This is a genomic window from Enterobacter mori LMG 25706, from assembly GCF_000211415.1.
GTDB classification, from domain to species: Bacteria; Pseudomonadota; Gammaproteobacteria; order Enterobacterales; family Enterobacteriaceae; genus Enterobacter; species Enterobacter mori.
The window spans coordinates 289,019-344,014 of the sequence record NZ_GL890774.1; the positions used below are offsets into that span (position 1 = coordinate 289,019).

Consider the following 54,996-nt stretch of genomic DNA (forward strand, 5'->3'; position numbering starts at 1 on the left):
GGCGGGGCTTTCTACAAAAAACCCCTAAGGTTTCCGCTAAAGCACGCCGTTATATAACCATAAGAGAAATTTTCTGTGCCTGAATACTGACACCCCGTGTCAGTGCTACCCGCATCATTCAGCGCCGACCCCAATATACAGGAAGACCTTATGGCTAAATCGACGCGGAGCCGCTCGGCTGAACGTCTGGTCGATATTCTGGTTGAGCTACATTTACACGGTGTGGTAAACCGCAGTGCGCTCATGGATAACTTTCCCCTCACCGAGCGCACTGTCTACCGCGATTTAAATGCACTCTCCCCGATTGTTGAACATACCGGAAATGGGCTATATCGGCTCATTCATTCAGCGCAATCTCCCGGCTCGCAAGGACTGCACCACACCCTTGCTAACTTCCTGAATGCTGATAACTTTTTTCCCGATCGTAATACCGAATTTTGGCAGAAACTCGAAAACCGCGTTGATGAAAATCATATTCTTATTCTTGGCAACGACGCTGAGCACACCGTACACCGTGATATTGGTCGTTATTTACCGAAAATTGAGAAATCGATTAAAAACCATAATGTTTGTCAGATCGTTTATAAAGGTAAAACCCGTCTGATTAATCCTTACAAACTCATTAACAAAAAAAATATATGGTATTTACAAGCCACCGAAAATAGCAGGTTAAAATCCTTTTCGCTGAGCCAGATTCGCTGGATGGATATTCAGGGCACGACATTTATTCCTGAAGAGAGCGTGATTGAACTACTGGAAAAAAGTCTCGATCCCTGGGTCTCTGAAGATACTTTCGAAGTGAAAATATTTATCAACGATAATATTTCCCATTACTTTATGCGACGCGATCTCCTGCCGGAACAAGAGCTGCTGGAAGACCATCACGATGGCGTCACGCTCCGCTGTCAGGCAGCACATGAGAACCAAATTTTGCCGCTGCTTTTGTACTGGCTGCCAAATATTCACATTTTAGAACCTGCCTGGCTGAGGGAAAAGCTGGTGACGACCCTGACAACCTATCTGGCTGAGTGCACGGTATAGCTAACTGCGTGATCGAAATCACAAATTTTCTCCCACCGGCGGCGAGCCTGAACCACTCGCCCTCACCTTTGACCGCTCACCCATCACTTTCAACCACTCACTCATTTACCGTCCTTTACACGCGCGAGGATCTGGCACGATCGCTCCAGCATTAATCAATACCTCCTCACAACGAACCCTGACCCTTTTTTCTTTACATAAAAAACCAGGTCTTACTATGGATACTAAAAAACTACTGAAGCACGTGCCCTGGGCCTTACTCGGGATCCTCGGCGCTTTTTGTCTGGCGGTTGTCGCATTACGCCGGGGCGAACACGTAAGCGCCCTGTGGATCGTGGTCGCGTCCGTTTCCGTCTATCTTGTGGCTTATCGCTACTACAGCTTGTACATCGCGCAGAAGGTCATGAAGCTCGACCCGACGCGCGCCACGCCGGCGGTCATTAACAATGACGGCCTGAACTACGTGCCAACCAACCGCTACGTGCTGTTTGGTCACCACTTTGCCGCTATCGCTGGTGCAGGCCCGCTGGTCGGCCCGGTGCTGGCCGCGCAGATGGGCTACCTGCCGGGTACCCTGTGGCTGCTCGCTGGCGTAGTGCTGGCAGGTGCGGTGCAGGACTTTATGGTGCTGTTTATCTCTTCTCGCCGTAACGGTGCCTCTCTGGGTGAGATGGTCAAAGAAGAGATGGGCCGCGTGCCGGGGACTATCGCCCTGTTCGGCTGCTTCCTGATTATGATCATCATCCTCGCGGTGCTGGCCCTGATCGTGGTGAAAGCATTGGCCGAAAGCCCATGGGGCGTCTTCACCGTCTGCTCAACCGTGCCGATTGCGCTGTTCATGGGTATCTACATGCGCTTCCTGAGACCGGGACGCGTGGGTGAAGTGTCGGTGATTGGTATCGTTCTGCTGGTGGCCTCCATCTACTTCGGCGGCGTGATTGCGCACGACCCGTACTGGGGCCCGGCGCTGACCTTCAAGGACACCACCATTACCTTCGCGCTGATTGGCTATGCGTTTATCTCCGCGCTGCTGCCGGTCTGGCTGATTCTGGCCCCGCGTGACTACCTGGCGACCTTCCTGAAAATCGGCGTTATCGTCGGTCTGGCGATCGGCATCCTGGTGATTAACCCGGACCTGAAAATGCCTGCGGTAACGCAGTACATCGACGGCACCGGCCCGCTGTGGAAAGGCGCCCTGTTCCCGTTCCTGTTCATCACCATCGCCTGCGGTGCGGTCTCTGGCTTCCACGCCCTGATTGCCTCCGGTACCACGCCTAAGCTGCTGGCGAACGAGAAAGATGCGCGTCTGATCGGCTACGGCGCAATGCTGATGGAGTCCTTCGTGGCGATCATGGCGCTGGTTGCAGCCTCCATTATCGAACCGGGTCTGTACTTCGCGATGAACACCCCGCCTGCTGGCCTCGGCATTACCATGCCAAACCTGCACGAGATGGGCGGTGACAACGCGGCGCTGATTATGGCGCAGCTGAAAGACGCAAGCGCACACGCGGCGGCGACCGTCAGCTCCTCGGGCTTCGTGATTTCGCCTGAGCAGATCATGCAGACCGCGAAAGACATCGGCGAACCGTCCGTGCTGAACCGCGCCGGTGGCGCACCGACGCTGGCCGTCGGTATCGCGCACGTGTTCCACAAAGTGCTGCCGTGGGCGGACATGGGCTTCTGGTACCACTTCGGTATTCTGTTCGAAGCGCTGTTCATCCTGACCGCGCTGGATGCGGGTACCCGTGCGGGCCGCTTCATGCTGCAGGACCTGCTCGGTAACTTCGTGCCGTTCCTGAAGAAAACAGACTCTCTGGTGGCGGGCATTCTGGGTACCGCGGGCTGCGTCGGCCTGTGGGGCTACCTGCTGTATCAGGGCGTTGTCGACCCGCTCGGCGGCGTGAAGAGCCTGTGGCCGCTGTTCGGTATCTCTAACCAGATGCTCGCAGCCGTTGCTCTGGTGCTCGGTACCGTGGTCCTCGTGAAGATGAAACGCACCAAATACATCTGGGTCACCGTGGTACCTGCGCTGTGGCTGCTGCTCTGCACCACCTGGGCGCTTGGCCTGAAGCTGTTCAGCGCCAACCCGCAGCTGGAAGGCTTCTTCTTCATGGCTAACCAGTACAAAGAGAAGATTGCCGCAGGCGGCGCGGATCTGACCGCGCAGCAGATTGCCAACATGAACCATATCGTGGTGAACAACTACACCAACGCGGGTCTGAGCATTCTGTTCCTGGTGGTGGTGTACAGCATCATCTTCTACGGCATCAAAACCTGGATGAACGTGCGCAACGCCGACGGTCGTACGGATAAAGAGACCCCGTACGTGCCGGTGCCGGAAGGCGGCGTGAAGACCTCTTCACACCATTAAAAAAATGGCGGGTGGCGCTACGCTGACCCGCCCTACACAGAAACTGTAGGCCCGGTAAGCGTAGCGCCACCGGGCTTTTTCTGTCTGGAACCCACAATGTTTGGTAATTTAGGCGAAGCAAAAAAATACCTCGGTCAGGCGGCAAAAATGCTGATTGGCATTCCGGACTATGACAACTACGTTGAGCATATGAAGACCAACCATCCGGATAAGCCGTACATGACCTACACCGAATTCTTCCGCGAGCGGCAGGAAGCGCGCTACGGCGGAAGTGGAGAAGGCGGCGTCCGCTGCTGCTAAAGGAGAGACCATGACCCCGATTGCCGTTACCCTGCTGACCGGTTTTCTCGGCGCCGGTAAAACCACCCTGCTGCGCCACATCCTGAATGAACAGCACGGCTTCAAAATCGCCGTCATCGAAAACGAGTTCGGCGAAGTCTCCGTTGACGACCAGCTGATCGGCGATCGCGCCACCCAGATCAAAACCCTGACCAACGGCTGCATCTGCTGTACCCGCTCTAACGAGCTGGAAGACGCCCTGCTGGACCTGCTCGACAGCCGCGACCGCGGTGAAATCGACTTTGACCGTCTGGTGATCGAGTGCACCGGCATGGCCGACCCCGGCCCGATTATTCAGACCTTTTTCTCGCACGAGATCCTCTGCCAGCGCTATCTGCTGGACGGCGTCATTGCCCTGGTCGATGCGGTCCACGCCGACGAGCAGATGAACCAGTTCACCATCGCCCAGTCTCAGGTGGGCTACGCCGACCGCATCCTGCTGACCAAAACCGACGTGGCGGGCGAAAGCGTTAAGCTGCGCGAGCGTCTGACCCGCATTAACTCCCGCGCGCCGGTTTACACGGTGACGCATGGCGACATCGATCTTTCTCAGCTGTTCAATACCCACGGCTTTATGCTGGAAGAGAACGTCACCGCAAAACCGCGCTTCCACTTTATGGGAGACAAGCAAAACGACGTGGCGTCGACTGTGGTGGAGCTGGACTATCCGGTGGACATCGGTGAGGTTTCGCGCGTGATGGAGAACCTGCTGCTGTCGTTTGCCGACAAGCTGCTGCGCTACAAAGGGATGCTGTGGATTGACGGCGAGCCGAACCGCCTGCTGTTTCAGGGCGTACAGCGCCTGTACAGCGCCGACTGGGACAGGCCGTGGGGCGATGAACCGCCGCACAGCGTGATGGTGTTTATTGGCATCCAGCTGCCGGAAGAGGAAATTCGGGCGGCGTTTGCAGGGCTGAAGAAATAACCGCTATGTATCCCCTCTGCCCATAAAATATTGCCTGCACAGACCCCCCCTCTCCCTTGAGGGAGAGGGCTGGGGTGAGGGGGATACTTATTTCACCGCCTCCGGCAGCGTCACTATCCACAGCTCGCTGTCAGACTCCGGCTTCTTCAGCGGCTTCACGCTGAGCGTGGTTTCCACCGGTTTATCATCCAGCGTCAGCTTGCCTTCCGCATTCACCCGATAATCCTTGAGCTTCTTGCCCTCGACAGGATTTTGCATCGCCACCTTCACGCCAAAGTCGTTATCGTTCGCCACCGCAAGCGTTTTGCTGTCGATCAGCGCCAGCCCTTCGGCCTTCTCCTGCTGCCAGCCGAGCGCGCGCAAATCAACAACCTGCGTTTTTGCAGCAAGCGTTATGCCACGCTGCGCCAGAGTTTTCTCATCATCAAACTCCGGGTACTCGCCCGGCTTGTCAAAGGCGCTCAGGTCGCTCGCCTTACTGAGATCCACCTTATAAATCAGGTTACGCATCCCGTCGTTTTTATCGCTTCCCTGCTCAATCAGCAGAATGTGCTGGTCATCGAGCGCCACGATGTCGCCGATTTTGGCGTCGCTGTTTTTGCTGTAGGCCGCACTGTCGATAGGGTAACCGTACATCGCGGTTTTCCCGGTCGCCGGGTCGAAGCTCACCAGACGCGTAAACAGCGCCTGCTTTTTGCTCTTACCGTCGATATCCAGCGTACTTTGCACGGCGGCGATAATCCGCCCGTCCGGCATGCGGGTCAGGCCTTCAAAGCCCCGATTCGCCTGACGCCATTTGATAATGTTTGGCAGACCGCCCGCGATGGATTTCTCCCCTTCCGCCGCCTGCGGCCCGTGGATCGCCAGGATCTTCCCTTTGCTGTCGACGTTAATCAGGAACGGGCCATACTCGTCGCACAGCCAGTAGCCGCCTTTGCCGTCCGGCGTGATGCCTTCCGTGTCCAGCCCGCGGTTGTCGCCCTTCAGAATGTTTAGCGTGTCGCTGAATGCCACTTCATTGGTGGAGCCAATCACGCCGCTTTGCAGCGGCAGACCGTTAATCTCGCCTTTATCGTCATGCAGCGGACGGGCATCCGTTGCCTCTGCCTTGCCGTTCTGGACGCGAATGGTCATCAGCAGCGGCGCGAAATCTGGCGTGACAAATATTTTGGCTTCGTTTTTACCTCTTTTTGGCGCATCGGCGTTGGGACCGCGATCGGTCACGGTCGCAAAGGTCAGGGCGTCCCCCTGTTTGCCGGTAAACAGCAGGCCAGAGCCAATCCCTACCGGGAGTCCGTTCGGAAACGCGCTGGCAAACGCGCCGCTGTATTTCACATGCGAGCCTTCAGGGAAGCTGACGATATAGCGCTCTGCGGTAGGTTGTGCCGCCACGGCAGAGAATGAGAGCGCACAGCCCACGAGTACAGGAATGATTTTTCTTTTCATGTTGTTAGCATCCAGTTAGTGAAGCCAACACCGTAATGAAGAAACGTGTCAGAAAAACGACATGAAAGGACGACGGATCTGCACAAAATTACGTATAGCAACCACCAGAAATGTAAACCTCTGTCTTTATCTGTGACAACTGAAACACTTTTGGAAATTATTAGAAACTCAATTAATTCATCTCAAATGGCTTTCTTTGCCTCGTTCAGTTGTCGTTTAGCCAAAAATCTAAACTGTTCCTAAACGCGAATTTATTTGTCATTGACGACCTTCTAAACAAACAATTTGGCAACAGATAAAGATTAAACCCCCAACAAAAACAGCATAAAACTGCGATAGATATCACATTTGCAGTCATAAACATCCGTTGTTAAGGTGCCCTCAGATTAATTTGATAACGAGGAACACTCATGAAAACGCTTAACGTACTTATCCTTTCCGCTCTGACCGCGGTATCTGGCTCCGCACTGGCAATGGGCGGCAGCATTGAGCAGGGTAAAAACTTTACCAACCTGAATGTGGAAATGGGTAAATCTACCTCCGGCCTGTATACCGAAGGCAACTGGCTGAAAAATACCGATGACGGCACCACGACCGGTGGCGTAGGTGCAGGCTACAACGTTGAAGTCGGCCCCGTGATGTTGAACGCAGGCGCTAAGGCTCTCTATGTTGGCCCGAAAAAAGGCGATAACGGCGTGGCGTTCCCAATCGGCGGCGGCGTGAACGTTGCTCTGACCGATAGCATCAAGGTCTTCGGCGAAGGTTACGTTGCGCCTGACGGGCTGAACAACAGCGTGAAAAACTATGTTGAAGCTAACGGCGGTGTAAGCTGGACCCCAATCAAACCGGTTACGCTGAAAGTGGGTTACCGCCACGTGAGCGTTGACGGCAAAGATGGTCGTCCAAACCACACCCTGATTGACGGTGCGTACGTGGGCGGCGGCGTGAGCTTCTAAGGCTGTATTACGCCCGGCGGCGCTACGCTTGCACGGGCCTACAATGAACTGTGCAATCTATTGATACTATTGCACATTGTAGGCCGGGTAAGCGCAGCGCCACCCGGCAAGAAAGGGTATAGTACTCTTCATGGAAAACCTGCCGGTTGGCAGGTTTTTTATTACCTCTTACTTACGCACCACCACCAGCTTCTGGTTCACAAACTCTTTGATCCCCAGATCCGACAGCTCGCGACCGTAACCGGACCGCTTCACGCCGCCAAACGGCAGTTCTGCCGCGGTATCGGTGAGCCAGTTGATATACACCATCCCGGTCTCAATCCGCGACGCCATTTTCTTCGCACGCTCAATATCCTGGCTGAATACCGCGCCGCCCAGGCCGTAGTGCGAGTCGTTAGCCAGCGCAACCGCCTCGTCGTCGCTTTTCACGACGTACATCTGCGCTACCGGGCCGAAGAATTCTTCGAAGTACGCCGGGTTGTCGCGGGAGATATTCGTCAGGATCGTCGGTTCGAAGAAGCTCCCGTCACGCTGTACGGGCTTGCCACCATGGTGCAGCGTCGCGCCGTTTTTCACCGCCTCGTTAACCTGTTTGGTCAGCGTTTCGAGCGCGTCTTTAGACGACAGCGGCCCCAGCGTGGTGGTTTCGTCCAGCGGATCGCCTATCTTCACCTGCTTAAACGCCTCGGTGAATTTGCTCAGGAACGTATCAGCAATCTTCTCGTGCAGGATAAAGCGCTTCGCCGCCGTACAAACCTGTCCGGCATTGTTGAGCCGCGCGTTAACGCCGATCTTCACGGCTTTATCAAGGTCGGCATCGTCCAGCACCACGAACACATCGTTACCGCCCAGTTCGAGCGTAGATTTCTTGATGTGCTTCGCCGCCTGCGCCGCTACAACGCTGCCCGCTTTTTCGGAACCGGTCAGCGCCGCCCCCTGCACGCGATCGTCGGCAATAATATGTGCCACCTGATCCGAAGAGATAAACAGGTTGGTCCATGTCCCTTCCGGCGCTCCCGCCTCGCGCACCAGGTGGGCAAAGGTTTCGGCGCAGTGCGGCACGATGCTGGCATGCTTGGCGATCACCGGGTTGCCCGCCGCCAGGTTTGGCGCCAGGACGCGCATCAGCTGGTAGTACGGGAAGTTCCACGGCTCAACGGCCATCAGCACGCCGATGGGGTGGTGCTCCACCCACGCTTCCCCGAGCTCAGAGTCGTACTTCACTGGGGCAAGGAAACGCTTCGCGTTGTCGGCGTAGTAGCGAGCGATCTGCGCGCACAGCTTCATCTCGCCGCGACTCTGTTCGATGAGCTTACCCATCTCCTGGCTGGCGATTTTCGCCAGATCCTCCACGCGCGCGTCAATCAGGTCGGCAAGCTTATGCAGCACCGGCAGGCGCTGGCTGATGTCGCCTTTCGCCCAGTCCGAATGGTAAAGCGCATCGGCCGCCTTGAGCGCCGCTTCGATATCCGCATCGGTATGTGAGGGGTATTCTTTGATGAGCTGGTTAGTGGCAGGATTTACTGTCTGATAGGCCATGTCGAATCTCCTTGTTTTACCGCTTAGGGTATTAAGGGTAGTCAACAATGACTGGCTGTGGGCGTAAAGTTGGGTATATCCGGAAGGTTCTTAATGAAGCGCTGCCAGAGGGTTCGCTGACGTGGTATAAAAAACCTTCAGAAGGAGCGCCCATGACCGATACCCGACACGTCCGTCAGACTTTTCACCGCGCCTCAGGCCTTGAGCTGCGCAGCACCTGGCAGAGCACCCAGGCGTACAAACGCCATAGTCACCCTCAGCTTTCCATCGGCGCGATTGTGGAGGGCCAGACCTGCTGCGTATGTTACGACAGAGAGTACATCCTTCATCCCGGGGACGTCATCGTGATCCCGGCCTGTGCGCCGCACAGCTGCAACCCCGTCGCCGGGCAACCGCGCAGCTACCATATGCTCTATATCGACACAGAGCTTCCTTTGGCGCTACAGGTGATTCGTAGCCCTCACCTGTTTGCCCAGTACCTGGACGTTGTCGAGACGCTGTCTTCAGCAGCCCTGGACATGCTGCTTTCTGCCCTTCCCCGCGGCACAGATAACGCAGAGGCGCCTCGTTCAACCAGCCAGCAGGTTCAGGCGGCATTCCTTTCCGACCTAGCTGCACCACCTTCGCTTGACGAGCTTGCTCAACGCTTTTCGCTGCGCAAGGAGACGCTGATTCGCATCTTCAAGCAGGACACCGGCCTGACGCCGGGCAGCTTCCTCAACATCTCCCGCGTGGAATACGCCAAAGCGCGGCTACGCGCCGGGGATGATATTGCCGACGTTGGCTACCAGAGCGGTTTTGCCGACCAGAGCCATTTTCATAAGACCTTCGTGAGCTATACCGCCGCCACGCCGCGCCAGTACGCCACGGGCCGATCAATATCAGACAATAAATAGGTTCTGCAGCGCCGTACTCTGACCTCAGATTGTTAACTGAGGTCGCTATGGAACTGTTATTCCCTTCCGCTTTTCTCGCCCTGGCGCTGGCGCACTTTGTTGCCCTGCTAAGCCCGGGCCCGGATTTCTTCCTGCTGGTAGGCTACGCCGCGCGCTATCGGGTGCGCGGCAGCGCTGGACTGTGCTTCGGCATCGCCGCAGGCAACGGGGTGTACATCCTGCTGGTGATTCTCGGCTGGAGCGCGCTGCGCCAGTTTACGTGGCTGTTTACGCTTATCGAGCTCTCCGGCGCGCTGTACCTGCTGTGGATCGGCTCGCATCTGGTGCGCAGCCGCCCGCAAGCGCTGGCGCTGAATGAAACCCATCAGCGCTTTCCCTCGCTGCGTAAGCAGATCCTGCTGGGGCTCGGCTCGGCGCTCCTTAATCCGAAGAATGCGCTGTTCTATCTGGCGCTGATGACGGCGCTGCTGGGGCCGGACATCACGCTGCTTCAGCAGGCGACCTGCGGCGTCTGGATGGTGATGGTGGTGCTGGTGTGGGATCTGGCGCTGGTGTCGCTGATGGGGCTGCCCGCGGTCCAGCAGAGGCTCAGCCGTTCGCTGTGGTGGATTGAGCGCACGGCAGGGGTGGTGCTGATGGGGTTTGGTGGGTGGGTGATGTGGCGGTTGCTGGAAATTATACGCTGAGATAGCGGGCAGCCTGACGCCGCCCGTTGCTTATTTTTTGTTTTGATCGCGCAGCATTGCTTCACGCAAAATGGCATTGAGCCTCGTCTGGTAACCTTTTCCAGGCCGTTTAAGCCACTCCATCACGTCAGCGTCGATACGTACAGACGCCTGAGTTTTGAGTGGTCGATAGAACTTCCCTCGCACCGCCCCTGACCAGTGTTCATCATCCGTGGCAGGGATATCGCTGTAATCAATCTCTGCTTCCGATTTTTCGGCTAGTGCTTTGAGCTCAGCCTCCCGACGAGTACTAACCTCAGGCGCACTACCGCGTTTATGTTTAACCATGCTCATAACGGCTCCTCTCTTTACGGTCCGCCTTTCGTGCGCTAATGATTCGAATGACTTCGTCACCACTTTCAAAACGTACCGTGTGTGCGACCATAATGACAATTAGACCATGTACAAGGCCAATGGTCTGCCAACGGAACTCTCCATTTTCATGCCGATCCTGCAAAGATAAATGGTAAGGATCGTCAAACACCAGAACAGCCTCTTCAAAGCGGATCCCGTGCTTAATGAGATTGCTTTTCGCTTTGTTGGTATCCCATTCAAACTCCGTTGGCATAGTGTACCCTTCCTTTATTGTATATACAAAAAAGCATATACAAAACGTTCATAAATTAAACCAGTCGACATCGTTCAATTTCAATTTCTGAAGGCGCATTCCAGAAGCTGAAACGCGAAGCTCCTTCTCCTTCTTTGCACTTTCCCCTCACAACCCTCTATTCTTAACCCATGGAAAAACATACCGAACTCAAACGCGCCAAGCTTCTCGCGCTGTCGCTGCTGCTGATTGCTGCCGCAGCGTTTATCACCACCCTGTTCCTGCCGCAGACCTTCTGGGTGCGCGGCGTGAAGGCCATTGCCGAGGCGGCGATGGTCGGCGCGCTGGCAGACTGGTTTGCCGTGGTTGCGCTGTTTCGCCGGGTGCCCATTCCGTTTATTTCGCGTCATACGGCGATCATCCCGCGTAATAAGGACCGAATCGGCGACAATCTCGGCCAGTTCGTGCAGGAGAAGTTTCTGGATACCCAGTCGCTGGTGGCGTTGATCCGCCGCTATGAACCGGCAAAAATGATCGGCACCTGGTTCAGACAGCCGGATAACGCGCAGCGCGTCGGGCAGCATTTGATTCAGGTGATGAGCGGTTTTCTGGAACTCACCGACGACGGGCGCATTCAGCGATTGCTCAAACGGGCGGTGCATAAGGCCATCGATAAGGTCGATCTCACCGAAACCAGCGCCGTCATGCTGGAGAGCATGACCAAAAACAACCGCCACCAGGTGCTGCTGGATGCGATCATCAACCGCCTGATTACCTTGATTCAGCGGGAGAGCACGCGGGAATTTATCTCTGACCAGATAGTCCACTGGCTGAAGACCGAACATCCGCGCAAAGCGATGGTACTGCCCACCGAGTGGCTGGGCGATCAAAGCGCGGAGATGGTGTCGAACGCGGTGAATACGCTGCTGGACGATATCAGCCACGACCGCACGCACCAGATCCGCCAGGCATTTGACCGCGCTACGCTGAAGCTTATCGACAACCTGAAAACCGATCCGGAGATGGCGGCGAAAGCCGACAACATCAAGCACTACCTTAAAAACGATGAGGCGTTTAACCGCTATCTGGGCGAGATGTGGGCTGACCTGCGCCAGTGGCTGAAAGCGGATATGCAGAGCGAGGATTCCCGCGTGAAGCAGCGCGTTGCTAATGCCGGTCAGTGGTTCGGTGAAACGCTGACAAACGACGTTAACCTGCAGGCTTCGCTGAATGAACATCTGGAGCAGGCCGCCCATCGCGTCGCACCGGATTTTGCCGCGTTCCTGACGCGCCACATCAGCGACACGGTCAAAAGCTGGGACGCCAAAGACATGTCCCGCCAGATAGAGCTGAATATCGGTAAAGATCTGCAGTTCATCCGCGTCAACGGCACGCTGGTGGGCGGGACGATTGGCCTGATCCTGTTTTTACTCTCGCAACTGCCTGCCGTGCTGGGGCATTAGTCTGCTTTAGGCGGCGCGATGAGGTAACGCGTCGCCTCAAAGCGGTTAAGGATCAGGTGCACCAGAAATACCATCGTCAGCGTTGCTACCAGCGAAAAGGTGACGGACGTGATGCGATAAAGATCGCTGAACACCAGGTCGGTGTCCGGATGCATGTTCTGCCCGAACATAATGCCGATGGTGGTAATACTGGAAAACCCCACGCCCGCTCCCACCTTCTCCATCACGTGCAGGCGCGCGCCAAACGCCAGCCCGAGGCCAATCAGGGGCATCATCAATAGCATATGGCTGCTGTGATCGTAGAGGATCAGCTGCACCACCAGAATATAGAGGCAGCCCAGCACCACGCCGACCACGCGCCAGATAGAGCTCATCACCGAACCGCGGTAGTGCATGGGGAACAGAATCAAAATCCCCGCCATCAGCGCGGAGAGCGAATCGCTTAAGTCGCTAATCTGGAACACCACGAATATCAGCGTCGCGACGGTGCCGGAGAGCAGCGATTCGTGGCGCACGCGAGCATCGTCTTTCTCAATCAGCGGCGGCGGCTTGCGGGGCTCCACGTCCGGCAGCAGATAGTTCATCAGCGCGCTCAGGCACACCGCCATGATGCTCGCTTCGATGTTGGAAAACAGCAGCGTGTGCCAGTTGGTAATGGGGTAGCTCATAAAATTGAGCATCACGCTCTGGCATACCACGCCCATTGAGCCAAACAGAAACAGCGGCCCCTTGCTCATAAAGCGAAAACGCATCACGTACAGGGCAAACACCACCAGCGTCATGAGGACCGGCCATTGCGACAGATAGCCGATGATGAAGATCATTTCGACGCAGTTAAGCGCGGCGCTGAAGATAAACTGCTTCGCCACGTGGCGGTTAAACACCGGCACCAGCGACAGCAGCATGATCGGGTAGACCACAAAAAACACGCCGTAGCTGGTGTTGTAGAAGCTGGAGATGCTGAGCGCAATCATCCCGGCAAAGACGATGCGCAGGGTCTGGCGAAAGTCGTTTGCCGTGTAGACGATATTGCCGTGCGGGGTAAACACCCGCGCCAGGGTGCTAATAGACATAGTGAAGCAGGCTCACCAGGTGGATCTGCATCCCGGAGAAGAAGCGCGCAAACGGCCCCTCGCTGTTATAGAGCTGCACGGTGGCGCGTGCGCCGGTCGGCAGATGCTTCGGCAGCGCCTCGTCCAGCGCGACGTGAATGCGCATGCGTTGGGCATCGCGCACCCAGCGGTTGGAGGTCTCCGGTTCGGAGAGTTCACCGTTAACCGCTTCTTGTCCGGCGAGGATCCCCGCGTCGCTGCTGGTCACGTGGGCGCGGAATACCTGTCCCGGGAAGGCGTCAAACACCACAGCGGCGTCGGTGCCCTGATGGGTGTGGCGCAGGCTCTTCTCGCGGAAATCGGCGACGATATCGGTCTGGTTGTTCACCAGCGCCAGCGCGGCTGAGCCGGACGAAGCGTAAAAGCCAGGGCTTAACTGTAAGTTACTCACCGTGCCGTCCGCTTCTGCGTAAACTTTCGTCCAGCCGAGATTCAGCTCCGCGTCATCCAGCGCGTTGCGGTATTTTTGCAGCGTCACGTTGCGGTGCTCATCCCGCTCGCCGCGCTGAATACGCAGGTTATGGATGTTGGCCTGAATGGAACTGACGGACTGCTCGCTGCTCTGCCAGGTGGTACGGACCTTATCCAGATCCGCCTGCGAGACGTTCTGCAGGGTGCTCAGCTTCTGGTAGCGGTCGAAGGTCACTTTGTCGTTACGCGCGGTCAGCACGGCGGTTTTCAGGCTGGCCTGCGCGGACGCGATCTGCGCATCCAGCTGTTCGTTAGACAGGCGTGCCTGCTCAAGCGCGATTTGCGCCGCTTCCACTTTGTTGCGAAACGGCGTGTTGTCGAGTTCAAACAGCAGATCGCCTTTCCTCACCTGGCTGTTGTTGTGGACATGTACCGCCGCCACATAGCCGGAGACGCGCGGAGAAACCGGCGTTACCACGCGCATCACGGTGGAGTCCGGCGTCAGCGGGATCCAGATATCCGCGACGATAAAGTACACAAACATCAGCAGGAAAGAGGCAATACTCACCCTTACCCAGCGGGCAAACTTTTGTTCAGGAGTCATTATTTTTCGGTCTTGTTATCTTCTTCGCGGATTGTCCGCAAATTGCAGGCGATTTGATTTAACGTGGCGCTGAAAATCTCGATATGTTCCGGCGCGATGTTTTGCGATACGCGCGCCTGATATGTCTCAATCACCTGAGTGAGCCTTTTTAATATGGCTTTTCCTTCAGGCGTCAACGTCAGAAGCCGGATGCGCTTGTCATAAGGCGATACGGCGCGCAGCAGGTAACCCTGCTTTTCAAGCTGTGTCAGGGTGCGCATCAGCGGCGGCAGTTCAATGCCCTGCACCTCCGCCAGCTCAGTCATGGAGACGTTATCCCCGAGCTGATGAAGCTGCATCATTACCGTCCAGCTCGACTGGGTTAACCCGGTATCGAGAATGGCATCGTCGATGACGGCACGCCACTGGCGCACGATCATCGCCATCCGCATGCCCATCGGCCTGCGGCAGAACAGTTCTTCTTCACTCATGGGGAAACCTCTCGTTACACGCAAGCAAGATAATAGTTATCAGGATAAGTATCAAGAAACGAGAAGTTAAAGCGCAGGAATTGCGAAATGATGTCTCCCTCTCCCCGTGGGAGAGGGCCGGGGTGAGGGCACAAGTCCGCAGCAAAGTTTAGCGGCTAAAATACTTCCTGAAGGCACTTTTCCCCGAAGCCGTCACCACCACCTCCCGGTACCCCGCCACCCGCTGGATCCAGCCTTTATTTTCCAGATAAATCAACAGCGCCGCGCCGGCTTCGCCGCCAAGATGAAACCGCCGCTCGCTCCAGTCCAGACAGGCACAGCAGGCCTTGCGACGGGGATTGGAATTTAACGCAATACCGAGCGTCAGGAACTGCTCGCGGCCATGTAGCGTGAGCGCTGAACCGCCTGCCTCAAGCCAGCCTTCCGCCTGCATGAATTCATAGATCTGCACCGCCACCGTTCCGGCAAGATGATCGTAGCAGGTCCGGGCTTCACGCAGGGCTTTCGGCGCGGAGGTTTCCGGCGGCGTGATGCGGCTCCAGGAGAGCCCCATCATCTGCTCGACCAGCGCCGCCACGTCGTGTCCCGCCAGGCGATAGTAGCGATGCCGCCCCTGAGACAGGCAGGTAATCAGCTTTCCCTCCTCCAGCCGCGCGAGATGCCCGCTGGCGGTCGACGGCGCAACGTCTGCCGCCGCGCTCAGTTCGGTAGCCGTCCACGCCCGCCCGTCCATCAGGGCGCAGAGCATCTTCACGCGCGACGGATCGGCCATTGCCGCCGCCACAGCCGCAACGGCCTGCTCCAGCGCCGCACTGTTATCAGGGGGTAAGCTCGTCTTTAACATACGTCGCCCAAGGTTCGGTGATCTCTGCGGCCAGCTTATCATCATCCGTCAGCAGAATAAGGTGATTCGCATGGTCGCTGTACTGGGTCAGGATTGACACGCCCTTTGCGGCCAGCGCCGCCGCAATTTCACCCAGCTCTCCAGGACGCTCCTGTTTGAGTTTTCTGATGACCGGCTTGCGTACGGCCTGCACGTTGAACCCGCCATCGGTCAGCACACGACGGGCTTTTTCTCCCTCTTCCACCAGGAAATGGGCATGCGTTCCAAATACGCCGCCGCCTTCCAGCCCCACGCCGCTGCGCCCCAGCAGCTGTCCAAAGCGCGCCAGTTCACCGGGGATATCGCAGAAAATCACATGAACGTCATACATCGCTATGCCCCCCGGTTTCAGAAGTATATTCTCGCACCACCTGCGCCACGCGAATGCGGTAGTACGCGAAAACCGACTCGCGCCCTTCGGCCTGCGCCACCTGGTGAAACGCGTTCTGCTTCCAGCGAAGGATAGCCTCTTCGTCACGCCACCAGGAGAGCGAGAGAATTTTGCCGTCGGTGGTCAGGCTCTGAAAACGTTCGATATCAATAAAGCCGTCGATGTCCGCCAGCAAAGGCTTCAGTTCGGCGGCAAGCTGCAGGTAGCGCGCCTGATGATGAGGCTCCGCTTTGGCTTCAAAAAGGACTGCAATCATGGGTGTCTCTCCGTTGTGAGGGTGAGGAGAGAATGCAGGAGGAAAAAGCACAATGCTTCGGTAAGGAGCGAAGTGTTAAGACAGATGGCGCTGCGCTCAACTTCTCGTTGAATTCCGGTGATGACGCACCTATGATTAACGTACGGATAAATGCCGTACATTATTTTTGCCTGTAAACGAGGCGTAAAGCCCGGATAAAGATTGAGAATGAAACCATGTCAGCACTGAAGAAGCAGCGCATCGATCTCCGGTTAACCGAAGATGACAAAAACATGATCGAAGAAGCGGCGGCAATGACAAACCAGTCGATTTCACAATTCATGGTCAGCACAGCCTCTGAACGCGCAGCAGAGGTCATTGACCAGCACCGCCGCCTGGTCCTTAGCGAAGCATCCTGGAATACGGTGATGGATGCCATTAGCAATCCGCCTGCGCCAAATGACCGCCTGAAGCAAGCGGCTAAGCGTCTCCTGGATATGGAGTAAAACGTGAACGACGTGAAGATAGGGATTTTTTCAGAAGACGTTGAGTACGACCTAAGCCAGTTCGATTGCGGAGAAGAGAGTCTTAACACTTTCCTGACGGAGCACCTGAAACGCCAGCATCGTGGAAAGTTTTTGCGGGGTTATGTCCTCACCACACGAGAGACAAAACCGCGTATTCTGGGCTTTTACACGCTCTCCGGAAGCTGTTTTGAAAAGGCTTACCTGCCCTCAAAAACTCAGCAAAAACGTATTCCTTATAAAAATGTACCGAGCGTCACCCTTGGCCGTCTGGCGATTGATAAACGTATTCAGGGGCAAGGCTATGGAGAATTACTCGTTATTCATGCCATGAAGACCGTTTATTTGGCCTCCTTTGCCGTCGGCATTCATGGCCTGTTTGTTGAAGCACTCAACCATAAAGCCAAAGATTTTTACCTCAAAATGGGGTTCATACCTCTCCTGGCCGAGAATGCATTCACGCTGTTCTTACCGACGAAAACCTTTGAGAGGGTGTTTGAAGAGTGATCCCGGCACGTAACGCCCCGGCTTGCGGGGCGTGCATGACCTTCAACAGACTTAACCCAGAACCGACCTCGGCTCCATAAATGCCCGAATCCCCCACTCGCCCATCTCGCGCCCCACGCCGGAGTGCTTGAACCCGCCGAACGGCGCTTTCGGCTCATGGGCAAGCGTGTTCACCAGCACGCGACCGGAAACAATCTGCTGCGCCACGCGTCGCGCACGGTCCGCATCGCCGCCCAGCACCATCGCGCTCAGTCCATATTCTGTGTCATTGGCAATGGCGATCGCCTCCGCCTCGTCCTGGTACGGGATTACGCACAGCACCGGGCCGAAGATCTCGTCGCGGGCAACCGTCATCTGGTTGTTCACGTCGGCAAACAGCGTCGGGCGCACAAACCAGCCGTCTCGCGTTCCGTCCGGTCGCCCTTCGCCGCCCGCCAGCAGGCGTGCCCCCTCTTCGATCCCTTTGCGGATATACCCCTGCACCTGCAGCCACTGCTTCTCGCTGACCATCGGGCCGATCTCTGTCGCGCTATCGCGCGGGTCGCCGGATTTCACCGCCGCCACGGCCTGCGCCAGCGCGGCTTCAATTTCTGCCTGGCGCGACCGGGGCACCAGAATACGCGTCCCGGCTACGCACGCCTGCCCGCTGTTCATAAACCCGGACTGGATCGCCAGCAGGATCGCCTGAGTCAGCTCCACATCATCCAACAGGATCGTCGGCGATTTACCGCCTAACTCCAGGGTCACGCGCTTAAAGCTCTCCGCCGCATTGCGCAGGATCGCCTTACCGGTATTCGTGGAGCCGGTAAACGAGATTTTTGCCACGTCCGGATGGCGGCTGATGGTTTCACCTACCGTCTCGCCGCGCCCGGTGACGATGTTAAACACGCCCGGCGGCAGCGCGGCATCGCGCAGCGCTTCGGTGACGATCTGCGTTTGCAGAGCGCTCATTTCGCTCGGCTTGATGACTGCCGTACAGCCCGCCGCCAGCGCGGCCGCCAGCTTGCCACAGATAAAGCCCGCGTCGCTGTTCCACGGCGTGATAAGCCCGGCCACGCCAAGCGGCGTCATCTGCACCGTGGCTGCGCCTGCGGAGGTGACGAATGCAAACGCCTCCAGCGCCTCAATGGCCTGAGCAATCACCTCTGCCGGATAGCTGGCCATCCACGCCGAGCGCGAGGCGGGGGCACCGTACTCTTCAATGACCGCTTCCAGTAGATCGTCGTGGCGAGCGGCCACGGCGGCGTGCATACGTTTTAGCGCTGCGATGCGTTCCTGCTTTGTGGTCTGCGACCACGCCGGAAACGCCGCTTTTGCCGCCGCAATGGCGCGCTCTGCGTCGACCTCATCCGCCAGACGAACCTGGCCGATGACCCGCGCCGTCGCCGGGTTGTACAAATCAAACCACTCGGTGCCGTGCGGGGTAACAAATTCGCCGTTAATAAAGATCTGTTCGATGGTGTGCATATAAACCTCCTCAGGCTGTGTGAGCACAGTCTGGCACGGCTTCTCCGTTGCGATAATCCACGCTATGCTGCAAGGGTTGTTTCGATTTTCAGGATAATCTATGCATCGTTCAGGTCTGACAGAGCTGGAAGTAGTGATGGCCGTCGTGCGGCGCGGCAGCTTTCGCGGCGCGGCGCAGGAGCTTGGGATGTCCGCCACGGCGGTCAGCAACGCCATCGCCGGGCTTGAAAGCCGCCTTGAAACGCGCCTCTTTCACCGCACCACCCGCAGCGTGGCACTCACCGACGCCGGACAGCGCTACGTGGCGCGTATCGGCCCGGCTCTGCAGGAGATCCGTCTCGCCGGCGAGGAGATCCACAGTGACGCCGGGGAACTTACCGGCCCGCTGCGCCTGACCGTGCCGAACCATATCGGCACCCTGTTTCTGGACCAGCTGCTGATCGACTTTATGATCCGCTACCCGAAGATGCGCGTAGAGACCGCCAGCGAAGCGCGACTGATCGACATCGTCGCGGAAGGCTATGACGCGGGGATCCGCCTGGAGGAGTCCGTGCCGCAGGCCATGATCGCCGTGCCGCTGACCGGGGAGATCCGCCAGCTGGTCACAGCCACGCCGGACTATTTTGCACGCCACGGCATTCCGCAGACGCCGGACGATCTGCTTTCACATCAGGGGATCGGCATGCGCATGGCCCACGGCGGGATCTACCGCTGGGAGCTGGCGCGTCGGGGTGAAACGTATGCCCTTGCCGTGCCGCCGCGCTTTGCGCCGTCCGATCTTTTCGCCTCGATCCGCGCCGTGAAAGCGGGATTAGGGGTGGGATTTTTGCCAGAACTGTATATCCGGGAAGAGCTTGAGCGGGGAGAACTGGTGAGCGTCTTAAACGACTGGGCGCAGCCCTTTGCCGGGCTGCGCCTGTATTACCCCGGCCATCGCCTCGTTCCGCCAGGGCTACGGGCGCTGGTGGCGATGATCCGCGAGCGCGGGATTATTCCAGGTTAGCCTTATTCAGCCCGTAAGCCGCATCCAGCGAGCCGGGTTCCATGCGGGAGGTGATCCCCAGACGGTTCCAGGCGTTGATCGCCACGATGGCGAAGTTCAGCTCTGAAATCTCAACGTCCGAGAAATGTTCCGCCACGCTGCGGTAGAGCGCATCGCTCACGCCGTGAACGCCGATTTGGGTCAGCGCTTCGGTGAACGCCAGCGCGGCTTTCTCTCGGGCGCTGAACAGCGGGGACTCGCGCCAGGCCGCCAGATGGTACAGACGCAGCTCGCGCTCACCGGCGATTTTGGCCTCTTTCGAGTGCATATCCAGGCAGAAGGTGCAGCCGTTCAGCTGCGATACGCGAATGTCGATCAGGTGCTTCAGCGCCGGGTCGATGGAGGTTTTTGCCACCTCCATGCTCAGGGCGGACAGGGCGTTGGCGAGGGCAGGTGTGGCTTTGTGGTGGTTGACGCGAGTGCTCATGGTCTTTCCTCTAATTTACACTGTATGTGTCATGCGATGAGGCAAATCTACGCCGTTCATGACATAGTAAAAAGATACAAAAAGCGTGAAACGAGGTAGGACATGAAGCCGGGCTATCACGAGATTTATTCCCGCTATCGCGACAACATCACGCGCGGCGTGCTTAAGCCGGGCGATAAGGTCCCTGCCATCCGCGTGCTGGCCGAAGAGTTGAAGGTGGCGCGCAAAACCGTCGAAACGGCGTATGCCATCCTGACGGGCGAAGGGTATCTGGTAAGCCAGGGCGCGCGCGGCACGCGGGTGAACCCGGATTTACTGTTACCGGACAAGGCTGCCCCTGCGGAACAGCCCACCGGCACGCTTCCGGCATCGCTCATCAGCCAGCGCGAACGAGCTGGGTTTCTGCGCCCCGGCATCCCTGCCCTCGACAGCTTTCCGTATAAAAAATGGCTGCTGCTGGCAGGCCAGGCGACGCGCGCCATGCGTCAGGAGGAGATGCTCAACCCACCGGTGCTGGGCTGGTATCCGCTGCGCCAGGCCATCGCCAGCTATCTGAACATCTCGCGCGGGCTCTCCTGCACCGCCGAGCAGGTGCTGATCACCAGCGGCTACAGCGGCAGCCTGCGGTTGATCCTCGACACGCTTGCCAGCCGCAGCGACAAGGTGGTGTTTGAAGATCCGGGCTATTTTATGGGCCAGCAGTTGCTCAAGCGGATCGTGCCTCGCCTGCACACCGTGCCGGTCGATCGCAGCGGTATCGACACGGAATACCTGCTCCGTCACCATCGCGACGCCCGTTTTGCCATCGTCACCCCGTCGCACCAGAGCCCGCTGGCGGTCACGCTCTCCCTGCCGCGCAAGCAGCAGTTGCTCGACTGGGCCAGCCAGAACGCGGCGTGGATTATCGAAGACGATTACGACGGGGAGTTTCACTACACCCGCAAGGTGCTGCCGTCGCTGAAAAGCCTCGACCAGCATGACCGGGTGATTTTTATGGGGACCTTCAGTAAAACCATCATGCCGTCGCTGCGCATGGGCTACGTGGTGATGCCCGCCAGCACCGTTGGGGCTTTTACCGACTGCGCAGATATTACCACCAGCGGCCAGCCGGTGCTGACGCAAAAGATCCTCACCGCGTTTCTCAACGAGGGGCATTTCTTCCGCCACCTGAAAAAGATGCGCTCCCTGTATCAGACCCGCCGCGACTGGATGATTGCCGCCCTGCGCGAGGTGTATGGCGATCTGTTTTTCACCGAGCAAAACGACGGCGGGATGCATATCGTGGCGTTTCTCACCAAAGGAAGCGGCGACCGGGACGTGGCGCGCTGCTGGCAGGAACAGCAGCTGCAGGTCAATGCGCTGTCGGAGTGGTATCGTGGTTCGGGCAAACGCTACGGGCTGGTGATGGGCTATAACAACGTGCGGTCGTATCAGGAGGCGCTGGAGTTGCTGGAAAGGCCGAAACGGCAGACGCTTGCGCTGTTGAGCTGAAAATCGCCGGGTGGCGGCTTCGCCTTACCCGGCCTACATATGGCACCCGTAGGCCCGGTAAGCGTAGCGCCACCGGGCGATGACGCGGCTCATACATCATGCCGCGACAACCCAACGTCCTTAAGCTGCTCGTCGCTCATCTGGCTCAATATGCGGCGAGTACGATTGATGCGATACCAGTTGCAGATCGTTTTGCCGATCCAGATAAACACGACGAACGGACGTTTTGAACGATTCTCGTAGAATTCCATGATGCTCTCCTCACTGTACCAGTGGGGTTATCATCGCGGAAAACGGTCTGTACAATACAGATTCAAAAACTGCTTTTGTTTACCATACAGATCCGCTAAAACGGTATCTGCATGGCGGTTTACCCATCAATCTGTACTGGTTTAACAATCTGTATGGTGAAAACAAAGGATACAGCATGACGCGCTACCAACATCTGGCCAACCTTCTGGCGGAACGTATCGAACAAGGGCTGTATCGCAGCGGCGAACGTCTGCCGTCGGTGCGCACGCTGAGCCAGGAGCACGGCGTGAGTATCAGCACCATACAGCAGGCCTATCAGATCCTTGAAAATCTCCAGCTGATCACCCCTCAGCCGCGCTCCGGCTATTTTGTCTCGCAGCGCAAAGCCCAGCCGCCGGTACCGGCCATGACGCGCCCGGTGCAGCGTCCCGTGGACGTCACCCAGTGGGATGAGGTGATGATGCTGCTGGACGCCCGCGCTGACAAAGAGATGATCTCCTTTGGCGGCGGCTCGCCGGATATTAACCAGCCGAGCCTGAAGCCCCTATGGCGCGAGATGAGCCGCATCGCGCAGCATAACCCGGGCGAGATGCTAAGCTATGACGTGCTTGACGGGCGGCTGGAGCTGCGCGAGCAGATCGCCCGCCTGATGCTGGACGGCGGCTCGACCGTGGCAGCGAACGAGATTGTCATCACCAACGGCTGCCACGGCGCGCTGTCGATCGCCCTGCTCTCGGTGTGCAAGCCGGGGGACATCGTGGCGGTGGAGTCGCCGTCGTTTCACGGCACCATGCAGATGCTGCGCGGGTTTGACATCAAGGCGATTGAAATTCCTACCGATCCCGAGACCGGGATCAGCATCGAGGCGCTCGAGCTGGCGCTGGAGCAGTGGCCTATCAAGGCGGTGATCCTGGTGCCCAACTGCAATAACCCGCTCGGGTTTATCATGCCGGAAGCGCGCAAAAAGCAGGTTTTAGCCCTCGCCCAGCGGCACGACATCGTGATTGTTGAGGATGATATTTACGGCGAGCTGGCGGCGGAGTACCCGCGCCCGCGCACTATTCATTCGATGGATATCGACGGCCGCGTGATCCTCTGCAGCTCGTTTACCAAAACCGTGGCGCCGGGCCTGCGCGTCGGCTGGATCGTGCCGGGGCGCTATTACGACCGGGTGATGCACATGAAATACGCCGCGGGCGGGTTTAACGTGCCGGGCACGCAGATGGCGGTGGCGGCGTTTATTCGCGACGGCCATTACCATCGCCACGTGCGCCGTATGCGTCAGATCTATCAGCAGAATATGGAAACCTACACCTGCTGGGTGCGGCAGTATTTTCCGGCAGAGATTTGCGTCACGCGCCCTCAGGGAAGCTTCCTGCTGTGGATTGAGCTGCCGGAGAAGGTCGACATGGTGTGCGTGAGCAAGCAGCTGTGTCGGCTAAAGATTCAGGCCGCGGCCGGGTCGCTGTTTTCCGCCTCCGGGAAGTACCGCAACTGCCTGCGGATCAACGTGGCGCTGCCGCCAACGGACAAAAATCGCGAGGCGTTGAGGAAGATGGGAGAAGCGATCGTGATTGCGATGGAGGAGTAGTGCGGTTTATCGCCCGTAGGCCCGGTAAGCGAAGCGCCACCGGGCGCTGGCTAACGCTTCAGAACTTCCACGAAACGCTGCCCACAATGCTGCGTTCTGCGCCAAAGTAGCAGTAGGAAAGCGAGTTACACGCCGCCACGTAGCGCTTGTCCGTCAGGTTGTTAACGTTCAGCTGCGCACTGATCCCCGTCAGCCCAATCTTAGACAGGTCGTAGCCCACCACCATATCCATCAGCGTGTACGACGGCAGCGTATGGGTGTTCTGACGATCGCTGGTGACGCCGTTCACATAGCGTACGCCCGAACCCACGGTCAGGCCGTCAAGCGGACCCGTTTTGACGTCGTAGCTCAACCAGGCGCTGGCCATGTTACGCGGGGCATAAACCGCGCGTTTGCCCTGCTCTTCCGGGCTACTTTTCTTATAGCGAATGTCGGTATAGGTATACGCGGCCTGCATGCGCAGGCTGTCCGTCAACTGTCCAATCGCTTCCAGCTCAACCCCTTCGGACTCAATTTCGCCGATCGAACGGTACGGATCGGTTGGCTCCTCCTTGGTTGCGATGTTCTTCTGATTGATACGGAACACCGCGGCGCTGAACTGGCTGTTCATCCCCTCAGGCTCATATTTCACCCCGGCTTCCCACTGCTTGCCCTTCATCGGCTCCAGGATATTGCCCTGCTCGTCGGCAAAGCTGGTCGGCGTAAAGGCGGTTGAGTAGCTCACGTAGGGCGCCACGCCGTTATCAAACAGATACAGCAGCGCCGCGCGACTGCTGACGTTGTGCTTATCCAGATCGCTGCGGGTATGGTTAAAGCTGTCGATATTCGACACGCTGACCCGGTCGTAACGCCCGCCTAGCGTCAGACGCCAGCGATCCAGGGACATCTGATCCTGCAGGTAATACCCCGTCTGGCGCAGCTTGTGCTTTTCCTGGCTGTACTGCGTAATGTAATCCGGCTTCGCGCCGTAGACCGGATTGAAGGCGTCGATCGGCGGAAATCCGCCGTAATAACCCGTCACGTTATTCGTGCGATCCTGGTAGTCCATCCCGATCAGCACGCGGTGGTTCACCGCCCAGGTGTCAAAGCTGCCGTCGATCTGGTTATCCAGCGTGATGGCATTCATCTTCTCGTCGGATCCCGAATAGCCGCGGTTAAGCTCGGTTTCATTCAACCAGCCTGAGGCATAAACCTGGTTCAATTCCACTTTGGTATGCGCATAGCGCAGCTTCTGACGCACCGACCAGCCGCTGTCAAACATGTGCTCAATGTTGTAGCCCACCATGTTTTCACGACGATCGTATTTGTCATAATCATCCTCGCCTTCAAAGAAGGTGTTGGAGATTTTCTTGCCGTAGTGCGGTACGACAGTCCCTTCATACGGCAGGCCCGAGTGGCTGCCGCCTTCCGGATCGCGGTGCAGATAGGCCATCAGTTCCAGACGGGTATTGTCAGTGATGCGCCAGGTCAGGCTCGGCATCAGCGCGTAACGCTCTTCCTTCAGCGGATCGAATTGGGAACCGGCGTAGCGGGTCATCCCGCTGAGGCGCACCGCCACGCGGTCGTTATCGTCAACCGCACCGGTGACGTCGAACATCGCCCCGCGCTGGTTATTGTTCCCGGCGAAAAGCTTGATCTCCCCGCCCGGATCGAACGACGGTTTACGGGACGTAAGAGCCACAATCCCACCCGGCGATGAGCGCCCGTACAGCACGGAGGCCGGGCCGCGCACCACTTCTACGCTCTCAAGGAACCAGGGATCGATCACCAGCGAGCTGTGGGAGTTGGTGTCTCCCATCATCTTCAGGCCATCGAGATAGATGTTATCCAGGCTGCCGTCGGAGAAGCCGCGCAGCACGATATAGTCGAAGCGGTTTGAGGCACCGATCTGATTACTGTAGACCCCCGGCGTGTAGCTCACCGCCTGACGCACGCTGGTTGCGCCCTGCTCCTCGAACTGCTCGCGCGTGACGATAGAGACCGACTGCGGGGTTTCGATATCAGGGGTTTCAAGCTTAGTGGCCGCAGACTGCATCTGCGACGTCACCACCACGGTATCCGTTTTTTGGGCATCCTGCGCCAGCGCAGGAAAAACGACACTTCCGGTAACCCATCCCACCAGCAGTGCCAGACGCGTTTTAGCAAACATAACTCTCTCCAGAGATAATTCTTATTGTTAATAAGAATTATTACCTTTTTGAGAGAGCAAACGGCTATGCGTGCCGCCAGGTTACCTATGCGCGATGACAAACCGCACGGGAAGCGTTAGCAGGAAAGGGAAAAGTGCATTACTGCGTTTTACGTACCTCACCGGGCGAAATACCGTAGCGGCGACGATATGCGGTAGAGAAATTTGTGGCATGCTGGTAGCCGCACATCCACGCCGCCTGCTGTACGCTATAGCCTTCCAGCAAATAGCGCCGGGCCAGCGCGAGCCGACAGTCGCGGAGATAATCAAACAGCGTGCAGCCATAGCGCTGGCGGAACTTGCTGCGCAGGCTGCTTTGGCTCATTGCCGCGAGGGCGGCCAGTTCGGCAAGGGAGTGATTCTGTTCAGGCGACTGTTCCAGCATGCACCGTACGCGTTCCAGACGCGCATGCTCCGGTCGACAGGGACGGTGTTGCTGACACTGATTCAGGCCATGGCCAAGCAGCTGATACATCAGCCCCTCTAGCAGCAGTCTGCGTGATAACGCGCATACACCCTGCTGCTGTGCATGCTGAATGCCGGAGAGCACGAATCCGGGAACGTGCCAGACAACGGCAGGCGCATTCCGGCTTTGCCACTCCAGCAGCAATGTTTCCAGCAGGCTTTCACGCCTGGCGTCATTGGGGTACACGCCAAACGAGAGCGTCTTCAGGGTACTGTCCGCATCGTGCCGCGCGCTCATAATCTGCTCTTCACTGAGGCAGGCGCTGAAGGCCATACCCGATCGCACGACATACTCGTTACCGCGGAGCGTTAGCGTGACGCACCCTTCCAGCACGACCAGCATATAGAGCGGGCTGCTGTGGCGAGAGGTCGTTTCGTAAGGCTGTAACACGCGAACGTCGGAGTGGGTCAGGGAAATGCCCGAGGAGAGCGTCATCTCTTCCACGTCCCCCTGGAGAACGGGACTGCGGGTGGCGACTGCATCTTTTAGCTGGGGAAAACGATAGTCGATGCCATAGCGCTCGCCGAATAGCTGAAAATCCTCAACAAAAAACAGGCGTTTCGCTGATGTATTTTCACTCTGGAGCATAATGCCACGCCTGCATGGGGAAAAGGACAGGTCAAACAGTACCATTCACCGGGGATGGCGGCAATCTCTGGGCTTAACGGGATTACGCACCCGTATGAGTCGAAAGATTATTACTGCCCATAAGGAAGAAACTATCCCCTTTTCATTTTCGTACCCGTTGAAAATGAGAGAAATAAAAAATTAAGAATGAGATGAATTATTACCGGATGGTTATTTCTCTTTCATAATTAAATTAACGCAACCAACGAGGAGGTATTTATGACGATTCGCAATAATCGGACAGAAATTTCACTGGCTCTTGGTGAAGCGGTATTAGACATCGTCCAGAAAGGCCATGAAGTGTCGAGAGAAAATCTGGCGCAGGCGATGAAAATAAAAGCGGAAAAAGAGCGCGATGACGAACGCCTTCTGAACTACTGGAAGGCGTGTAATATGCTGGTCTAAACGAGGCGGCGTTGAGCCTCACTCAACGCCGCCCTCCGCTACTCGTCGAAGTACCAGTACCCCTGGTTAATCAGCCCGGTGAGCTCTTCAACAAACGCCGGGTTATTCAGCGCATCGCCCAACTCAGCCTGGCCGAGTTCGGTGTAGCGGCACAGCGCATCCGCCGCCTTCGCGTCTACCGTCTCCAGCTGTTCGCTGTTGATGAAGAAGCTGCCGTTGATGTTCAGCACGCGCAGGCCGCTCAGGCGAGACAGCGTTTCGCCGCCCTGCAGCGCGTCCAGCACCTCTTCCGGCGCATACGGCGGCTCGGCGGCTGCGATATCCAGCTCGTGGCGCGGCGTCGAAACAAAGCTGCCGAACCACTTCGTGAAATCATCCGGTTTGCTAATCATGTCGAACATCATCTGACGAATGCGATCGAGCTCGTACTGCTCCACGCGGCCAGGGTGCTCGCGACAGGTCAGATCCGGATCGCTGTAGTGCTCGCCGCCCAGATCGTTTTCCAGGGCGTAATCGGCGAAGCTGCTGATCAGATCGCGGCCGTTTGGCCCGCGGAAGCCAACGGAGTAGTTAAGCGCCGTCTCATGGGTAAAGCCGTCGTGCGGGAATCCAGGCGGGATGTAGAGGATATCGCCCGGGGCCAGATCTTCATCGATGATTGGCTCGAACGGATCCACATGCAGCAGCGCCGGGTGCGGGCAGAACTGACGCATCGGCAGCTTGTCGCCCACGCGCCAGCGGCGGCTGCCCATCCCCTGAATGATAAACACGTCGTACTGATCGATATGCGGACCCACGCCGCCTCCCGGCACGGAGAAGGAGATCATCAGGTCATCCAGACGCCAATCCGGCAGGACGCGGAACGGACGCACCAGCTCCGCCGCGGGCATATGCCAGTGGTTCACCGCCTGCGCCAGCAGCGACCAGCCGGTTTCGCCCAGATCGTCAAAGTGCTCAAACGGACCATTGCTGGCCTGCCATTTGCCGTTGAAATGGCTCACCAGACGGCTATCGACTTCCGGCTCCATCGCCAGGCCTGCCAGCTCGTCCGGGGTAATCGGGTCGACAAAATTCGGGAAGGCATTTTTCAGCACAACGGGTTTTTTTTGCCAGTATTTCTCAAGAAATTCCGGCCAGTTCAGGTTCAGTTGATACGCCATGGATAGCACCAGTGAGAGGGGAAACAGGCGCGATTATAGGCAAGAAGGCAGAGGGGGAACTTGTCATGGGTCAAACGAGGACGTGTAGGTCGGGTAAGGCGAAGCCGCCACCCGACACGTACACGGCGATAAAACCTTAATCCAGCTTCAGCTCGTCATAATGGGTAATCAGTTTACCCACAATGCCGTAATCCAGCGCTTCTGCCGGAGACATCCAGAAGTTGCGGTCGGTGTCTTTTTTCACTTTTTCCAGCGGCTGGCCGGTGGCGTCAGCGATCAGCTTGTTCACGCGATCCAGCATGCGGATGATCTCGCGCGCTTCGATCTCAATATCCGTCGCCTGACCGCGCACGCCGCCCAGCGGCTGGTGGATCATAAAGCGGGTATTTGGCAGCGAGTAGCGGTGCTCTTTTTTCGCCGCCAGGAAGATGGTGATCCCGGCGCTCGCCACCCAGCCGGTGCCGATGACGTGCACTTCCGGGCGGATGAATTTGATGAAGTCGTGGATGGTATCGCCCGCTTCCACGTGGCCGCCCTGGCTGTTGATGTACAGCTTGATCGGATCGTTGCTGACGCTTTGCAACAGGATCATCTGGGTGATCACTTTCTGCGCCAGCTCCTGGTTGATCTCACCGGAGATCACAATCGAACGAGACTCCAGCAGTTTTTGCTGCAGAGCGCCCGCGCCGTTTGACCCTTCCGCTTTATCCTTGTCGCTTTCTTTCAGTGTGTAGTGCATTGTTATTTCCTCAGCTTGTAGCGCTCAAAACCAGAGTGTAGCCTGTTTTACCGATCAAAGTCCTCACAGACAAATAACGAGGGAGCATATGCATATTGCCCATGTCGCACTCTGGACCCGCAGCCTCGAGGCGCAGGTTCAGTTCTGGGAAACGGTTTTTAATGGCCGCAGTAACGAACGCTACGTCAGTAAAAATCGTCCCGGTTTCGAATCTCACTTTATTACGCTGGATAACGGGCCGACCATCGAGCTGATGACGCTGCCGGATCTGCCTGACGCCCCTGCCCACCCGGAGTTTATCGGCTGGGCGCATATCGCCATCAACGTCGGCAGCAAAGCGCAGGTCGACGGCATGGCCGAGAGGGCACAGGCAAACGGCACGCTGCTCAGCGCCCCGCGCATGACCGGAGACGGCTTCTATGAAGCGGTGATCGCGGATCCGGACGGCAACCGCATTGAGCTTGTCGGTGCATAAAATCAGCGTTTCGTTGCTTAACCGCCCCGGTCACGTATCGCTATACTTCATCTTCATACGGTTATCATATTGTTAAATGATAATGATAGTTAATGTGTTAAGATGAAAGTCAGCATAAACAGTCTCTTACGTAAGCGTCGGGACTGTTTGCATCCTCGACATGTCAATCAGCACCGGGGCGGTGAATGGAACACATTGTGTATGTGGTAGATGACGATGACGCAGTCAGACAGTCCGTAATCGGGCTGCTGGACTCGGCAGACCTGAACGCCGTCGGCTTTTCATCGGCAGAAGCGTTTCTTCAACACCGCTTTGAAGAGCTACCGTCGTGCGTGGTCCTCGATATGCAAATGCCCACCATCTCGGGCTTTGAGGTGGCTGACGCCCTAAAGGACAGCGGGCGCGAGATCCCGATTATTTTTCTTACCGGCCACGGCACTATCCCGATGTCGGTGCGCGCCATTAAAGGCGGCGCGTACGAATTTCTCACCAAGCCCGTCGAATCCAACGCGCTTATCGACGCCATCGAGTCCGCGCTTCAGCTGGCGGAACACAACGCCGAGCGCAATAAAGAGCACTACGCCCTGAAGCAGCGCCATCTGTCCCTCACCCCGCGTGAACATGAGGTGCTGACGCTGGCGATAAGCGGCATGCTGAACAAGCAGATTGCCGCCGAGCTTGGCGTCAGCGAGATCACGGTTAAGGTGCACCGTCGCCGCGTGATGGAGAAAATGCAGGTGCGCTCCGTGGCGGAGCTGGTCAGGGCCGTTGAGCGCCTGACCTAAAGCCTGCCTGCGGAGTAAACTTTACCCTTCCTGTGCCGCCAGCGGCAGCGCAAACGCAAACACCGTGCCGAACGGCTCCCGGCGGCGCGCGCTCAGCTTCCCGCAGTGGCGCTCGATGATGCTGGCGCTGATGGTCAGCCCCATCCCCATCCCCTGCGCTTTGGTGGAGTAGAACGAGTCAAAAATCTGCTCCAGCCGCTCGGGCTCAATGCCGCTCCCGGTATCGGCGATCTCGACGATCACTTTCCCGTCCGCGTTGGCGGTGCTGAGGGTAATGGTGCTGGCGCGATCCTTGACCTCGGCCATCGCCTCTACCGCATTCATCACCAGATTCAACAGCACCTGCTGGATCTGCACGCTATCGCCGGTGATGAAGCTGTCCTGCGCTCTTAACAGATAATCAACGCTAATGTGTCGCTGCTCCAGCTCGCTGCGCGAAAGCGTGATGATATGGTGGATCAGGTAGTGCATATCGATGCGCGAGAAGGTGGGATCCTGCTTACGCGTCAGGGACTGAATGCTGCGGATGATCTCCCCCGCCCGCGCGCCTTCCGCGGCGATCTCCTCCAGCCCTTCGCGGACTTTATCCAGCCGGGCGGGCTCGCGGTTGAGCCAGCGCAGGCTCGCCCCGGCGTTCGAGACGATCGACATCAGCGGCTGGTTGATCTCGTGGGCGATGGAGGAGGTCAGCTGCCCGACGGTGGTGGCCCGGGACACCCGCGCCAGATCCGCCTGCGCGACCCGCATGGCATCCTCCGCGGCGCGCTGGCTGGTGATATCGGTGATGATGCCGTAATACTCGTTCACTTCGCTGCCCACGCCCACCGGATCGCCAATCCCGAGGATGTAGCGGGTTGAGCCGTCGGTACGCTTAACGCGAAACTCCGCGCGCATGGAGAGCCCGTCGCGCACGCTCCGGGTAACGATGGCGCTGATGCGGGCGTAATCGTCCTCATGAACGAAAGTCAAAAACTCCGCCATGGAGATCATCTTTTGCTGCTCGGGCAGGCCAAGAATGCGGGCGTACTCTTCCGAGACAAACATCAGATCCTGCTCCAGCTCCCAGCGCCAGCTGCCGGTGTGGCTGATCTGCTCGCCGAGCATCAGCGAGGTCTGGCTGGATCGCAGCTCTTTCTCCACCCGTCGGCGCTGGATGTTCTCCGCCAGCAGCTCGGCGTACAGCCGCGCCGTCTCCAGGGATACCGCGGCCTGCGCGCCCAGCAGGCTCACCACGCGCGAATGCTCTGCGGTGAAGACCTCCGGCATCAGGCGATTTTCCAGGTACAGCACCCCCACCAGCCGCGCCTGTTTGAACATCGGGACGCACATCACCGCCGCTCCGGATGTCACCAGATAGGGATCCTGACTGAAAGGATGAAACTCCTCCGGCCTGCCGGTGCGGATCTCCTGCCCGGTGCGGATCACCGCCGCCAGCACCGACAGCGGCAGGTCGGTCGCCGTCGGCACATCTTTCAGGATCCGCACCCGCACGCCCTCGGTGCTGGTCCAGGCGCTGGCCTCGATCTCCGGGATGAGGCTCTCGCTCACGCGCAGCAGCAGGCCGCGCTGCGCCCCGGCGCGTTCGAGCAGGATGGTCATCAGGTTTTCGATTAAGCGCTCAAGGTTAATCTCCTCCGACAGCGCGCGGGAGGCTTTGATGACGCTTTGCAGATCGCGGATGGTCTCGTTCTGGGCGAAGGCCACCGTGTCGTAGGCGCTGGCCTGCCCGGAGGCCAGCAGGTGCGGGAAATCCTGCTCCAGCTGGCGTACCTTGGCCTGCACGCCCGCGCGTCCCCAGGCGGCAATCGCGCCGCGGAAGTGCGCGTCCGAGGCGGTCGGGTAGCCGCAGGCCAGCGTAAAGCGCCCCGCCAGCTCGTGGGCCAGGGCGTTAATCGGGTTAAACCCGCCCTCGCGGGAGAGCCGGACCGCCTTCTCATACTGCTCGAGCGCAATGCTGTTCATCCCGTCCAGACGCACGATTTCGGCGTAGATCAGCGCCTCTTTATCCGCGAACGTGCCGGGATTAATGCGCGCCCAGAGGGCAATTTTGTCGTAGTGGGCGTGAATGCTGCGGCGGTGATTCGCCGAGAAGGTCTCCGGCGTCAGCTGACGGGAGAGCGCCAGAGCGCTGTAAAGATGGTAGTCCAGCAGATGGATGTGCCCCGGCGCAGACCACGCGTACCAGCCCGCCATCTCGAGATCCGCCTGCGCGTCGGCATACTCCCCGCAGGTAAAGTGCGCCATGCCGCGGTAGAGCCAGTACCAGAACAGCATGGTGGCGTTCTTCTCCGGCGCCTGCTCCGGCGACGCGGGAAGCAGCGCCTCGGGCAATACCTGCGACGCGGTCCAGGTGCCGATGACCGGCGTGCGCAGGAACTCAACGTAGCCGCGCTGAACCATCAAAATGGTTTCCACGTCCTGGAAGTGGGTTTTACGCACGAACGCCAGGCCGCGATCGATGCTGGTCAGCACCCCGTCCAGGTGGTCGCCCCGCGAGAGGAAGTTAATCACCTGGTGGCAGGCCGCAAAGCAGGCCATCGTCATATCCCCGTGGGTCACCGCCGAGGTGAAGCAGGCCTTCGCGCACTCGATGGTAAACGATAAAGGCTGGGTCCAGACGCTGAGCTGGTCGAGCGGCAGCAGGGTTTTGGCTTCGAAGGCATCGTAGCCGTGGCGATTGACCAGCTCGCGGGCCAGGGTGCCGTACTGGAACCCGAGGCGGTACTCGGCGTAGCGGTGGCCCATCAGCACGCCAAACCAGGCCATCGCCGTGGTGGACGCGCCGGTAATGCCGTGGTCGAGGGTCAGGTGCATCATGCGGCAGAGCAGTAAGAAATGCAGGCGCGGGCAGATGAAGCTGGCGCAAATGCTGGCGCTGTAGAGCAGGTTCATCACCGCTTCGGTTTCCGGGTTATCCATCCGCGACAGCTGGGCAAACAGGTTTTGCGGCGCGTCGGCCGTGCGGTTGCAAAACAGCGCCCAGGCCTCGTCGCAGTCGGCATCTTCCGGATAACGGCTAATCTGGATCCCGAAAATCCCCAGCCAGCAGAGCGCCGCCTCCAGCGCCAGACGGCTGTCCGACTGGCGAATGTACACCTCCACCAGCAGGTTGGCCGCCAGCGCCTTTTCGGTCAGCCCGCCGGGGCAGCCGAGAATGGCGTCACACAGCTCGCGGGTGCGCTCCAGATGCCCCAGCGCAAACTCGCAGCCCGCCTCTTCGATATCGAGCATAAAGTCTGACACCGTCCCGGCGTTGCCCAGCGCTCTGGCGGTCTGGATATAGCCGAGCGCCGAAAGGTAATCTCCCGAACGCTTCGCGCGTCGCGCGGCCAGCAGGCTCAGCTCGCGGAACATCTGGCGCTGCGGCGCGGGCTGGATGCTGTCCAGCGCGGCCGTGACGTGGTGAACGGCGCGGAACAGCAGCTCGTTCCCCGCCGCCTGACGCGCGGCGTCGGCCAGCAGGCTGGCGGTGGTCAGGTGAATATGGCTTTTCTCATGCCGATCCAGCAGCGCAAAGGCCGCCTCCTGCACCCGGTCGTGGGTGAAGGCATACTTTTTTTCCGTCAGCACGATGAGCTGGGCCATCACCGCCGGGTGTAGCGCATAGCGCATTTCCGCCATCGACAGGCCAACCACGCGGCAGATCATCTCCATCTCGCCCGTGCCGCCGAGGCAGGCGATGCTGCCCAGCAGGCGGCGCGTCTCGTCGGGCAGCTCTTCGAGCTGCTCCAGCACCAGAGTGACGACGTTTTCGGTGTAATGCCTGGCGCGGATCGCCTGCAGATCGTAGTGCCACTTGTCCTGATATTTGTTGTGCACCACCAGGCCGTCATCGACGATGCGGCGGAAAAACTCATGCACAAAGAGCGGGTTGCCGCCCGTCTTCTCGTGGATCAGCGTGGCGAGGTCGGTCGTCGCCGCGCTGCGGGTGCGAAATACCGTCGCCAGCCAGCGCGCTACCGCTTTCACGGAAAGCGCCTGCGGGACAATCTCGCTCGCGTTTTGCGCCGCCTCCGGCAGGCCTGCCAGCAGCGCCTGCAGGGCGGCGTCGGACACGGAACTGATATCCCGGTGGGCCGCAACCACCAGCAGCGGAACAGCGCCGCAGTTCATCAGCAGATATTTGAGCGTGTGCAGGCTGGCGGCGTCGCTCCACTGGAGATCGTCGAGCACCAGCACCAGCGGGCAGCCCTGCGAGGCAAAGGTTTTTACCAGCGCCAGCACCATATGGCTGAAGCGCGCCCGGGCATCAATGGAAAACGTATCCGCCGAGAAGCGCGGCTTGCTCTCAAGCAGCAGGCCCAGCTCGGGCACCAGGCTGACGGCCAGCGCCTCGTGCCCCTCCAGGGCGCGGGAGAGGCGGATTTTCCACTTCGCCACGTCCTCTGCGGGCAGCCCCAGCAGGTGCAGCGTCAGGGTGCGGAACGCGGAGCTTAATACGCCATAGGGCAGCGACGGTGAAAACTGATCGACTTTGCCTACCGCCAGCAGCACCGTACGCTGCTGCAGCGTTTTGAGCGCCGTCGCGATAATTGAGGATTTGCCGATCCCCGACGGTCCGCCGATCGTCACCAGCTCCGGCACCAGGTTCTGCCCCACCCGCTCAAACGCGGCAATGACGTCGTTCGCCTGCGGATGCGTCGCGAACAAGGAGTCCGCCAGCTGGATCGCCGGGGTGCGATCCTGCTGGCCGGGGGTAAAGGCGACGATCTCGCCCTCGCAGGTCAGCGTTGCCTGGCAGCGGCGGAGGTCGGCAATCAGCCCGTCGACCGTCTGGTAGCGGTTATCGGGGTGCTTTTCCAGCAGCTTCAGGATGATGGTCGACAGCATTTCCGGCACGTCCGGGCGGATCGCGTCCGGGGCCAGCGGCGCCGAGGCAATATGGTAGTGCGCCCAGTTGGCCCGATCGTCCTCCCCCAGCTCAAACGGCAGGCGTCCGGTCAGGAGTTCATACAGCACCATGCCGAGACTGTAAAGATCGCTGCGGCCGTCGACGGGGCGCTGGGTGCGGGTGGTGTGCTCCGGCGACATATACGCGGGCGTACCGCCTGAAACGGCAAGCCGGGTCTGGGTGATGGCATCGGAGAGGCTGCTGGAAAGACCAAAGCTGCCCAGACGGCAGGTGGCATCGTGCTGAACAAAAATCGTGCCGGGCTTGATATCCCCGTGGATCAGGTTTTGCAAATGCATCTGGCGCAGGGGAACGCAGATCTGGATCGCCATCTCGATAAAGCGCGCGATGCCCGAGATCGCCCTGCCCGCGCGCCGCGCCAGCAGCTCAAGCGCAAACGGGGCGTACACCAGCGCGAAGCGCCCGCGGTACTGGGTGGAGGCAACGGCGCGGATGGCCCAACTGTCCTGCAGCATATCGCGCAGCGCAAACTCGTTTTTGAGCAGCCGGGTGGCCCGCTCTTCCTCTTCGTCGCTGACCGCGGTGGCGATAATGAACGAGCCGCCGGAATGGGGATGTCGCGCGTGCATCCAGGCGATACCGCCCTCCTGCGCCAGCACGGTAAAAATCACATCCTCTTTAAGGACAAAAACCCGCCCCTGGTGAAGATTCCCCTGGGCGGGCCAGAATGCAGGCTGCTCGTGTTCGTTCATCCGCGATCCTTATTGTCGGCGGGCCAGCTCCCGCTGAAGATGATCCAGCAGAATATCGATGTTAATGGGCTTACGCAAAAATGCAGCGGCGCCCAGATTAAGAGCGTACCGCTGCATATTTTCATCAGCATGACCGGAGATAAAGATCACGGGCGGAGGCGGTACGGCCAGCAGCCGCAGCTTGTCAAACAGCTCCAGGCCGCTCATGCCCCGCAGCTTGATATCGGCGATCACCAGCGCCGCGCCGGACAGGGCGAGAGGATGGCTGAGAAACACCTCTGCCGAATCAAACGTATCGGTCGAATACCCTTCCGACTCCAGGAGATTACTCAGCCCGCTGCGGACGGAACGTTCGTCATCAATGATGGCAATGCGCCACGGCAGCGTCATGCTGTCTTTCCTCTGGTCAATCATTAAACGTCGCGATCGTCCTTCGCGGGCGCAGGGGGCGCCGTGCCGCTGATTTTCGGCACGCATTCGTGACGAAACCAGGCGAGGGTAAGCGGTTCGCGACTCAGTAAACGCCGTCCCACCGGAATGAGCTGTTCGCCCACCAGCATGCCAAACAGGCCAAGCAGGGCGACAACCGGCGGCGCCGGGGAATGGACGTCGAGCAGAGCGTAAATTACCCCAGCAACCACGCCGCACACCAGCGAAATTATCCACGCTTTCATGAGGACGCTCCCGTCTGCGATGTCGCCTGTGGAACGGTCACCTGAGGCGGCGGCGCGCCGTCGCGGGATAACAGATGGCGCGTCGCCTGTTCACCCGCCAGCATCCCCAGCAGGCCAATCAGCGCCAGCGCGGGCGGTGCGGGAGAGCGCACCTTCAGTACGGCATACATCAGGCCAATCAACACGCCTGCGGCAAGGGATATCAGCCCAGTACTCATTGTGAACTCCAGAGAAAGAGGCAGCGGCGAGCCGGATGAGGGACCAGCCCGCCAGCGGAACTTAGCGAGCCGGAACCGGCGCTAAGGTGCGGTGCTCGCTCTTCTGGCGAGACGGCGCTTTGTGCACCATGGTGTAGGCGTAATCCACGCCCATGCCGTACGCGCCGGAGTGCTCGCGCACGATATCCATTACCGCGGTGTAGGTCTCTTTACGCGCCCAGTCGCGCTGCCACTCCAGCATCACCTGCTGCCAGGTCACCGGGATCACGCCCGCCTGGATCATGCGCTGCATCGCGTAGTCGTGGGCTTCTTTGGAGGTGCCGCCGGACGCGTCCGCCACCATATAAATTTCGTAGTCGCCTTCCAGCATCGCGCACAGGGCGAAGCTGTTGTTGCACACTTCGGTCCACAGGCCGGCAACCACCACCTTCTTCTTGCCGTTGGCCTTCAGCGCGTCGCGCACCTTCTGGTCGTCCCAGGAGTTCATGGAGGTACGCTCCAGAATGTCCTGGCCCGGGAACACGTCCAGCAGCTCCGGGTAGGTGTTACCGGAGAAGCTTTCGGTCTCTACGGTGGTGATGATGGTCGGGATGTTGAACACTTTGGCCGCTTTCGCCAGCGCCACGGTGTTGTTTTTCAGCACCTGGCGGTCAATAGACTGCACGCCAAACGCCATCTGTGGCTGGTGATCGATAAAGATGATCTGACAGTTCGCAGGGGTTAACACTTCGAGCTTTGAAGAGGTCATAGCATTTTCCAGTGGTTAAGGGTGAAATCGCCGCGAGCGCCGCGACGATAAAATCACCCTCATCCTGCGGTTTTCCGTCTTTGCGCGTAATTATCTCTTCGTATAGTTAACCTTAGGTATAGTTATACTTTGGTATACCTATCCTATTGTATAACTGGATCTTTGCCGAAACCGGTTCCCATAATCCTGACCATTCCCCTCTCAGTCAGGAGCAGTTATGGTTACCCTCGGTAAAGCCGATCTCATTCTGGTTAACGGCCAGTTTCACACCGTCGATCGCGAAAACCCCGTCGCGGAAGCCGTTGCCGCGCGCGACGGAAAATTTCTGGAAGTGGGTACCGTCGCCGAGGTGATGCAACACCACTGCGACGGCACTAAGGTGGTTGACTTAAAAGGCCACACCGCCATCCCCGGCCTGAACGACTCGCACCTGCACCTGATCCGCGGCGGGCTGAACTACAACCTCGAGCTGCGCTGGGAAGGCGTACCGTCCCTGGCCGACGCCCTGCGGATGCTGAAAGAGCAGGCCCTGCGCACACCGTCGCCCCAGTGGGTGCGCGTGGTGGGCGGCTGGACCGAGTTCCAGTTTGCCGAGCGCCGCATGCCGACCCTCGACGAAATTAACGACGCCGCGCCGGACACCCCGGTCTTCATCCTGCACCTGTACGACCGCGCCCTGCTCAACCGCGCCGCGCTGAAGGTAGTCGGCTACACCAAAGACACGCCAAACCCGCCGGGCGGGGAGATCCAGCGCGATGCCAACGGCAACCCGACCGGGATGCTGATTGCCCGTCCGAACGCCATGATCCTCTACGCCACGCTGGCCAAAGGGCCGAAGCTGCCGCTGGAGCAGCAGGTCAACTCCACCCGCCAGTTCATGCGCGAGCTGAACCGCCTGGGGCTGACCAGCGCCATCGACGCGGGCGGCGGCTTCCAGAACTACCCGGAAGATTACGAGGTGATTGCCGAGCTGCACGAGAAAAAGCAGATGACCATCCGCATCGCCTACAACCTGTTTACCCAGCGTCCCGGCCACGAGCTGGAAGACTTTGAAAAATGGACCGACATGCTCACGCCGGGCCAGGGCAGCGACTTCTTCCGCCACAACGGCGCGGGCGAGATGCTGGTCTTCTCCGCCGCCGATTTTGAAGACTTCCTCGAGCCGCGCCCGGACCTCGCGCCGGGCATGGAGGACGAGCTGGAGCGCGTGGTGCGCCATCTGGTGGAGCACCGCTGGCCGTTCCGCCTGCACGCCACCTATAACGAATCCATCAGCCGCATGCTGGACGTGTTCGAGAAGGTGAACCGCGACATTCCGTTCAACGGCCTGCACTGGTTCTTCGACCATGCTGAAACCGTCACCCAGGCCAACATCGACCGCATCAAAGAACTGGGCGGCGGCATTGCCGTGCAGCACCGCATGGCCTTCCAGGGCGAATACTTCGCCGAGCGTTACGGCATCGAAGCCACCCGCCACACGCCGCCGGTGGCGAAAATGCTCGAGACCGGCGTGCCGGTAGGCTTAGGGACGGACGCCACCCGCGTGGCGAGCTACAACCCGTGGACCGCGCTCTACTGGCTGGTCTCCGGCCGCACCGTCGGCGGGATGCAGATGTACGACCACAGCGCCCGTCTGGACCGCGATACCGCCCTGATGCTCTGGACCCAGGGCAGCGCGTGGTTCTCCAGCGAGCAGAATCAGAAGGGGCAGATCAAGGTCGGCCAGCTCGCCGATCTGGCGGTGCTGAGCAAAGACTTCTTCCGCGTGCCGGAAGAGGAGATCAAGGGCATCGAGTCCGTCCTGACGGTGGTAAACGGCGACATCGTCTACGCCGCAGGCAGCTTTGGCCCGCTTTCCCCGCCTGCCATTCCGGTCCTGCCCGAGTGGTCCCCGGTGGTGAAGGTGCCGGGCCACTACCGCAGCGCGCCGCCGCAGGCCGCCCGCGTCGGCTTGAGCCCTATCCACCACTGCAGCGGCCCGTGCGGCGTTCACAGCCACCAGCATGATTTCGCTCGCACCTCAGAGATGCCGGTGTCCGACGATAACGCTTTCTGGGGGGCGCTGGGCTGCAGCTGCTTTGCATTCTGATGAAAAATACGATTGCCCCGCCCCGGGTCGACCTGGGGCTGTTCTTCCTGCGCCTGACCGGCAGCCTGCTGCTGCTGTACGTGCACGGCCTGCCGAAGGTGCTGCACTTCAGCGAAGAGCTGACGCGCATTGAGGATCCGTTCGGCTTCGGGCCCTGGGCGAGCCTGATCCCGGCGATTGTCGCCGAGGTGATTTGCCCGCTGTTTATCATTGCGGGGGTTTACACCCGCCTGGCGTGCCTGCCGATTATCGCCGTGCTGCTGGTGGCGATGCTGGCGGTCCACCCGAACTGGTCGATTGCCGAAGGGCAGTTTGGCTGGCTGCTGCTGATTATCTTCACCACCCTTGCCCTCACCGGGCCGGGCCAGTGGCGGCTGCAGCGTAAGGCAACGGAGAGGTTTGCATGACCCAGGTTAACGACGTTCGCGACGCACACGTCGAGACGACGCCCGCACCGACGGTTTCGCCCTGGCAGCCGCTGAGCCAGCCGGTGTTCCGCATGCTGTGGATCGCCACGGTGGTCTCTAACGTCGGCTCATGGATGAGCGACGTCGGCATCAACTGGAGCATGCTGACCCTGAGCGCCGATCCGCTGGATATCGCGCTGGTGCAGGCGGCCAGCAGCCTGCCGATGTTCCTCTTCGCCCTGCCGTCCGGGGTGATGGCGGACATCATCGACCGACGTAAATACCTGCTCTTCTCCCAGCTGTGGGTGTTCATCGCCGCCGCCGGGCTGACGGTGCTCTCCTTCACCGGACACGTTACCCCCGCCGTTCTGCTGGTGGCGACGTTTCTGCTGAGCGTGGGCGCGGCGATGAGTTCGCCGCCGTTCCAGGCCGTGGTGCCCGATCTGGTGAGCAAGCCCGAGCTAGGCGCCGCCGTGGCGCTGAACTCGCTCGGGGTGAACATCAGCCGGGCGATTGGCCCCGCACTGGGCGGTTTTCTGCTGTCGCTCGCCGGGCCGTGGATGGTGTTTGCCCTGAACGCGCTCTCCGTGGTTGGCGTGGCGTGGGTGCTGTGGCGCTGGCGTCCGGCTCCGTCCATTCAGCGTCTGCCGCCGGAGCACTTCTTCTCGGCGGTGCGCTCCGGGATTCGCTACGTGCACGCCGCGCCGGTGCTGCGCAACGTGCTGGTGCGCACCGTGGCCTTCTTCGTTTTCGGCACGCGCCGGTGCTGCGCAACGTGCTGGTGCGCACGGTGGCCTTCGCGCTGGTGGCGCGCCGCGAGCTGGGCTTAGGCCCGGCGGGCTACGGCGTGATGCTGGCCTGCATTGGCCTGGGGGCGATTGCCGGGGCCATCCTGCTGCCGCGTCTGCGCCAGCGGCTGAACGCCGACCGCCTGATGGTGGCCGCCAGCCTGACGTTTGCTCTCACCATGCTGGCGCTGGCGTTCGTACGCCACTTCTGGCTGCTCAACCTGTTTGAGTTTTTCACCGGCTTCGCGTGGATTGCGGTGCTGTCGACCCTCAACCTCGGCGCGCAGCGCAGCGCCGCCCGTTGGGTGAAGGCCCGCGCGCTGGCGGTTTACCTGACGGTGTTCTTCGGCTCGATGACCACGGGCAGCGCCATCTGGGGGCAGATCGCGTCGCAGTTCGGCACCCCGACCTCGCTGGTGGTCGCCACGCTGGGGATGGTGCTGGCGAGCGCGACGGTGTTCCGCTGGAAGCTGGGCAAAGATCCTGACCTGAACCTCGACCTGAGCGGCCAGCCGCTGGACGGCGTGGAGATTGACCTGCCGAACGAGCGCGGTCCGGTACTGGTGTCGCACGAGTACATCATCGACCCGCAGAACACCAAGGCCTTCCTCGAGGCGGTCCACGAGCTGCGCCGTGTGCGCCGCCGCGCCGGGGCGATGAGCTGGGCGGTATACGAAGATATCGAGCGTCCCGGCCTGTTTATCGAGACCTTCCTGATGGGCTCCTGGATTGAGCATCTGCGCCAGCAGGAGCGCCACACCATGAATGACCTCCTGCTGCAGAGCCGCGTTCTGGCTTTTCATCAGGGCACAACATCACCGGCAATTCGCTACCTGGTCGCGCCGGTATAACCATAATCATCACCTGCACAGGAACACACTATGGCAACGTTTAAGGCAAAAGACGGCACGCAGATTTACTACAAAGATTGCGGCGCGGGCAAACCGGTTCTCTTCAGCCACGGCTGGCCACTGGACGGCGACATGTGGGACAGCCAGCTGAACTACCTGGCCGAGCGCGGCTTCCGCGCCATCGCCTTTGACCGTCGCGGGTTTGGCCGCTCGGATCAGCCGTGGAACGGCTACGACTACGACACCTTTGCGTCCGACATCAACGACCTGATTACCACCCTGGACCTGCAGGACGTGACGCTGGTGGGCTTCTCCATGGGCGGCGGCGACGTGACGCGCTACATTAACAACTACGGCAGCGCGCGCGTCGCCGGTCTGGCGCTGCTGGGCGCGGTGACGCCGATCTTCGGCAAATCCGACTCCTTCCCGCAGGGTGTGGATCAGAGCGTGTTTGACGGTATTCGCGACGGGCTGCGTAAAGATCGCGCCCAATTTATCAGCGACTTCGCCACCCCGTTCTACGGCATCAACGCCGGGCAGACCGTCTCTGCCGGTGCCCTGACCCAGACGCTGAACATCGCCCTGCTGGCGTCTTTGAAGGGCACCATCGACTGCGTGACCGCGTTCGGCGAAACCGACTTCCGCCAGGATATGGCGAAAATCGACGTGCCGACGCTGGTGATCCACGGCAGCAACGACCAGATCGTGCCGTTTGAAAGCACCGGCAAGCTGGCGGCGGAGATGATCAAAAACGCCACGCTGAAGGTGTACGACAACGCGCCGCACGGCTTCGCGCTGACCCACCAGGACCAGCTCAACGAAGATCGGCCCGCCCCCGCTTAACGGGGTTCTACCTCCCCCCCTGCGAAGCCTGCTGCCCCTTCCCTAAATGCGAAGCCTGATGGCGCTTCGCTTATCAGGCCTACAAGGGCTGGTCCTGTAGGCCGGGTAAGGCGCAGCCGCCACCCGGCGCTTTCGCAGACGCGTTCCGCTCCGCCAGCAGCCGACAAATCTCCGCGTGCTTCTCCTCGGTGAAGGTAAAGCGCGACATAAACACGATGCGGATCAGCGACCCAATCGCCGGCAGCAGGCAAATCCCAAAGAACAGCCCCGACAGCACGCCTTCGCTCTGGATTTGCGCCTGCGGCACGTAGCCGATCATCGTCAGGAACACGCCGATGAGCCCGCCGCCCACCGCCACCGACATCTTGCCGGTAAAGGTCTGACCGGAGAAGGTGATCGCCGCGCAGCGCTTGTGGGTGTGGTACTCCGCGCACTCGATGGTGTCGGCAATCATCGACGAGGTGAGGATGTTGGTCATCATCACGAACAGCGTGCTCAGTCCCAGCAGAATAAACAGCATCGTCACCTGCTGATACCCGACAAACCACATCACCACGCGCACCGCCACGTCCAGCCCGCAGAGGATCATAAACAGCTTCCGCTTCTGCATCCGGCGCGTCAGCATCGGCGCAACCAGGCACAGCACCGCCGCCACAATCCCCATCACGCCAATCGCCATCTGCAGGCTGCCGTCGCCCAGGTTGTTGATAAAGAAGTAGATATAGAGACCGCCCGCCACGTTATGGAACACGCAGAAGAAGAACGACAGCAGGACGATAAACAGCGGTTTGTTCTGACGCAGGTTGTGGAAGGTGTCGCGGATGGTCACCTTTTCCGGGCTCGGCGGCACGCGCTCTTTGATCTGCATAAAGCCGTTGAGCATCAGCGGCAGGCCCACCAGCATCATCACCAGCGCCGCCATAAAGTAGCCTTTATCGTTGCTGTACTGGGCGAAGAACGCCGCCAGCTTCGGGAAGAAGATATTGGCGCAGGCAATCCCCGCGTTCACCCCGAGCATCGCCGCCGTGACCGCGCGGGTGCGCTGGGCGGAGTCGTTGGTCATCACCGACGACATCGACCAGAACGGGATATCGGAGATGGCGTACAGCGTCCCCCACAGGATGTAGGTCACCCCGGCGTAGAGGATTTTGGTGGTCATGTCCGCTTCGATTTTATAGAACGACAGCAGCGTGACGCCGGTGATCAGCAGCGGCGCAATCAGCAAAAAGTGGCGAAACTTGCCGAACCGGCTGTTAATGGTATCCATAATGCTGGCAAAAAGCGGATCGTGAACCGCGTCCCACGCGCGGGCAATCAGGAAGATGGTGCTCGCCGCCAGCGCCGAAATCCCCAGCACGTCGGTGTAAAAATAGTTAATAAACGAACCCACTAAACCAAAGCTAAAACACTGACCTAATCCATAACCAAAATAAGACCACAGCTCGCGAGACGGTATTTTCATTGTCGTTGCCATTGATATATGCCTGCCTGGTTGCCCGGCGGTCGGCCGCCGGGTCGATATTATTAGCCTTGTGCCTTCGGGGCGATCTTGCGCAGCTGCTGCATCAGGGCGATTTCACGGCGCGAGAACGGAATGCCGTTCTCCTCGAACACGTCGTGGAACCAGAGGCGGCAGTAGTCCGTGGACTCCTTCATTACCACCGGCCACGGCAGCCACGTCTGGGTTTTGCCGCGCACCAGCCCCCACTGGTACGGCGCGACCTTCGCCGCGTACATCAGCGGAAGCTGCTCTTCAATGGTGCTGCCCACGTGGCGCGCCAGCCATTCGGTGCAGAACAGCGGGCGACCAAGCTGTTGCAGCTGCTGGATAATCGCCGTCATCCGGCCGGTGTGGGTGTAGGCGTGGAAGCTCACCACGTCCGAGAGCGCCAGCGCGGTCTGGTCCAGCGGATGCCGGAAGAACGTCTCGCCCTCCTCTTCCGGCGGCAGACGCCACGCGCAGACGGTGAGCGGCTGGGTCGGATCCTCCTCACGCACCCACTGGAATGCGAGCTTCATCAGCGCGTGGGCGCAGGTCTCCAGCTTCGCGTCGTACTGCACCTCCTGCGTGCCGGTCGCGAAAATGCCGCGGTTGCCCGGCTCGTTATAGAGATCCCACAGCAGCACGCGCCCGTCTTCACGAAACTGGCGCACAACGTCGCGGATATAGCGCTCAATCTGCGGCCAGCAGTCCGGATCGCACACCTTATCGCGCCCCGGGCTCGCCGCCGCCTGGCTGTTGTGCTTGCCCGGCACCGGCGGCTTTTGCGGGCCGAGATACGGCTCGTCGCCGGAGAAACCGCAGTCGTCCATCAGGGTCAGCATAGTGCTGAAGCCGCGGCCGTCGGCAATCGTCAAAAAGCGGTCGATGCGCGCCATCAGCCCGTCGCGGTCATGCTCCCAGACGATAAACGGCAGGTTGATGCGCAGGGTGTTGTAGCCCGCCTCCGCCGCCCAGCCCAGCTCGCGCTCGATGGTGGCGGCATCGAAGGTCTCTGCCTGCCAGATATCGGTCCAGTTCACCGCCGTCGACGGCAGATAGTTAAACCCGCACAGCCAGCCTTTTTGCTGATACCACGCCTGTGCCTGCTCCCTGCTCCACTGCTCTTTCATTACGCGTCCTCTTACTGATAATATTTAGCTAATAAATATTAGTTGCGGGATAAATGCGCAAATCACGGCGTTTAGAAAAGCGATGCCCTTCACAAAGTTCACGCTTCGATGAATGAGAAACGTGATCGACGGCGCTAAAGCGTGCGGTTAGGGTATGATGCGAAGTCGCGAAAGGGAGAGGACGGATGAAGCGAAAAACGAAGGTAACGATGAACGATATTGCGCGGGCGGCAGGGGTGTCGCAGGCGACGGTATCGCTGGTGCTCAACCAGTCCCGCAACATCAAGCTCAGCGACGACACCCGCCAGCGGGTGATTGGCGTCGCCACCGAGCTCGGCTACGACCGCCTCCCCGCCGTTCACGCTCCGCGCAACCAGGAAGAGATCGCCCTGCTGGTCAGCTCCATGCAGAGCTTCGACCCGTTTATCGACGCCATCAGCCAGGCGCGTGAAGCCGCGTGGCGCAACGAGACCCTGCTCACCGTCTACGACTACGGCGACGACATCGAGCTGGCGCTGAACATCATCCGCCAGCTGGAGAAGCGCAACTGCATCGGGATTATTCTCGCGTCTCCGGTCACCACGCTGGTGGACATGACGGCGTTTCAGGACTGCACCCGCATCCCGCTGGTGCTGCTCAACCAGCGCGACCCCGGCTCGCCGCTGCTGCCGTCGTTTATCCCGGACGACTACGCCAACGCTTTCCAGGTGACTAAACACCTCATCGCCTGCGGGGCGACGCGCATCGCCCACATTACCGGCGAGAGCTGGATGGAGGCCTCGCGCCAGCGTCTGGCGGGCTACCAGGCGGCGCTGCAGCAGGCCGGACTGGCGTGCGACGACGGCCTGGTGCGCCAGACCAACTGGCAATTCAGCGAGTCCTTTACCGCCACCACCTCCCTGCTGGAACTGGCCGAGCGCCCGGACGCCATCTTCTGCGCCAGCGACTGGCTGGCGATTGGCTGCTATCAGGCGCTGGCGGTGAATGGCGTGCGCATCCCGCAGGATATGCTGCTGGCGGGCTACGACGACCAGAAGATCTCCGAGCAGTTGACCCCGCCGCTGACCAGTATCCAGCTACCCTACAGCGAGCTGGGACGGCTGGCGGTGGAGTACCTGTGCAATCAGGAAGATGCTGCCACGCACGTGACGCTGGCGGGCAGGCTGAAAGTGCGCGCCTCAAGCCTCGTCTGAGGTAAACACCATGCCCGCGTAGGGCTTCTCGCGACACGCCGCCAGCCGCGCGGCGAGGCTGCCCACGTGCAGCTCCAGCTTGTGCCCGTCCGGGTCGAGAAAATAGAACGACGCCCCCTCGCTTTTGTTCTGCTTCCAGACGGTGACGCCCGCCTGCTCAAGCCTTTGCGAGAACGGTTCAAAATCCTCCTCCGCCACGGTAAACGCGTAGTGGGTGTAGTCGCTCTCCTGCGGCGGCACGTACTGGCGCGCCTCGTCGTACGACAGGCAGACCCAGAGATCGCCGCAGGTGAGATAGGCCCCGGTATTCCAGCGGGCGTACAGCGCTAGCCCCAGCAGCTCGTGCCAGAACGTGACGCTTTTTTGCAGGTCGCTGACCGCGAGGGTCAGGTGGTTGAGGGATTGCAGCATGACGTGCCCTTTTGTTTTTCGCGCCGGACGTGGTACGGTAAAGAGATGAACATAAACCACGCCGTGCTCACCGTAAACCGCTGGTGGCTGCCTTCTTAAAGGCGGCACGGAGTAGTTTTCCCCATTTTCAGATAGCCGCCGAAAGGCGGCTTTCACTTTTCTAAGACCCCTTTCGGCTATTGCACATTAAGGAGTCTTTATGAACGCACCAACCATCCTCACCGGCGACCGTCCAACCGGCCCGCTGCACCTCGGCCACTTCGTCGGATCCCTGCGCCAGCGCGTGGCGCTGCAACAAACGCACAACCAGTTTGTGCTGATTGCCGACCTGCAGGGGCTGACCGACAACGGCAGCAACCCGCAGAAAATCCGCGACAACATCCCCGAAGTGCTGGCCGACTACCTCTCCGCGGGCATCGACCCGAACCTGACCACGATCTGCCTGCAGTCCGCCCTACCCGCTCTCGCCGAGCTGACGATGCTGTATATGAACATCGTCACCGTCGCCCGCGTGGAGCGTAACCCGACGGTGAAAAACGAGATTGCACAGAAGGGCTTCGCCCGCTCGCTGCCGGTCGGGTTTATGGCCTACCCCATCAGCCAGGCGGCGGACATCACCGCGTTTAAGGCCGAGTGCGTGCCCGTCGGCGACGACCAGCTGCCGATGATTGAGCAGACCAACGAGATTGTGCACAAGATGAACAGCCTGCTGCCCGCCCCGGTGCTGCGCCACTGTAAGGCGATGCTGAGCGACACCAGCCGCCTGCCCGGCATCGACGGCAGCGCCAAGATGTCGAAATCGCTGGGCAACATGCTGCACCTGTCGGCCAGCGAAGAGACGATCCACCGTGCGGTCAGCGCCATGTACACCGACCCGAACCACCTGAAGGTAAGCGACCCGGGGCAGATTGAGGGGAACGTGGTGTTTACCTACCTCGACGCGTTCCACCCGGACAAGGAGAAAGTTGCGGCGATGAAAGCGCACTATCAGGCGGGCGGGCTGGGTGACAGGGCGTGCAAGAACGAGCTGGAAGCGTGCCTGCAGGAGCTGATTGCGCCGATGCGGGAGCGGAGGGCGATGTACATGCAGGACAAGGGAGAGTTGATGGCGATGCTGAAGCGCGGGACCGAACGGGCGCAGGGGGTGACGCAGGCGACGTTGCGGGAGGTGAAGGTTGGGCTGGGGGTGCCGGTGTTTTGATTAGGTGAGTTGATTAAGGTTGGGCGGTGGAGTGTGTGGGATATGCATGACGCCGCTAGATCGATTATTACTGAAATCAGCGAGGCGCAATAAATTCTGAAATGCATTATTAGCCATTGTTGTTTGTCATTCTACTGAGAGCACGATATTCATAAACTCTTTATATTTTAAACGTCGCGGCAACTGTTATGAGCAAGTTTATTATTTCCATGCTGAATACGTTACTTTGTGTTTTTGTGATTGTGTTATGCCTCATATGCGTGGGCGTCACTGATAACTGGAAAGAATGCACTATAGCTATAATCATTACTTTAGGATGCGCACATTTCATGGCCGTTTTACTGAATCGTGTATTGCCTCATAAGTTAAATATTTTCGATGGGATAATGGAATTAGTAGGAGGGCCACTATTAGTTATAGGCACAATGGTGTGTATTGATGTGTTCGAACCCTGGCCGTTAAAAATCATTGGGATGTTTGTATGGGTTGTTTTGATTTTCTTTGGACCATCAATAATAAGTTCCAGGCGTTAATTCGGTCTCTTCATAAATGTCTGCGCCATTTCTTCCCCCACGGAATCCAACATAATGCTTCCCACTCTTTCGCAGGTCATTGAGGTTGTACGTCAGTCCTCGGGACATCATCGCAAGCACATTGATGAGAACACCCTAATCGAAGCCGACCTTCAAATATGCGGCATGGAGGGCGATGCCCTGATTGAAGACTGCGAGGTAGCGTTTGGCGTTACGCTTGTCACTGAAGAAGATGGCTATGAGAAAACTTTTTCCCTCGCTGAAAACGAGTTTCTTTTTAGCACCGAGGGCATAGATTACTTTGGTATCCGCCGTTTAATTCGCAGATTGCGAGGCATTCCCGAACCTGTGATACGCGATTTAACCGTTGGCGAACTCCATGCTGTATTGGTTAAAACTGTGAAAGAACAAGTACATCATGATTGAGTGGCTTTAAGCGTAGTGCGGGCATGTGCTCACATGCCCGTGCAGGTTAGTCTTAAGTTTAAACAGCCTGCCCACTTCCGCGCTTAATCACCGGAACATCACCTGTATCATTCAGCGCTCCCGGAAAGGTCTTCAGCCACTGGGCGACTTTCTGCTTATTGATATTCACCACGCTCATGCCTTCCAGGCATCCCCATAATTCTCTTGTATGCTGCGGCGTAATCACAATGCAGTCTTTCATGGCGCGGATTTTTACGGGCATACCGTTGATAAAGCCTGCGCGGGTTAACCACTCGCCGCCCAGGAGAAGATATTTCATGTCTATGCGTGCATACAGTTCGCAGCAGGCTGCACTGTCCTGCGGCGTTTCTGCGCGGGGATGAACGGGCGCGGTATCGGGCTGGTTGCCGTGAAGACGGCGGGCGCTGTTTTTGCGTACCAGCTCGCGGTTTTCAATCATGCCGGTGAAAGCGTCTGATTCTGTTTTGCAAACAGTAAACTCTGGCTTAAAATTCGTCGCAGCCATTTTCAACTCCTCAACAGTTGGTTGTGGTTAGCGGTATGGGGGTGTTGCAGCACCTTCATATCGCGAATTCTCTCTTTAAATATTCCTTGATACTTCCTTTGCCGTTCGGCGTAATTTCTGGTGCTCATTATACAGAGCTGAATATAAATACAGCGGTTTGGCGTGGGATAAATTTGAAATTTGCGAGGGAGATTCAGGAAAAGGGTTGGGTCAGGGAAATTACGCAGCGAGGACTATCAGAATATAAGATGAGTGGCCGCATGGACCTCAGAGCAACCATTCACCGATCTGCGGGCTGGCAATGAGTCGTTTTATTATCAAGTTCGGTGACCGACTGAGCAATCACCTTTAATACGATGGCAGTTACACAGAATTGCGGACAGGCGCCCTTGAGAGGATAAGCGTTAATAAAGAGGAGGCACTCAATGCCTCCTTTCTATTTGTTACGCTCTTACGTTCCAATCGTCCGTATACTGGACATTACCATCAACATAACGCCAGGTGATTTTGTCATACATCAGGGAAACAGATTCCATGTGGTTGATCTGCGAGTTTCCTGCCATTTTAGCGTTTGGCATCCCTGGGTTAATGCCCGTCACTTTCACACCCTCAATGGTCATGACGAAGTAGCACTCTTCTTGTCCTGCATGGTTAATGCGATACCAGCGAATCTCCGCACTTTTCAACGTTTGACCGGTGGCAACGGCTTTGTATAGATACGGGCTGGAGCTATCAAACTCCTTTTCAATCATCATCGGAGAATGTGAACGCTTGCCAGTAATCTTCCCATTGGCACTGTCTACTGGAATGTTCAGACCATGACTAAAGCCAACAATCTCTATACTCCCCTCACGATCCTGAACGTCTACAGCTCCTTTAATGTCTGCGCCGCCATCGTCCTTAAGCCACATGTAAGCCGGAATAGGCATTTTACAAACTCCTTTTAGTTGTGATTTTCTTCGTGATGAACCAGTAGCAAACAATCGTTAAGAGCATCTGAAAGCCCACAATCGCCGCCATTGTGAAATTTGAATACGTTTGATCTGGGAATAAAGACTGATAAGGCAGCAAGCGTAACAACGCCCAAAACAGGAAGGTAAACCCGAAGATTTTAGCTAACCGTCGCAATGTGGAACTGAACCACTCTCTGGGGATGCCTGCTGGACTAACTTTGTGTGTCGCGCCGCTGTACGCCGTGGTAATGGCACTCATGACAGGTACGCTGATTAAAGTATTGATTAAGATGCTAAAATAGCCGTCTAACGATTCCCAAACTTCTAAATCAGGTTCACCCAAAATGAAGCGGGTAAACTTGTCGGCGCTCTGGAAATCAAAAAGCCCCGTAATAGAATTAACTAATCCATCATACGGAACCATTTCAGCAACGATCAGCACAACAACAGCGAACAGCACTATCTTGATGAATAAACTAAGGGCATGTTTTGCCATTGGAGATCACCTCAATCGTGCCGTATGCCTGTAGCTTCCTCATGCAAGGAACATCTATTCTCTGGCTTCTCAACAGAGCATTACGCAACATGGCAAAATCAGAATCATGTGGGAGAGTGATACAACCTTCTGATAGTACGCCTGGATGCAAACGGAAATTGCCACGCTGAACGCTCTCAATCCATGTGTAATCGTCGATCCCCCAATCATCACGCCATAATGCGAACCATTCAGAATGTTTGAATGTTGCACCATTGGCGAAGTGATTATAAATGTCTCTTCCCACTGTGTTTAGCTGTGACTTGAGTCCACCTTGAGGGCGGTCAACAATCCAGTATTTACCCGCTGGTACAGGCCCCTCTTTGGGGATCATTCCACATGCCCCACGGTTACGGTAGGCACCATTACCAGAGAATGCTAAAAACGTGCCTATACCAGGAAACGATAACGGGGAGTAGTACGCATCATTAATTACGAACCTTCCATGTAGAGCCATAGATAACCCTTTTATCTATAATGATTTGTTGGCTTATCGTACTCCTACGCAATCGGACATAAGAAGGTTTTCTTCCGGGAGACCTCTGATTTTCAGACAATAGCCCGTTGGTGGTAAGACAACGTGTTAGGCCGTTAGGCGGTAACATCAGAGGTGTGTCAGGAAGCGGAATTTATCAAGTTGACCATGTACCATAAGGGGCGAGACCGAACCGCTGGCAGCGTAAGTATCCCGGCAAAAACGAACCATTCACTTTTAGAGATCTTCCGGCATACTGATTATGTCCGCCTGAGGAGCTCGCCTTGCGTAAAGCCCGATTCACTGAGCACCAGATCATTGCCGTTCTGAAGTCCGTCGAAGCCGGACGTGCCGTTAAGGATATCTGCCGCGAAGCCTGTGTCTTTGAAGCCAGCTATCTGACGGCACAATTTGCCAAGAGTTACGCTAGGCCTGCAGGACGTTATCGCTGAGCAGCGAGGATTTATTTTTACCAGCCCCCGGGTGATGGACCAGTGATCCAGTCACTGACTGAGCTGGTAGAGCGCTATCCGCGCTACGGTTTTAGAAGTTGTTTCAGCTGCTGCGCAGGCGGGGCAATACCTGGAACCATAAACGCGTTCACCTGCTTTACACTGAATATAAATACAGCGGTTTGGTGTGGGGAAATTTGAAATTTGCGAGGGCATTCAGGAAATGAAATCAGACGAATTAAAACAAGACACTAATGCAGGGTTTTGGTTCTAAATCACTGGAAGGCCTTTCGAGAAGAGAAAGTACAACGAAGCACTCTTTTTTGTTTAGAGCTGCTGAAGGATGTTTTTTTTCTTCTCCGAGTCCAACTTCGGCCAAAGACGGACTAAAGAGGCCAGTTCATCATCTTCTGTGTAGAAGTATGCTACAGGCACTTCGAGAACTTTAGCGAGATGCCGGACGACTTCAATGCTTGCCTGATGAACCCCTTTCTCGTAGCGGTTGATACGCGCGCTCGCTGCAAACTCATCTATGCCAGCCAAAATACCCAAGTTTTTTTGCGATAACGCCATGTCTAAGCGCACCTCTTTGAGGCGTCGACTGAAGAGCTGATTGTGGGAACTAGATGTTTTCATAACTACGATAATCGTAGTTAATGCCCAAGGAAGATACTACGTTTTACGTAGTGCAAACACTAAAATGATTTTTACGTAAGGATTTCACAAATTCTCGAGCGCTATCGCAAAACTACGTAAAACGTAGTTTTTTGATTTCAAAGAAGCTACGAATAACGTAGTGTCTGGTACAGTCATCTTTTCCCAAGGGGGATATGAAGAATGGTTTGGTACAAAGCATGTGTTTTAGCGGCTCTCAAAAGGAAGGAGGTTTCGCTCGCCACCTTAGGTGTCAGGTCCTACACAACGATTACCCCTCTGGGGAGAGCGTGGCACAAAGTAAACTTCTTCCATGCCAGGACAATTGGTATCAATCCAGAGCTCATACGGCCACGTTGTTACTCCAAATCTTTGGCTCAAGATTTACATTCAATAAGATTCAAGCACAGCAAAGAGTTACGTTAAATCATACGTAAATCTTTAACAATTCGTGTTTTAACATCATAAAAATTTCGTTCTCAGAAATTTTTTACGTAAAATGTAACGTAATAGCGTCTTTAAAACAGGGACTAGATCATGGCTAACTTCGATGCAGACTATTGCTACTCTTTCCCCGCTGTAAGGGGTGTCCAGGCTGGACGACCATTTTACATTGCCACTTGCCCTATGCGCATCATCCCTAAGATCTTTAGCTTTGATGAGTCAGACGTACCACCTGAGCTGCGCGCTCAGCGTATTTTGAACAAATCGCGCATTCCCGAAATGGTTCGTTATTTGCTCGAAAACCCAAAAGATTATGTTTTCTCTGCATTGACGGCATCCATTGCGGTCGATGTACAGTTTGACGAGTTCGAAAACTCGAACAATCTTGGTACGCTTCGCGTACCAATGGATGCTCAAATTCTTATCAATGACGGACAACATCGCCGTAAGGCTATCGAGGATGCCCTTTCTGAGCGTCCTGAATTAGGACAGGACAACATCCCCGTATTGTTCTTTGTTGATGAAGGCTTAAGGCGTAGTCAGCAGATGTTTGCAGACCTGAATAAATACGCCATCCGTCCCAGCCCATCACTATCCGCGCTTTATGATCATCGCGACGTAAGCTCAAACCTTGCACGCTATCTGGCCATGTCTATCGAGCCCTTTATTGGTCTTACTGAACTTGAGAAATCCAGTATCAGTTTGCTTTCCAATAAACTGTTCACGCTAAGCAGCATTAAACAGGCAACACGTGCCCTGCTTGGTAAAGACCCTAAAGTAGGTAGCGTTGAGGACAATACGCATATCGCTACGTTATACTGGCAGGCTATTTTCAAAGTCATGCCTGACTGGCAACTTGCTGCTCGCAAAGAAGTATCTCCAGCGCAGCTCCGCCAGGATTATGTGCATGCCCACGGTATCGGTTTGCAGGCTTTGGGTCTTCTGGGCCGTTCACTACTGGTTGAAGAACCTGAGCACTGGCAGGAAAAACTGACGAAGCTAAAAACCTTTGACTGGCGTAAAAGCAATCCCGAGATGATTAAGCGCGCAATGCAGCATGGCAAATTGAGCAAAACCGGCACCGCCATTCAGCTAACGTGCAACGCTTTAAAAATTGCGCTGTCTCTTCCCCTTTCTCCTGAAGAACAAGAGCTTGAAGCTCAGATGGTTGTATCATGAGTACATTAACTCAGGCCTATGATCTGGCCGACTATGAAGATTTCATAAACGAAGAGCAATTTGCTGGGCGTACTCTCGCTGATTTTGTCTCTGAAGTTCAGCGCGTCTACTGCGCAGATAAACGCCCTTGGGTGATTGGCTACAGTGGCGGTAAAGACTCGTCAGCAGTCATTACTCTTGTTTATCTGGCGTTGATGGGTCTTCCGCCGGAAATGCGTACGAAGGATGTGTTTGTTGTTTCCTCTGACACGCTCGTAGAGACGCCGGTTGTCGTAGATCTCATCAAAAAAACGATGCTCCAGATTGAAGCTGGCGCTAAGCGCGACGGCTTACCGATCACACAACATGCTGTAACCCCAAAAACCAACGAGACATTCTGGGTAAATCTGCTTGGTAAAGGCTATCCAGCGCCTACCCGTAGTTTCCGCTGGTGTACAGAACGCATGAAAATCAACCCGGTAAGTGACTTTATCAAAGATAAAGTCAGCCAGTTTGATGAAGTGATAGTTGTCCTCGGCTCACGTAGTAGCGAGAGTGCCTCCCGTGCGCAAGTCATCGCAAAGCACAAAATTGATGGCTCGCGCCTGGCCCGGCATACCACGCTGGCAAATGCGTTTATCTATACCCCTATTGATACCTGGGATGTAGAAGACGTCTGGAAACTGCTGCGCGGCGCGTT

56 protein-coding genes and 1 pseudogene (1 of these 57 running past the window's edge) are annotated in these 54,996 nt (G+C 57.9%); 27 read left to right on the plus strand and 30 right to left on the minus strand.

The window, feature by feature from the left end; translation table 11 throughout:
- Window positions 1-150 precede the first annotated feature (150 nt).
- The 4 genes from ENTMO_RS0103205 (at window position 151) to yjiA (ending at window position 4,676) form a co-directional block, all read left to right on the plus strand.
- On the plus strand, window positions 151-1,041 hold the full coding sequence (locus ENTMO_RS0103205) for a helix-turn-helix transcriptional regulator (protein WP_010427199.1): 891 nt from the start codon (window positions 151-153) through the stop codon (window positions 1,039-1,041).
- Between the two features lie 217 nt (window positions 1,042-1,258).
- Entirely contained in the window at window positions 1,259-3,412 is a 2,154-nt protein-coding gene (locus tag ENTMO_RS0103210) for a carbon starvation CstA family protein (RefSeq protein WP_010427201.1), read from the plus strand.
- 96 nt (window positions 3,413-3,508) lie between these two features.
- Complete coding sequence (locus ENTMO_RS0103215) at window positions 3,509-3,712, plus strand: YbdD/YjiX family protein (protein WP_003856610.1); 204 nt, start codon at window positions 3,509-3,511, stop codon at window positions 3,710-3,712.
- A 10-nt stretch (window positions 3,713-3,722) separates the two neighbouring features.
- A complete protein-coding gene (yjiA, locus tag ENTMO_RS0103220; protein WP_010427205.1) occupies window positions 3,723-4,676 on the plus strand; it encodes a GTPase in 954 nt (317 codons plus the stop codon).
- 87 nt (window positions 4,677-4,763) lie between these two features.
- Here yjiA and ENTMO_RS0103225 read toward each other — a convergent pair whose 3' ends face one another.
- On the minus strand, window positions 4,764-6,122 hold the full coding sequence (locus ENTMO_RS0103225; protein ID WP_010427207.1) for an esterase-like activity of phytase family protein: 1,359 nt from the start codon (window positions 6,120-6,122) through the stop codon (window positions 4,764-4,766).
- 410 nt (window positions 6,123-6,532) lie between these two features.
- Between ENTMO_RS0103225 and ENTMO_RS0103230 the strand changes: the two genes are divergently transcribed.
- Window positions 6,533-7,078: a YfaZ family outer membrane protein gene (locus ENTMO_RS0103230; protein ID WP_010427209.1), complete on the plus strand. Its 546-nt coding sequence runs from the start codon at window positions 6,533-6,535 to the stop codon at window positions 7,076-7,078.
- 168 nt (window positions 7,079-7,246) lie between these two features.
- On the opposite strand, the gene ENTMO_RS0103235 is transcribed toward ENTMO_RS0103230, so the two are convergent.
- Window positions 7,247-8,617, minus strand: coding sequence for an NAD-dependent succinate-semialdehyde dehydrogenase (locus tag ENTMO_RS0103235; RefSeq protein WP_010427211.1), 1,371 nt, complete (start codon window positions 8,615-8,617; stop codon window positions 7,247-7,249).
- A 152-nt stretch (window positions 8,618-8,769) separates the two neighbouring features.
- Here ENTMO_RS0103235 and ENTMO_RS0103240 point away from each other — a divergent pair, with 152 nt between their 5' ends.
- Window positions 8,770-9,513 (plus strand): AraC family transcriptional regulator, encoded by a 744-nt coding sequence (locus ENTMO_RS0103240; RefSeq protein WP_010427213.1) that lies wholly within the window; start codon window positions 8,770-8,772, stop codon window positions 9,511-9,513.
- Window positions 9,514-9,560: 47 nt separating this feature from the next.
- On the plus strand, window positions 9,561-10,199 hold the full coding sequence (locus ENTMO_RS0103245) for a LysE family translocator (RefSeq protein ID WP_010427215.1): 639 nt from the start codon (window positions 9,561-9,563) through the stop codon (window positions 10,197-10,199).
- Window positions 10,200-10,229: 30 nt separating this feature from the next.
- Here ENTMO_RS0103245 and ENTMO_RS0103250 read toward each other — a convergent pair whose 3' ends face one another.
- The gene (locus ENTMO_RS0103250; protein WP_010427217.1) at window positions 10,230-10,532 is read right to left on the minus strand and encodes a BrnA antitoxin family protein; all 303 of its coding nucleotides are present in this window, start codon (window positions 10,530-10,532) and stop codon (window positions 10,230-10,232) included.
- A complete protein-coding gene (locus ENTMO_RS0103255; RefSeq protein ID WP_010427219.1) occupies window positions 10,519-10,806 on the minus strand; it encodes a BrnT family toxin in 288 nt (95 codons plus the stop codon). The genes ENTMO_RS0103250 and ENTMO_RS0103255 overlap by 14 nt, the downstream gene beginning before the upstream one ends.
- A 170-nt stretch (window positions 10,807-10,976) precedes the next feature.
- On the opposite strand from ENTMO_RS0103255, the gene ENTMO_RS0103260 reads away from it, so the two are divergent.
- A complete protein-coding gene (locus ENTMO_RS0103260; protein ID WP_010427221.1) occupies window positions 10,977-12,248 on the plus strand; it encodes a DUF445 domain-containing protein in 1,272 nt (423 codons plus the stop codon).
- On the opposite strand, the gene ENTMO_RS0103265 is transcribed toward ENTMO_RS0103260, so the two are convergent.
- From ENTMO_RS0103265 to ENTMO_RS0103290, 6 genes are all read right to left on the minus strand, one after another.
- Window positions 12,245-13,321, minus strand: coding sequence for a DUF2955 domain-containing protein (locus tag ENTMO_RS0103265; RefSeq protein WP_010427223.1), 1,077 nt, complete (start codon window positions 13,319-13,321; stop codon window positions 12,245-12,247). The genes ENTMO_RS0103260 and ENTMO_RS0103265 overlap by 4 nt on opposite strands.
- Window positions 13,311-14,378, minus strand: a complete 1,068-nt coding sequence (locus ENTMO_RS0103270; protein WP_029484942.1) for an HlyD family secretion protein — start codon at window positions 14,376-14,378, stop codon at window positions 13,311-13,313. The genes ENTMO_RS0103265 and ENTMO_RS0103270 overlap by 11 nt, the downstream gene beginning before the upstream one ends.
- Window positions 14,375-14,845 carry a MarR family winged helix-turn-helix transcriptional regulator gene (locus tag ENTMO_RS0103275; RefSeq protein ID WP_010427227.1) on the minus strand — a complete coding sequence of 157 codons (471 nt, stop codon included), beginning with the start codon at window positions 14,843-14,845 and terminating at the stop codon, window positions 14,375-14,377. Before ENTMO_RS0103275 ends, ENTMO_RS0103270 begins: the two co-directional genes overlap by 4 nt.
- A gap of 148 nt (window positions 14,846-14,993) precedes the next feature.
- Window positions 14,994-15,689 carry an ArsR/SmtB family transcription factor gene (locus ENTMO_RS0103280; RefSeq protein WP_010427230.1) on the minus strand — a complete coding sequence of 232 codons (696 nt, stop codon included), beginning with the start codon at window positions 15,687-15,689 and terminating at the stop codon, window positions 14,994-14,996.
- Entirely contained in the window at window positions 15,664-16,059 is a 396-nt protein-coding gene (locus ENTMO_RS0103285) for an amino acid-binding protein (RefSeq protein ID WP_010427232.1), read from the minus strand. Before ENTMO_RS0103285 ends, ENTMO_RS0103280 begins: the two co-directional genes overlap by 26 nt.
- Window positions 16,052-16,375, minus strand: coding sequence for an antibiotic biosynthesis monooxygenase family protein (locus ENTMO_RS0103290; protein WP_010427234.1), 324 nt, complete (start codon window positions 16,373-16,375; stop codon window positions 16,052-16,054). The genes ENTMO_RS0103285 and ENTMO_RS0103290 overlap by 8 nt, the downstream gene beginning before the upstream one ends.
- 215 nt (window positions 16,376-16,590) lie before the next feature.
- Here ENTMO_RS0103290 and ENTMO_RS0103300 point away from each other — a divergent pair, with 215 nt between their 5' ends.
- Both ENTMO_RS0103300 and ENTMO_RS0103305 read left to right on the plus strand, forming a co-directional pair.
- Window positions 16,591-16,860 carry a type II toxin-antitoxin system TacA family antitoxin gene (locus ENTMO_RS0103300; RefSeq protein ID WP_010427238.1) on the plus strand — a complete coding sequence of 90 codons (270 nt, stop codon included), beginning with the start codon at window positions 16,591-16,593 and terminating at the stop codon, window positions 16,858-16,860.
- A gap of 3 nt (window positions 16,861-16,863) precedes the next feature.
- Entirely contained in the window at window positions 16,864-17,385 is a 522-nt protein-coding gene (locus ENTMO_RS0103305; protein ID WP_010427240.1) for a GNAT family N-acetyltransferase, read from the plus strand.
- Window positions 17,386-17,436: 51 nt separating this feature from the next.
- On the opposite strand, the gene ENTMO_RS0103310 is transcribed toward ENTMO_RS0103305, so the two are convergent.
- Window positions 17,437-18,852, minus strand: a complete 1,416-nt coding sequence (locus ENTMO_RS0103310) for an aldehyde dehydrogenase family protein (protein WP_010427241.1) — start codon at window positions 18,850-18,852, stop codon at window positions 17,437-17,439.
- A gap of 100 nt (window positions 18,853-18,952) precedes the next feature.
- Between ENTMO_RS0103310 and ENTMO_RS0103315 the strand changes: the two genes are divergently transcribed.
- Window positions 18,953-19,855, plus strand: a complete 903-nt coding sequence (locus ENTMO_RS0103315) for a LysR family transcriptional regulator (protein ID WP_010427242.1) — start codon at window positions 18,953-18,955, stop codon at window positions 19,853-19,855.
- On the opposite strand, the gene ENTMO_RS0103320 is transcribed toward ENTMO_RS0103315, so the two are convergent.
- Window positions 19,842-20,321 carry a carboxymuconolactone decarboxylase family protein gene (locus tag ENTMO_RS0103320; protein WP_010427243.1) on the minus strand — a complete coding sequence of 160 codons (480 nt, stop codon included), beginning with the start codon at window positions 20,319-20,321 and terminating at the stop codon, window positions 19,842-19,844. The genes ENTMO_RS0103315 and ENTMO_RS0103320 overlap by 14 nt on opposite strands.
- Window positions 20,322-20,423: 102 nt before the next feature.
- Here ENTMO_RS0103320 and pdxR point away from each other — a divergent pair, with 102 nt between their 5' ends.
- Window positions 20,424-21,812 (plus strand): MocR-like pyridoxine biosynthesis transcription factor PdxR, encoded by a 1,389-nt coding sequence (pdxR, locus tag ENTMO_RS0103325; RefSeq protein ID WP_010427245.1) that lies wholly within the window; start codon window positions 20,424-20,426, stop codon window positions 21,810-21,812.
- 89 nt (window positions 21,813-21,901) lie between these two features.
- On the opposite strand, the gene ENTMO_RS24560 is transcribed toward pdxR, so the two are convergent.
- The gene (locus ENTMO_RS24560) at window positions 21,902-22,063 is read right to left on the minus strand and encodes a DUF1127 domain-containing protein (protein ID WP_010427246.1); all 162 of its coding nucleotides are present in this window, start codon (window positions 22,061-22,063) and stop codon (window positions 21,902-21,904) included.
- 176 nt (window positions 22,064-22,239) lie between these two features.
- Here ENTMO_RS24560 and ENTMO_RS0103335 point away from each other — a divergent pair, with 176 nt between their 5' ends.
- A complete protein-coding gene (locus ENTMO_RS0103335) occupies window positions 22,240-23,655 on the plus strand; it encodes an aminotransferase-like domain-containing protein (protein ID WP_010427248.1) in 1,416 nt (471 codons plus the stop codon).
- A gap of 58 nt (window positions 23,656-23,713) precedes the next feature.
- Here ENTMO_RS0103335 and foxA read toward each other — a convergent pair whose 3' ends face one another.
- Both foxA and ENTMO_RS0103345 read right to left on the minus strand, forming a co-directional pair.
- Entirely contained in the window at window positions 23,714-25,804 is a 2,091-nt protein-coding gene (foxA, locus tag ENTMO_RS0103340; protein ID WP_010427249.1) for a ferrioxamine B receptor FoxA, read from the minus strand.
- A 139-nt stretch (window positions 25,805-25,943) separates the two neighbouring features.
- Window positions 25,944-26,897, minus strand: a complete 954-nt coding sequence (locus ENTMO_RS0103345; protein WP_010427250.1) for a helix-turn-helix transcriptional regulator — start codon at window positions 26,895-26,897, stop codon at window positions 25,944-25,946.
- Window positions 26,898-27,155: 258 nt separating this feature from the next.
- On the opposite strand from ENTMO_RS0103345, the gene ENTMO_RS0103350 reads away from it, so the two are divergent.
- Window positions 27,156-27,341: a hypothetical protein gene (locus ENTMO_RS0103350; protein ID WP_010427252.1), complete on the plus strand. Its 186-nt coding sequence runs from the start codon at window positions 27,156-27,158 to the stop codon at window positions 27,339-27,341.
- Window positions 27,342-27,379: 38 nt separating this feature from the next.
- Here ENTMO_RS0103350 and ENTMO_RS0103355 read toward each other — a convergent pair whose 3' ends face one another.
- Window positions 27,380-28,501, minus strand: a complete 1,122-nt coding sequence (locus tag ENTMO_RS0103355; protein ID WP_010427254.1) for a ribosomal protein uL16 3-hydroxylase — start codon at window positions 28,499-28,501, stop codon at window positions 27,380-27,382.
- Between the two features lie 136 nt (window positions 28,502-28,637).
- A complete protein-coding gene (locus tag ENTMO_RS0103360) occupies window positions 28,638-29,240 on the minus strand; it encodes an ATP-dependent Clp protease proteolytic subunit (RefSeq protein ID WP_008501342.1) in 603 nt (200 codons plus the stop codon).
- An 88-nt stretch (window positions 29,241-29,328) separates the two neighbouring features.
- On the opposite strand from ENTMO_RS0103360, the gene ENTMO_RS0103365 reads away from it, so the two are divergent.
- On the plus strand, window positions 29,329-29,715 hold the full coding sequence (locus tag ENTMO_RS0103365; protein ID WP_010427256.1) for a VOC family protein: 387 nt from the start codon (window positions 29,329-29,331) through the stop codon (window positions 29,713-29,715).
- 185 nt (window positions 29,716-29,900) lie between these two features.
- Window positions 29,901-30,500 carry a response regulator transcription factor gene (locus ENTMO_RS0103370; RefSeq protein ID WP_010427257.1) on the plus strand — a complete coding sequence of 200 codons (600 nt, stop codon included), beginning with the start codon at window positions 29,901-29,903 and terminating at the stop codon, window positions 30,498-30,500.
- A gap of 21 nt (window positions 30,501-30,521) precedes the next feature.
- Here the strand turns inward: ENTMO_RS0103370 and ENTMO_RS0103375 are convergent, their stop codons facing one another.
- From ENTMO_RS0103375 to ENTMO_RS0103395, 5 genes are all read right to left on the minus strand, one after another.
- Window positions 30,522-36,104, minus strand: a complete 5,583-nt coding sequence (locus ENTMO_RS0103375) for a trifunctional serine/threonine-protein kinase/ATP-binding protein/sensor histidine kinase (RefSeq protein WP_010427259.1) — start codon at window positions 36,102-36,104, stop codon at window positions 30,522-30,524.
- A 9-nt stretch (window positions 36,105-36,113) separates the two neighbouring features.
- Window positions 36,114-36,494, minus strand: coding sequence for a response regulator transcription factor (locus tag ENTMO_RS0103380; RefSeq protein WP_010427261.1), 381 nt, complete (start codon window positions 36,492-36,494; stop codon window positions 36,114-36,116).
- A 23-nt stretch (window positions 36,495-36,517) separates the two neighbouring features.
- Complete coding sequence (locus ENTMO_RS0103385; protein ID WP_010427264.1) at window positions 36,518-36,778, minus strand: XapX domain-containing protein; 261 nt, start codon at window positions 36,776-36,778, stop codon at window positions 36,518-36,520.
- Window positions 36,775-36,996 carry a DUF1427 family protein gene (locus ENTMO_RS0103390; protein WP_010427266.1) on the minus strand — a complete coding sequence of 74 codons (222 nt, stop codon included), beginning with the start codon at window positions 36,994-36,996 and terminating at the stop codon, window positions 36,775-36,777. The genes ENTMO_RS0103385 and ENTMO_RS0103390 overlap by 4 nt, the downstream gene beginning before the upstream one ends.
- 61 nt (window positions 36,997-37,057) lie before the next feature.
- Entirely contained in the window at window positions 37,058-37,744 is a 687-nt protein-coding gene (locus ENTMO_RS0103395; RefSeq protein WP_008501349.1) for a hydrolase, read from the minus strand.
- A 217-nt stretch (window positions 37,745-37,961) separates the two neighbouring features.
- On the opposite strand from ENTMO_RS0103395, the gene ENTMO_RS0103400 reads away from it, so the two are divergent.
- From ENTMO_RS0103400 to ENTMO_RS0103415, 5 genes are read left to right on the plus strand one after another with little or no spacing between them, the layout of a single operon-like run.
- Window positions 37,962-39,833 carry an amidohydrolase gene (locus ENTMO_RS0103400; protein WP_010427269.1) on the plus strand — a complete coding sequence of 624 codons (1,872 nt, stop codon included), beginning with the start codon at window positions 37,962-37,964 and terminating at the stop codon, window positions 39,831-39,833.
- Window positions 39,833-40,240 (plus strand): DoxX family protein, encoded by a 408-nt coding sequence (locus ENTMO_RS0103405; protein ID WP_010427271.1) that lies wholly within the window; start codon window positions 39,833-39,835, stop codon window positions 40,238-40,240. Before ENTMO_RS0103400 ends, ENTMO_RS0103405 begins: the two co-directional genes overlap by 1 nt.
- Entirely contained in the window at window positions 40,237-41,070 is an 834-nt protein-coding gene (locus ENTMO_RS26805; RefSeq protein WP_272941833.1) for an MFS transporter, read from the plus strand. The genes ENTMO_RS0103405 and ENTMO_RS26805 overlap by 4 nt, the downstream gene beginning before the upstream one ends.
- Window positions 41,016-41,879: an MFS transporter gene (locus ENTMO_RS26810; protein ID WP_272941834.1), complete on the plus strand. Its 864-nt coding sequence runs from the start codon at window positions 41,016-41,018 to the stop codon at window positions 41,877-41,879. The genes ENTMO_RS26805 and ENTMO_RS26810 overlap by 55 nt, the downstream gene beginning before the upstream one ends.
- Before the next feature lie 30 nt (window positions 41,880-41,909).
- Window positions 41,910-42,722, plus strand: coding sequence for an alpha/beta fold hydrolase (locus tag ENTMO_RS0103415; protein WP_010427273.1), 813 nt, complete (start codon window positions 41,910-41,912; stop codon window positions 42,720-42,722).
- Window positions 42,723-42,801: 79 nt separating this feature from the next.
- On the opposite strand, the gene ENTMO_RS0103420 is transcribed toward ENTMO_RS0103415, so the two are convergent.
- Window positions 42,802-44,196 carry an MFS transporter gene (locus tag ENTMO_RS0103420; protein ID WP_010427275.1) on the minus strand — a complete coding sequence of 465 codons (1,395 nt, stop codon included), beginning with the start codon at window positions 44,194-44,196 and terminating at the stop codon, window positions 42,802-42,804.
- A gap of 50 nt (window positions 44,197-44,246) precedes the next feature.
- Complete coding sequence (locus ENTMO_RS0103425; RefSeq protein ID WP_010427277.1) at window positions 44,247-45,335, minus strand: cellulase family glycosylhydrolase; 1,089 nt, start codon at window positions 45,333-45,335, stop codon at window positions 44,247-44,249.
- A gap of 185 nt (window positions 45,336-45,520) precedes the next feature.
- On the opposite strand from ENTMO_RS0103425, the gene ENTMO_RS0103430 reads away from it, so the two are divergent.
- A complete protein-coding gene (locus tag ENTMO_RS0103430; RefSeq protein WP_010427279.1) occupies window positions 45,521-46,528 on the plus strand; it encodes a LacI family DNA-binding transcriptional regulator in 1,008 nt (335 codons plus the stop codon).
- On the opposite strand, the gene fosA is transcribed toward ENTMO_RS0103430, so the two are convergent.
- On the minus strand, window positions 46,514-46,939 hold the full coding sequence (gene fosA, locus ENTMO_RS0103435; protein WP_010427281.1) for a FosA/FosA2 family fosfomycin resistance glutathione transferase: 426 nt from the start codon (window positions 46,937-46,939) through the stop codon (window positions 46,514-46,516). The two genes, ENTMO_RS0103430 and fosA, sit on opposite strands and share 15 nt — an antisense overlap.
- 199 nt (window positions 46,940-47,138) lie before the next feature.
- Here fosA and trpS point away from each other — a divergent pair, with 199 nt between their 5' ends.
- Entirely contained in the window at window positions 47,139-48,140 is a 1,002-nt protein-coding gene (trpS, locus tag ENTMO_RS0103440; RefSeq protein WP_010427283.1) for a tryptophan--tRNA ligase, read from the plus strand.
- 587 nt (window positions 48,141-48,727) lie between these two features.
- A complete protein-coding gene (locus ENTMO_RS0103445) occupies window positions 48,728-49,099 on the plus strand; it encodes a hypothetical protein (RefSeq protein WP_010427286.1) in 372 nt (123 codons plus the stop codon).
- Between the two features lie 58 nt (window positions 49,100-49,157).
- Here the strand turns inward: ENTMO_RS0103445 and ENTMO_RS25655 are convergent, their stop codons facing one another.
- The 4 genes from ENTMO_RS25655 to ENTMO_RS24940 form a co-directional block, all read right to left on the minus strand.
- Window positions 49,158-49,625 carry a SymE family type I addiction module toxin gene (locus ENTMO_RS25655; protein WP_010427288.1) on the minus strand — a complete coding sequence of 156 codons (468 nt, stop codon included), beginning with the start codon at window positions 49,623-49,625 and terminating at the stop codon, window positions 49,158-49,160.
- 443 nt (window positions 49,626-50,068) lie between these two features.
- Window positions 50,069-50,554 (minus strand): Hcp family type VI secretion system effector, encoded by a 486-nt coding sequence (locus tag ENTMO_RS0103460; RefSeq protein WP_008501360.1) that lies wholly within the window; start codon window positions 50,552-50,554, stop codon window positions 50,069-50,071.
- A 1-nt stretch (window position 50,555) separates the two neighbouring features.
- The gene (locus ENTMO_RS0103465) at window positions 50,556-51,074 is read right to left on the minus strand and encodes a hypothetical protein (RefSeq protein WP_010427293.1); all 519 of its coding nucleotides are present in this window, start codon (window positions 51,072-51,074) and stop codon (window positions 50,556-50,558) included.
- Entirely contained in the window at window positions 51,055-51,570 is a 516-nt protein-coding gene (locus tag ENTMO_RS24940) for a DUF2778 domain-containing protein (RefSeq protein WP_010427296.1), read from the minus strand. The genes ENTMO_RS0103465 and ENTMO_RS24940 overlap by 20 nt, the downstream gene beginning before the upstream one ends.
- A 302-nt stretch (window positions 51,571-51,872) precedes the next feature.
- Here ENTMO_RS24940 and ENTMO_RS26885 point away from each other — a divergent pair.
- Window positions 51,873-52,201 (plus strand): annotated as a pseudogene (locus ENTMO_RS26885) (transposase); the annotation flags it as partial.
- Window positions 52,202-52,367: 166 nt separating this feature from the next.
- Here the strand turns inward: ENTMO_RS26885 and ENTMO_RS0103475 are convergent.
- The gene (locus tag ENTMO_RS0103475; RefSeq protein ID WP_024908750.1) at window positions 52,368-52,676 is read right to left on the minus strand and encodes a helix-turn-helix domain-containing protein; all 309 of its coding nucleotides are present in this window, start codon (window positions 52,674-52,676) and stop codon (window positions 52,368-52,370) included.
- A 555-nt stretch (window positions 52,677-53,231) separates the two neighbouring features.
- On the opposite strand from ENTMO_RS0103475, the gene dndB reads away from it, so the two are divergent.
- Together dndB and dndC are read left to right on the plus strand one after the other, a co-directional pair.
- A complete protein-coding gene (dndB, locus tag ENTMO_RS0103480; RefSeq protein ID WP_029484945.1) occupies window positions 53,232-54,317 on the plus strand; it encodes a DNA sulfur modification protein DndB in 1,086 nt (361 codons plus the stop codon).
- Window positions 54,314-54,996, plus strand: partial view of a DNA phosphorothioation system sulfurtransferase DndC gene (gene dndC / locus ENTMO_RS0103485; protein WP_010427302.1) — the 5' end (the start) only. The gene runs 952 nt beyond the window's last position; 683 of the gene's 1,635 nt are visible here — the first part of the coding sequence; the start codon lies at window positions 54,314-54,316; its stop codon lies off the right edge, out of view. Before dndB ends, dndC begins: the two co-directional genes overlap by 4 nt.

Excerpts from the sequence above, each read along its gene's own strand:
- dndB (WP_029484945.1), top strand. The coding sequence starts at position 53,232 with ATGGCTAACTTCGATGCAGACTATTGCTACTCTTTCCCCGCTGTAAGG.
- fosA (WP_010427281.1), bottom strand. The coding sequence starts at position 46,939 with ATGCTGCAATCCCTCAACCACCTGACCCTCGCGGTCAGCGACCTGCAA.
- ENTMO_RS0103405 (WP_010427271.1), top strand. The coding sequence starts at position 39,833 with ATGAAAAATACGATTGCCCCGCCCCGGGTCGACCTGGGGCTGTTCTTC.
- ENTMO_RS0103225 (WP_010427207.1), bottom strand. The coding sequence starts at position 6,122 with ATGAAAAGAAAAATCATTCCTGTACTCGTGGGCTGTGCGCTCTCATTC.
- ENTMO_RS0103265 (WP_010427223.1), bottom strand. The coding sequence starts at position 13,321 with ATGTCTATTAGCACCCTGGCGCGGGTGTTTACCCCGCACGGCAATATC.
- ENTMO_RS0103235 (WP_010427211.1), bottom strand. The coding sequence starts at position 8,617 with ATGGCCTATCAGACAGTAAATCCTGCCACTAACCAGCTCATCAAAGAA.
- ENTMO_RS0103475 (WP_024908750.1), bottom strand. The coding sequence starts at position 52,676 with ATGAAAACATCTAGTTCCCACAATCAGCTCTTCAGTCGACGCCTCAAA.
- ENTMO_RS0103205 (WP_010427199.1), top strand. The coding sequence starts at position 151 with ATGGCTAAATCGACGCGGAGCCGCTCGGCTGAACGTCTGGTCGATATT.
- ENTMO_RS26805 (WP_272941833.1), top strand. The coding sequence starts at position 40,237 with ATGACCCAGGTTAACGACGTTCGCGACGCACACGTCGAGACGACGCCC.
- ENTMO_RS0103250 (WP_010427217.1), bottom strand. The coding sequence starts at position 10,532 with ATGAGCATGGTTAAACATAAACGCGGTAGTGCGCCTGAGGTTAGTACT.
- pdxR (WP_010427245.1), top strand. The coding sequence starts at position 20,424 with ATGAAGCCGGGCTATCACGAGATTTATTCCCGCTATCGCGACAACATC.
- ENTMO_RS0103255 (WP_010427219.1), bottom strand. The coding sequence starts at position 10,806 with ATGCCAACGGAGTTTGAATGGGATACCAACAAAGCGAAAAGCAATCTC.
- ENTMO_RS0103365 (WP_010427256.1), top strand. The coding sequence starts at position 29,329 with ATGCATATTGCCCATGTCGCACTCTGGACCCGCAGCCTCGAGGCGCAG.
- ENTMO_RS0103465 (WP_010427293.1), bottom strand. The coding sequence starts at position 51,074 with ATGGCAAAACATGCCCTTAGTTTATTCATCAAGATAGTGCTGTTCGCT.
- ENTMO_RS0103320 (WP_010427243.1), bottom strand. The coding sequence starts at position 20,321 with ATGAGCACTCGCGTCAACCACCACAAAGCCACACCTGCCCTCGCCAAC.
- ENTMO_RS0103420 (WP_010427275.1), bottom strand. The coding sequence starts at position 44,196 with ATGGCAACGACAATGAAAATACCGTCTCGCGAGCTGTGGTCTTATTTT.
- ENTMO_RS0103215 (WP_003856610.1), top strand. The coding sequence starts at position 3,509 with ATGTTTGGTAATTTAGGCGAAGCAAAAAAATACCTCGGTCAGGCGGCA.
- ENTMO_RS0103280 (WP_010427230.1), bottom strand. The coding sequence starts at position 15,689 with ATGTTAAAGACGAGCTTACCCCCTGATAACAGTGCGGCGCTGGAGCAG.
- ENTMO_RS0103245 (WP_010427215.1), top strand. The coding sequence starts at position 9,561 with ATGGAACTGTTATTCCCTTCCGCTTTTCTCGCCCTGGCGCTGGCGCAC.
- ENTMO_RS0103230 (WP_010427209.1), top strand. The coding sequence starts at position 6,533 with ATGAAAACGCTTAACGTACTTATCCTTTCCGCTCTGACCGCGGTATCT.
- ENTMO_RS0103345 (WP_010427250.1), bottom strand. The coding sequence starts at position 26,897 with ATGCTCCAGAGTGAAAATACATCAGCGAAACGCCTGTTTTTTGTTGAG.
- ENTMO_RS0103390 (WP_010427266.1), bottom strand. The coding sequence starts at position 36,996 with ATGAGTACTGGGCTGATATCCCTTGCCGCAGGCGTGTTGATTGGCCTG.
- ENTMO_RS0103425 (WP_010427277.1), bottom strand. The coding sequence starts at position 45,335 with ATGAAAGAGCAGTGGAGCAGGGAGCAGGCACAGGCGTGGTATCAGCAA.
- trpS (WP_010427283.1), top strand. The coding sequence starts at position 47,139 with ATGAACGCACCAACCATCCTCACCGGCGACCGTCCAACCGGCCCGCTG.
- ENTMO_RS24940 (WP_010427296.1), bottom strand. The coding sequence starts at position 51,570 with ATGGCTCTACATGGAAGGTTCGTAATTAATGATGCGTACTACTCCCCG.
- ENTMO_RS0103290 (WP_010427234.1), bottom strand. The coding sequence starts at position 16,375 with ATGATTGCAGTCCTTTTTGAAGCCAAAGCGGAGCCTCATCATCAGGCG.
- ENTMO_RS0103375 (WP_010427259.1), bottom strand. The coding sequence starts at position 36,104 with ATGAACGAACACGAGCAGCCTGCATTCTGGCCCGCCCAGGGGAATCTT.
- ENTMO_RS0103400 (WP_010427269.1), top strand. The coding sequence starts at position 37,962 with ATGGTTACCCTCGGTAAAGCCGATCTCATTCTGGTTAACGGCCAGTTT.
- ENTMO_RS0103445 (WP_010427286.1), top strand. The coding sequence starts at position 48,728 with ATGCTTCCCACTCTTTCGCAGGTCATTGAGGTTGTACGTCAGTCCTCG.
- ENTMO_RS0103395 (WP_008501349.1), bottom strand. The coding sequence starts at position 37,744 with ATGACCTCTTCAAAGCTCGAAGTGTTAACCCCTGCGAACTGTCAGATC.
- ENTMO_RS0103370 (WP_010427257.1), top strand. The coding sequence starts at position 29,901 with ATGGAACACATTGTGTATGTGGTAGATGACGATGACGCAGTCAGACAG.
- ENTMO_RS0103430 (WP_010427279.1), top strand. The coding sequence starts at position 45,521 with ATGAAGCGAAAAACGAAGGTAACGATGAACGATATTGCGCGGGCGGCA.
- ENTMO_RS0103240 (WP_010427213.1), top strand. The coding sequence starts at position 8,770 with ATGACCGATACCCGACACGTCCGTCAGACTTTTCACCGCGCCTCAGGC.
- ENTMO_RS0103285 (WP_010427232.1), bottom strand. The coding sequence starts at position 16,059 with ATGTATGACGTTCATGTGATTTTCTGCGATATCCCCGGTGAACTGGCG.
- ENTMO_RS0103335 (WP_010427248.1), top strand. The coding sequence starts at position 22,240 with ATGACGCGCTACCAACATCTGGCCAACCTTCTGGCGGAACGTATCGAA.
- ENTMO_RS0103355 (WP_010427254.1), bottom strand. The coding sequence starts at position 28,501 with ATGGCGTATCAACTGAACCTGAACTGGCCGGAATTTCTTGAGAAATAC.
- ENTMO_RS0103210 (WP_010427201.1), top strand. The coding sequence starts at position 1,259 with ATGGATACTAAAAAACTACTGAAGCACGTGCCCTGGGCCTTACTCGGG.
- ENTMO_RS0103315 (WP_010427242.1), top strand. The coding sequence starts at position 18,953 with ATGCATCGTTCAGGTCTGACAGAGCTGGAAGTAGTGATGGCCGTCGTG.
- ENTMO_RS0103360 (WP_008501342.1), bottom strand. The coding sequence starts at position 29,240 with ATGCACTACACACTGAAAGAAAGCGACAAGGATAAAGCGGAAGGGTCA.
- ENTMO_RS0103300 (WP_010427238.1), top strand. The coding sequence starts at position 16,591 with ATGTCAGCACTGAAGAAGCAGCGCATCGATCTCCGGTTAACCGAAGAT.
- ENTMO_RS0103275 (WP_010427227.1), bottom strand. The coding sequence starts at position 14,845 with ATGAGTGAAGAAGAACTGTTCTGCCGCAGGCCGATGGGCATGCGGATG.
- ENTMO_RS0103415 (WP_010427273.1), top strand. The coding sequence starts at position 41,910 with ATGGCAACGTTTAAGGCAAAAGACGGCACGCAGATTTACTACAAAGAT.
- ENTMO_RS0103310 (WP_010427241.1), bottom strand. The coding sequence starts at position 18,852 with ATGCACACCATCGAACAGATCTTTATTAACGGCGAATTTGTTACCCCG.
- foxA (WP_010427249.1), bottom strand. The coding sequence starts at position 25,804 with ATGTTTGCTAAAACGCGTCTGGCACTGCTGGTGGGATGGGTTACCGGA.
- ENTMO_RS0103385 (WP_010427264.1), bottom strand. The coding sequence starts at position 36,778 with ATGAAAGCGTGGATAATTTCGCTGGTGTGCGGCGTGGTTGCTGGGGTA.
- ENTMO_RS0103260 (WP_010427221.1), top strand. The coding sequence starts at position 10,977 with ATGGAAAAACATACCGAACTCAAACGCGCCAAGCTTCTCGCGCTGTCG.
- ENTMO_RS24560 (WP_010427246.1), bottom strand. The coding sequence starts at position 22,063 with ATGGAATTCTACGAGAATCGTTCAAAACGTCCGTTCGTCGTGTTTATC.
- yjiA (WP_010427205.1), top strand. The coding sequence starts at position 3,723 with ATGACCCCGATTGCCGTTACCCTGCTGACCGGTTTTCTCGGCGCCGGT.
- ENTMO_RS25655 (WP_010427288.1), bottom strand. The coding sequence starts at position 49,625 with ATGGCTGCGACGAATTTTAAGCCAGAGTTTACTGTTTGCAAAACAGAA.
- ENTMO_RS0103350 (WP_010427252.1), top strand. The coding sequence starts at position 27,156 with ATGACGATTCGCAATAATCGGACAGAAATTTCACTGGCTCTTGGTGAA.
- ENTMO_RS0103460 (WP_008501360.1), bottom strand. The coding sequence starts at position 50,554 with ATGCCTATTCCGGCTTACATGTGGCTTAAGGACGATGGCGGCGCAGAC.
- ENTMO_RS0103380 (WP_010427261.1), bottom strand. The coding sequence starts at position 36,494 with ATGACGCTGCCGTGGCGCATTGCCATCATTGATGACGAACGTTCCGTC.